Genomic DNA, 54830 nt, shown 5'->3' on the forward strand with positions numbered 1-54830 from the left:
CCCCGACGCGGCCTGTTGCTGATGGTCGTGGCCCCATCGGGTGTCGGCAAGACCAGTCTGACTCGGCGTCTCATTGCCGATCACCCGGACCTGCATCTGTCGCTGTCCTATACGACGCGGGAGCCGCGTCCGGGTGAGCACGACGCGCGCGACTATCATTTTGTGGACCGGTCGACCTTTGATCAGATGGTCGAGGAAGACGCCTTCCTCGAATGGGCCGAGGTCTACGGGAACCGCTACGGTAGCCCCAAGGCTCCGATCATGGCGGCGCTGGAGCGGGGACAAAGCGCCCTGTTCGATATCGACGACCATGGGGCCAAGACGATTGCGGCCCAACTGCCGGAAGATTCGGTGCTGGTCTATTTGCTGCCGCCGTCCCTGGCTGAAATGCGGCGTCGCCTGACAGCTAGGTCACAGGATTCCGAGGACGTCATCCGCAAGCGGATTTCGCGGGCCAAGGAAGAGGTGTCCGGCTGGAATACCTTTGACTACGTCCTGCTCAACGACGATTTTGACCGGGCTTACGCCGACCTGGCGCACATCTTCCATGCCGAGCGCCTGAAGCGGACGCGCAATCCCTGGGTCGGAGATTTTGTCGGCGGGCTGTTGGCGGAAGAGGTCGAGGGCTAGGACCGGCTGGCCTCGGCCAATCGCAAAAACCCCGCTACACCGATCACCTCTGCCCGTGCCTCTGGACTGATGCCGGCCGCTTCGCACAGTGACGCGCCGCCAAGGGACTTCAGGCTGGAGCGGAGCATCTTGCGACGCTGACCAAACGCGGCGGCGGTCACCTTCTCGAGGGCCTGTAGCATGCCGGTCGACGGCGGGTCGGGGCGCGGGTCGAGGCGGACGACGGCGGAGGCGACCTTGGGCGGCGGAGTGAAGGCGCGAGCGGGAAGATCCATGACGACACGTGCCTCGCAAACGGCCTGGGAGATCACGCTGAGCCGACCATAGGCGTCCGACCCCGCCGGCGCAGCAACGCGGTCAGCGACTTCCTTCTGGAACATCAGGGTCAGGGATTTCGGCCGCCACGGCCCGGTCAGCCATTTGATCAATAGCGGCGTGCCGACATTGTAGGGCAGGTTGGAAACCAGGTGACCGGTGCGACCCTTGAGCAGCTCCAGCTCGTTCACCTTGAGGGCATCACCCTCAATGACGGTCAGGCGACCGTCGCAGGAGTCCGCCAGTTCCTGGAGGAGGGGGATAAAGCGCCGGTCCTTCTCGACCACGATGACGTGTTCGGCGTCAGTCTCCAGCAGCGCCCGCGTCAGCCCGCCCGGCCCCGGGCCGACTTCGATGACCACATCGCCCTCAAAGGGACCGGCCAATCGAGCAATCTTTCGCGTAATATTCAGGTCGAGCAAGAAGTGCTGGCCGAACCGTTTATCGGCAGACAGGCCATGGGCCTCCAGAACGTCGCGCAGAGGGGCCAGGTCGCTCATGCCGCGGCGCGCCGTTGAGACATGTCGCCAGCCAGACGGATCGCAGCGATCAGGCTATCAGGTCGGGCGATCCCTTTTCCGGCGATATCAAAGCCGACGCCGTGATCCGGCGAGGTGCGGATGATGGGCAAGCCGAGCGTGGCATTTACGCCGCCCCAGAAATCGAGGGTCTTCACCGGGATCAGTCCCTGGTCGTGATAGAGGCAGATCGCCGCATCGTAGCGGGAGCGGGCCTCCGCGTGAAACATCGTGTCCGGCGGCAAGGGGTCGGTGATCTGGATTCCCTCAGCTCGGAGCCGCTCGGCGGCCGGAACAAGAATGTTGCGTTCTTCAAGCCCGATCGCACCCCCTTCGCCCGCATGGGGGTTAAGCCCGGCCAGGGCAAGCCTGGGGGTGTCGATACCCAGATCACGCCTGACGGCTTCGTGGGTGACGCGCGCTGTTCGCATGACCCGCTCCACAGTCACCAGTTCGGCCACCTCGTTGAGGGGCACATGAATCGTCACCAGCGACACCCTCAGATCCAGCGCCGTCAGCATCATCACCGGGCCGCGCGCGGATTCAAAGGGCACAGCCTGGGTTAGGTCGGCGATGAATTCGGTATGCCCAGGAAACCGGAATCCGGCCTGATAAAGCGGGGCCTTGGCGATTGGACAGGTCACAATGCCGCCTGCCTGGCCGCGCACCGACAGATCAACGGCCTCGGCAATCCAGCCTATGACGGCATCTGCGTTCTCGGGAGAGGCCCGCCCCGGTGTCGGGCGAACGCGGCAAGGGCGGTCAAGTACCGGGATCGCCGCCGAGAAGACATCGAGGGTCTGGTCGGGGGTGTCGATCACCTGGACTCGAACCTCCTGCTCCGAGAGCAGGCCGGCATCTCCCACCACGAAGAACGCAGGGTCGCCTTGACCTGACGTTTGCCAGGCCTTGGCGATGATCTCCGGGCCGATCCCTGCCGGGTCGCCCAGGCTGAGGGCGAGCGGGATCGCTGTCATCGCACTAGGTGTCGGAGTTGGGCGCTTCGATCGTCGCCGCGTTGCGCAGATCGCGTATGTAACGCCGTGCCAGCATGTTCAACTGCTGACTGCCGAGTTCCCGCTCGATGTCCTCGCGCGAAGGGATCTGGTCACTGGCGCTGCGCCGTCCACACATCGCGACCAGATGAAGGCCCTGCTCGGACCGTTGAGGGGTGCTGACAGAGCCCACAGCGGCCGAGCGCGCGATCTCCTGAAACGGAGAGGTCAGATCGGCGACGTTCGCTTCACCCAATTCGGACCCGACGACGCCCGGTGTCTGATTGGCACGCGACACGATGTTGTCGCAGGTCAGGCCGCTATCACGAAGGCGGTTCAGCGTCGCCGTCGCCTCGGCCACCTGGGCCTCCGAGGCTCCTGGTGCTAGACGGATGCCGGCTTGGCGAAGGCTGGCCATCGTCGAAACCGATCCGGTACGCTCATCGCGAACCAGGACAATGTAGACACCACCATCCACCGGGATCGGGTTTGAGAGCTGGCCTGGGTTCATCTGATCGAGCGCGGCCTGGACCTGGGCGGGGGACTCTCCCTCGATGACCCAACCGGCATCGCCTCCGGCGGCGGCGGACGGCGCTGAGGAGAACTGCTGCGCTACGGCGGGGAAGGGGGCCCCCTGGAGGAGCTGCTGAACCAGATGCCGCGCACCGTTCATCGCGACATCCATGCCGCCCACCGTTGCAGCGTCGATGTAGATTTCGCCGAGAAGCCACTGCGGCCGGCTGGCGGCATCCTCAATGCGTTCCAGCACGGCATTGATCTGATCGGAGCCGACCCGGGCGCGATCCCGATAGCGACCACCTACCAACATGCCCCATCCCATGTCGACGCGGACTTTTTCACGAAAGCTACTCGGCTGAATTCCGAATTGCTGCATAGCGGCCAGCATCTGTGCTGCGGATGAACCACTACCTTGCGCCATGCTTTCGATCTCGGAGTCGATCATGGCGTCGGTAATCTCGACTTCGTAACGTTCCAGTTCCTGTGACTGGAGCTGTTGATCGACCAGCGCCCGCAGGGCTTGTTGCTGGATTGCCGGCAGGTTTTCCGGCGTGGCCTGAATCTGGGACGTGAAGATCAGAAACAGCATACGTTGCCGAAGATCGTAGCTGGTGATGAGGTCATCGTTGACCGTGACCGCGACGCCTTCAGAGAGGGTGAACTGAGGCGCGGGGGTCGCACCGGCTTGCGCTTGCCCAGGTTGCGTCGCAGCTTGCGCAAGAACGGGTTGTGACATGGACAGCGCAAGGGCGACTGCGCCTGCAGAGAGCATCCAACGCATTGGGGAGGTTATTCCTTTTCCGACAAGCGGGGTGAACACGGATTGAGCCGTCGGACGGCGTTCGAACAACATGAGCGCCTCTTACCTTGAACCGCCCAATGTGGCGAGGATTAGGCGTACGGAAACGCCTTCAGACGATCGGACGCCGCGGCCTGCGAACAGGTCTTCATTGCGCTCGTAGAGAATTTCTAGGCGCAGGCACTCATCTTCGTAAAGTAGGCCTATCTCCGACCGCCTCCAGAGCTCCTGGCTAAGGTCGCGCGTAGCATTGAAGGTGACGCCCCAGTCACCAACGACGAAGACCTGTCCAGAAACCTGGATGTTCTCATAGTTGGCGTTCCCCAGAGGTGAGGGGTCCGACTGATCCGAAATGTAGCGCACGGAGACATAGTCAGATTGCCTGAAGCTGGCACTCATTCCGACTTCAGCCTGACGCAGGTTCAGATTGTCATCGAGCCTGGCCCGCGCCCAGCCTGATACGCCCGGCAGGGGCTGGGCCGTTGCGGCCACCACCCAGTCTGAGGACGTTTCAGAAATCCCTGTGGGATCGTAGAGCGTTCCTGGAGGCGCGCCCGTTACCTGCCGACGGTAGCCCGTTTCTTCCTCTGCCCTGAACATGCGACCGAGAAACAGGCTGGCATTGCGGCCATCAGCCCATTCGGCCGCGAAACGCATGCCCAAGCTGGCGCGCAGCCCACCTTCATAGAGGTCGTAGCCTGGAAACTTGTTGTCCTGGAACAGGGTCGTTTGGTCCAGCTCGACGATCTGGCTGTCCTCGTTGGGAATGCGAGGGTCGATGTCCGCTTCGGGAGAGATCGCGATTTGCGCCATGGGCTCGATGATGACCGAGCCGCCGGCAAACCGTCGGATAAGCGGGTAACGCAGGTCCAGACCGAGCGTTGCGTTGAAGCGGGAAATTTCAACGGCGTCCGTTGGCCCGGTCGGCAGATCGTCGACGGTGTAGAAATCAGCTCTAGAGCTCATGAACGGCTCGATCCGCAGGCCGAAATCAGTCGTAATGATCCGTCGCCAGTCTGCCTCGAAGGAGGCGCGGCCGCTGTCGACGCCTGGAAGGCCCGCCGTAGGTCCGGGCGGTGGCAGGTAGGTCGGAGAAATGACCGGAGATCCGACGTAGTCTTCGCGGAACAGGGCAACGGCAGACCCGCGAAGCCTCAGGCGGCCACCCAAAATTGAACTTTCCGGTTCCCAGCGGAAGTCGATCATGGGTCCGACGATCGGCAAGGTATCGTCATTCTCGAAGATCAGGCCGCGTGCGTCACCGGCGTTATAGGTGACGGTATCAATGCCGATCACGCGGAGCGATTGGAACGCGAGAATCGCTGCGGAGAAATACGACCGATCCGTCTGTCTTTCGACGTAGATCTGGTTGATCAGCCGGCGATCGTCCGCCCGGAACAGGCCGCGATCCTGGAAGACCTCTTCAATGTCGTAGCGGTCGAACAGGGTCGGATCGGTTGCATGTTCGACCGTGAAACCCCAGCGCCAGTCCTGATTGATGTCGAAGGTCCCGCTGCCCAAGACATAGCCACGAGATTCGGCGCGACCGTAGCGGGTGTTGTCGAAGTCGACCCCCGGTCCGGTATCGACGTCGACATTCCCAAAGAGCCGTTCATGGGTGTAGCCGCCACGGATACGGGCCTCGCCCGAATAGAAGCGACGCCGCCAATCCAGATTCAGGAGTGGATTCACCGAGCTGTTAATCTGGGGGCTGACGATGACATCCTGATGCGGCGAGATCACCCACAGATAGGGCTGCTCATAGGAGAATCCTCGGCCATTTGAACTGGAAACGGTCGGGATCAGCAGACCGGATTGGCGTTCGGCGGTCGGGTCGGGATGCCAAAAAATCGGCGAGTAGAAGATCGGCACGCCGGCCACGCGGATGACCGCGTTCCGGTAGAAGACGATCGCGTTGTCCTGGTCTTGGACGACTGTGTCGGCCTGGATCGACCAGGTGGGCTCGGACGGATCGCCTTCGGAATCGCAGATATCGCAAGGCGTGAAGATGGCGTTGTGTAGCTCGTTCACGGTTTCGGAACGCCGCACCGCCGTCGCGGAGGAAATCTTGATGTTGTTTTCGAGCCGGGCCGAGAAGCCAGTCGCGTATCCGGCGCGAAGCTCGTCATCAAGCTCGAGGGTGTCGGCGTACTGGACGGTGCCATCGGGATTGATCAGCTGAGCGTTACCGGTCGCGGACAGCAATCCGGTTTGCATGATGTAGTTGACCTGATCCGCGCGGATCAGCCGGCCTTGATAGCGGGCCTCTACGGCACCGATGGCAACGATCTCGTCGGTATCCTGATTGTGGGCAATCGAGTTGGCCTCGATGAACAGACCCTCGGCGGACAAGCCGTCTGGCCCGACCGTTTCGGCAATCTGACGATCAGGGGCGGGGGCCTCCTGAGCCAGGGTAGGCGCGGCCAGCAGACTAAAGACCGCTGCGCTGATTCCAGCGAGCAGCCCGGCCCGGAGCCTTGGACCAACGGTGTTGGCGTCAGAACTGCGCATGGCGTCCCAAAATAATCCTGTCCCCGGGTTAGCCGTCTTCGGTGTAGCAGAGCAAGGTGAAGGCTGACAGGACGACCAGCAAGGGGGGAATCCAGGCTGCGGCACTTGGTGGGAGCACCTCGGACTCGCCAAGGGCTCGCATCAGAGCGCTAAGGAAATAGAAGACAAAGCCAAGCCCGATAGCCGAGACGACCATGAAGGGCATGTCGCCCAGGCGCATCAGCCGCAAAGAGAAGGCCGCCGCCAGAATGGACATGGCAGCGAACATCAACGGTGTCGCCAGCAACTCCTGAAGCCGTAAGCGGTACTGGGTCGCCGAAAAGCCCGCAGCCTCGATGGTGGATATCAGACTGGGCAGACGCCAGAAGGGCGTGCTTCGCGGCTGGGCAAAACCTTCAAATGCCTTGTCCGGCGTCAGGTTGGATCGGATCGACAGGGTCGCATAGCTGACCGCCTGTTCGCCGGCTGCTGCCTCGCGGGCATTCGTCAGTTCCCAGGCACCAGGGACCAGCCGGGCTGATTCCGCCTCGATGCGGCGTTCGAAGTCGCGCCGACCGTCCGCTCCCGTGGTGTAGATGAACATCGAGACACCGAGCAGTTCCGATGTCTCGGCGTTTCGCTCCTGCGCGCGAACCACGACCTGATTTCGACCGTCACCCTGGCGAACCCAAACCACTGAGGTTTCCGGGGCCAACCCTTCGCGTGTTTGCAGCAAGGCGTTCGAGCGCGCCTGGTATTGACCATCGAGCCAGGATGCCACGGGGTTGAGGACCGTGATCGTAATCACACCTACGACCAGGGCGGCACCGGCAGCCGGGAAAATGAAGCGCCAGGCGGAAACGCCCGCCGCGCGCATGGCGACCAGCTCGCTCCGGCGGTTCAGGCCAACAAAGGCCGCCAGCGTTCCGAACAGGAACACAAATGGCAGCAGCTGCAGGATGACGGAGGGAGACTTCATCAACATCAGCCCGGCAAGGCCGAAGACCGAGACATCGACCCGACCGCCGATGTCCCGGGAGATTTCCACGAAGTCGATCAGCATGATCACCGCGGAGATGATCGCCAAGGCACCGACAACCGAACGCAAGGTACGCAACAGGACATAGCGTTCGATACTGGTTAGTCGACCCTGCCAGCTAGGCATGCCTCCGGGAAGCCGTGCGCCTCTGCGTCTCATGCCTGCAGCCCTCCGAGGAGGCGCCTGCGACCCGCGCCGATCTCAACAAAGCGTCGAATTCTTTGTTTGAACATGGGCTTGAGCGCGAGCCACATGAGGCCCAGGGGTAATAGATACTGTAGAATATTGAGCCACCCGCTTGAGCCGCAGGCCGACACAGCGGCGAAACCCAGAAGCCGCACTGAGATTGCCACAGCCACGGCGATAGCAATCCGCCGGGAATAGCCGGTGCGGCTGAAGCTCCCGCCCAGCACGGCGGAAATCGCGACAGCCATGAAGGCCAAAACGTAGAGGGGCCCGGCCAATCGCGCATGGGCCTCGGCCAACAGCTTCAGCCGGTTGCCTGTTTCCCATTCATTGGACGGGTTGGGGAACAGAAGGTCGGACAGCCAGCGGTCTGATTCCTTGTAGTGCAGCGTACCGGTCGAAATCGCATAGCCCCCCAATTCCACGACATAGTCATCGAAGGACAGGTAGTTGAGCACGCCAGCCTGCGAGAACTCTGACGACGACCCGTTCGACAGGATGATCACCGGTCGTCCATCGAGATTGGTAATCCGGCCTTCCTCCGCGTCATACAGGGTGGCACCGTCAGGACGTTCGATGTGGATGAAGAGGTTCTTCAGCAGGCCGTTCTGGTCCACGCGCTGGGCGTAGACGGTCAGGCCCGGAGCGCCTTCCACAAACTCGCCCTCGCGCACGAGGATCGCGGCCAGATCTGCCCTTACGGCGTGAAGTTCGCGTCGCATTTCTTGCATGGCGAGTGGCTGAAGGAACAGGTTTGAAGCCAGGGCGACAAGGGCGATCAAGGTCGCGAGCCGCATGGCGGAGTCCATGACGCCCCAGCGGCTCATCCCGCCCGCGTAACAGACGACGATCTCGTGGTCGGAATGGAGCCGGTTCAAAGCCATCAGCGCACCGACAAGCACGCCGATGGGCAGAATCAGGGTGACGACCTGGGGCATGGCCAACGCTGTTACCTTGGCCAGCGTCCAGGCCCCTTGTCCGCGCTCCACAATCAGATCCAGCTGGCCCAGGCTCTGACCCAGGATGACCACGAGCGTCAGCGCCCCGATCGCACCAATGACTGGGACGGCAAGCTGACGGAAAAGATAGCGATCAATGATCTTCATAGCGGACATTGCGGGCGAGGCCCGCGCGAGGCATTTATCACGCTCGTTGGCGAACACCATGTCCGCCGTGAGATTACGTTAGCCGTTCGGCGGGCTTACGAACGGACAGGAGTCCTCAGATGAAGATCGAATTCGTCGCCAAGGCCGGCGACGCTGATGCTGTAGCCTTGTTAGTCTTTGAAGAGTCAAGGCTTTCGTCTGCAGCTCGGGATTTGGACGCGGCCCTCGGCGGGGCTGTGACGCGGGCGTCGAGGCAGGGGAGATTTTCAGGCAAGGCGGGCCAGACGGCCCTTCTGGGCGGCGCGTCCGACTCGACCCAGCTATGGTTGATCGGTGCCGGAGGCGAATCGGAATTCCGCGATCTCGCGATCGAGTCGGCCGCTGCCAATGCCTTTAACGCGGCCAGGATGTCAGGGGCCCAGACCCTGGCAATTGAGCTGACACAGCTTTCGGCTGAGGCGGCGGCGCGCGCCGGCTTCGCGGTTCGACTGGCAGCCTATCGCTTTGACAAGTATCGGACGACCTTGAAGCCGGAGAAGACGGCGTCGATTCAGACAGTGAGAATCGTCTGTGCCGATCCCAAGGCCGCCAAGGCCGCCGCCAAGAGCTGGGACGCTCTGGCGGATGGCATCATGTTCACCCGCGACCTGGTCTCGGAACCCGCCAACGTCCTGTATCCCCAATCCTTCGTGGAGCGGTGCAAGGCACTGAAATCCATCGGCCTGGACGTCGAAGTCCTGGGCGAGAAGGAAATGGAAAAGCTGGGTATGGGCAGCCTGCTCGGCGTCGGTCAGGGCAGTGCGCGCGAAAGCCAGTTACTGGTCATGCGCTGGAATGGTGGTGCCAAGTCAGAACCCCCCATTGCGTTTGTAGGAAAGGGCGTGTGCTTCGATACCGGCGGCATCTCCATCAAACCTGCCGAAGGCATGGAGGAGATGAAGTGGGACATGGGCGGCGGCGGCGCGGTCGCCGGCCTGATGCACGCGCTGGCTGGACGAAAGGCCAAGGTCAATGCCGTCGGCGTGATCGGCCTGGTCGAAAACATGCCGGACGGAAACGCTCAAAGACCTGGTGATGTCGTCAAGTCGATGTCGGGCCAGACCATCGAAGTCATCAATACCGACGCTGAAGGCCGTCTCGTTCTGGCTGATGCGCTTTGGTACACGCAGGATCGCTTCAAGCCCAAATTCATGATCGATCTGGCGACCCTCACCGGAGCCATGATCGTGTCGCTGGGCCTCGAATATGCCGGTGTCTTCTCGAATGATGACAAGCTGGCCGACAACATTCTGGCTGCAGGACCGCCGACGGGAGAGAACGTATGGCGGATGCCGTTGCCGGAGGCTTACGAGCGCCACATCGACAGCCCGATCGCTGACGTGAAGAACATGGGCAACGGTCGCTCCGGTGGATCGATCACCGCAGCCCTTTTCCTTCAGCGGTTCGTCAACAAGACGCCGTGGGCCCACATCGACATCGCGCCGACCGCCTGGACCAAGGATTCGAAGATCGAGACGGTCCCGAACGGAGCCACCGGCTATGGGGTGCGCCTGCTAAACCAGATGGTCCAGGACCGATACGAAGGCTGATCTTCAGAAAAGAAGCGCCGGGCTCCCGCTAAGGGCCCGGCGCACTTGGTCAAGTCGTGGAAAGGGGCCTAGTGGTCGCCGCCGCCCATGGATTCGGACCCGGTCGTGATCTCCGAGATGTACAGGCCAGCGGGGGCCGTCGTCGCGTCGCCATAGACGCCGACCCAGATGTCGTACTGGCCGGACATCGGTGAAGCAAAGACAACCGCAGGGTTCAGTCCGTCGCTGTCGTCGTTGCAGTGCCAGGACCCGTCGGCGGCATTGACCACCAGGGTGGTGTCCTCATCGGATACTGCCGAGATGATCAGCGGGAAGTCGGTGCCGGCTTCATAGTTGACCCGGAAGTCTGGCTCATTGGCGATGAATCCGACGCACTGGCCGCCAAGGCCCGAGGCATCGATGCTGCCGCCGGCGATCATGGGGATGACGGCCGGATCTGGGACGTAGCCCGTCACCAGGTTGAGATGGCCAAAGGTCGGGTCGAGGTTGTAGTCCTGAGCCATGGCGGGGCCTGCCAGCAGGGCGATTGCGGCAATGGTAGCGCTAAGACGAGCGATCATTGATGAAGTCTCCAAAGACGGTGTGAAACGGCGTCAGCGTGGAGTCGCCTCTTGCGGCTCCCCAGTGGCTTGCGCAGGATGCACACGATACGCGGCCCGTAAACTGATGATATCTGGCGCAAGGAGAGATTGTGAGCGACGCGGCGGTTGAAGCCTGGTTCTACCATCTGGAACAGTCCAGTCTTGATCAAGCCCTGCCGGGGTTGCTCGAAAAGACCCTGGCGCGCGGCTGGCGGGCGTTGGTGCGGGTCCGAGATCCGGGGCTGTTGGCGGCTCTTGATGAAAGGCTGTGGACCTGGCGTGCCGAATCCTTCCTGCCTCACGGAACGGACCGGGCGGACCACGCTGCGGACCAGCCGATCCTGCTGACGCAGGAGGCAGAGGCAAATCCCAATGGTGCTCAGGTGCTGTTCATCGTTGATGGTGCAGACCCGGGAGAGATCGAACTGTATGCGCGGTGTCTGATCCTGTTCGACGGGCGCGACGAGGTGGCCCTGACCCAGGCTAGGCAGCAATGGAAGTCTATGAAGGCGGGCGGCGTCGAAGCCTCCTATTGGCGACAGAACGAGGAGGGGGCATGGTCAAGAGCAGCATAAGTCACTGGGTTTTGCCGTCCTTGGCCCTGATCCTGGCGGCCTGTGGCGGCGCTTCGACCCCGCCGCCGGTCGTTGCGGTCGTCACAGCTCCGGCCGTCCCGGTGAGCGATCAGTGCGGGGCGTCGGCCCTTCAGTATCTTGTCGGGCAACCTCGCACCGAGATACCCGTTCCTGTTGACATCACGCATCGCCGTGTGACCTGTTCAACTTGCCCGTTGACTGAAGATTATTCTGAAAATCGGTTGAATATATTGTACAATCGCGAAACAGGACGGGTTGAGCGAGTGTTCTGCGGATAGACCGGAGATCGACCATGAAGACCATTCTGTTGATGTCATCGCTTTTCCTGGCAGCCGGCTGCGTGCCGGTGCCGCCGCCGCCTCAGATCGGCGGGCCGGATCCAGTGCCGCCGGAAAATGACCAATGCCGGGCTGCGGTTCACCAGACTCTGATTGGCCGGCATCGATCAGAGATTCCGGCCACGCCGCCTGGAGCGACCTGGCGGGTGAGCTGTTCGAGCTGCGCCGTGACGATGGACTACAATCCGCGCCGGATGAACATCGTCTATGATGATCGCACCGAGATCATCCAGAGCGTGAGCTGCGGCTGATGCGGGTCTGGATGATCGTGGCGGCCGTTGCTCTGGGGGCCTGTGCGACGCCGACAACCGGTGACGGTGGGAGCGGCGGGGCTTGGCAGTGTGATGCCGAGGCGGCGCGATCGCTGATCGGCAGTCATCGCGGAGCGGTGACCTTCCCAGCCGATGCCAATGTCCGGTTCGTCTGTACGGAATGCCCGATGACGCGGGACTATCGGCGGGACCGGCTGACGATCTTCTTTGATGAGGATACCGGCGTCATTCAGCGGGTTCAGTGCGTCTAGGCTTCGGCGAGGGCTTCCTCGGCTTCGATCCAGGTGGCTTCGGCGGCGTCGAGGTCTGACTGCACCTTGGCGCGTTCGCGGCTGAGATCGCCAAGCGCCTTCGGGTTAGCGACGGCGGCGTTGGCCAGTTCGTCGTCGATGCGGGCCAGGCGGGCCGTCAGGGACGCCATCTTCTCCTCGGCCTTTCTGGCAGCGAAGCGCAGGGTTGAGGGCGAGGGACCATCCTTCGTGGAGGCCTTGACCGGCGCGGGGCCAGCGACCGGCTCGGGCGATGGACCCTGGACCTGTCGGGGCTTGGCCCCCGCGGCCTTGGCGCGGTCGATGACGAAGCGGGCGTAGTCGTCCATGTCGCCGTCAAAAGGCTTCACCGTGCCGTCTGCGGCGAGCCACAGGCGATCAGCTACCAGTTCCATGAGCGACCGGTCGTGCGTGATAAGGATCACCGCGCCCTGATACTCGTTCAGCGCATCCAGCAGAGCGCGGCGGCTGTCGATGTCGAGGTGGTTGGTCGGCTCGTCGAGGATGAGGACGTGCGGGGCCTCCATGGCAACGAGATTGAGCAGGAGGCGGGCGCGCTCTCCGCCCGACAGGCTCTCGACCTTAGTTTCCTGCTTCTCGAAGGGCAGGCCGAACTGGGCCAGGCGCGAACGCCGGCTGGATTCGGAGGCCTCGGGCATGGCGCGGCGGATGATTTCCAGCGCCGTATCGTCGGGGTCCAGCGCCTCGATCTGGTGCTGGTGGAACCAGCCGACCTTCATCTTGCCGGAATGAAGATAGTCGCCCTTCTCCGGCTTGAGGGCCTCGGCGATCATCTTGGCGAAGGTCGATTTGCCGGCACCGTTGACGCCCAACAGGCCGATGCGGTCGTCCTCATCCATACGCAGGTTGAGGTTTCTGAGGACCGGCTTGCCCGGCTCGTAACCGACATCGGCTTTCTCAAGACGGATCAGCGGCGGGGCCAGTGGGCGCTGCGGCGAGGGCAGGGTGAAGGGAGCAACCCGCTCTTCGGGTGGCAGGCTGATCGGCTGCATCTTGGCCAGTCGCTTGACGCGGGATTGGGCCTGGGCGGCCTTGGAGGCCTTGGCCTTGAAACGGTCGACAAAGGCCTGCAGGTGGGCACGTTCCGCGTCCTGTTTGGCGCGCGTGGCTTCCAGAAGGCGGAGCTTTTCGGCGCGGGCCTTTTCGAAGGCATCGTAGCCGCCGGTGTAGAGCTCAAGCCGCCGGTTCGCCATGTGCAGGATGTGGGTGCAGGAGGCGTTCAGCAGCTCGCGGTCGTGGCTGATGATGATGGCAGTATGCGGATATTTGCGAAGCCGTGCCTCGAGCCAGAGAGCCCCTTCCAGGTCCAAATAGTTGGTCGGTTCGTCCAGCAGCAGAATGTCTGGTTCCGCAAACAAGGCTGCGGCGAGGGCCACCCTCATCCGCCAGCCGCCTGAGAACTCCGACATCGGTCGATCAAGGTCTTCCTGCGTAAAGCCCAGACCGACGAGGATTTCTGCGGCACGCGCCGGCGCGCTTTCGGCGTCGATGGAAATCAGGCGCTCCCAGATCTCGCCCATGTCCTCGGGGTCGGCCGTTTCGAGCCGCTGCATGAGGGTATGACGCTCTTCGTCGGCCTCGAGAATTGTGTCCAGCAGGGTGACGGGCGTGGCCGGGTGTTCCTGATCGACCGAGCCGATACGCGCCTGTTTGGGCAGGCTGATTTCATCGCCCGGGGCCTGCAACTCACCCAGAATCAGCTTGAACAGGGTGGACTTGCCGACGCCGTTGCGGCCGACCAGGCCGACCTTGGCACCGGGCGGGACGCTGACGGACGCCTTTTCGAGAAAGGGGCGGCCCCAGGCGGAGAAGGTCAGATCCTTGATCTGGAGCATGGTTGAATCGGCGGGTTGGAAAGCGGGGAGGGCGCCGCTATAAGCCCGCGACCTTGAAACCCCAAACCAGAAGTCACCTCCCATGACCGAACGCACCTTCTCGATCATCAAGCCCGACGCCACGCGCCGCAATCTGACCGGCGCGGTCAACGCCCTGATCGAAGGCGCTGGCCTGCGCATTGTCGGCCAGCGTCGCATCCGCCTGACCGAAGATCAGGCCAAGAAATTCTACGAAGTCCACGCCGCCCGCCCGTTCTACAACGAGCTGGTCAGCCAGATGATCGCCGAGCCGGTTGTCGTTCAGGTGCTGGAAGGCGACAACGCCGTGGCTCGCTACCGCGAAGTCATGGGCGCGACCAACCCGCAGGAAGCCGCCGAGGGAACCATCCGCAAGGCCTTTGCCCTGTCGATCGGAGAGAATTCGGTCCACGGGTCGGACTCGATCGAGAACGCCGGCATCGAGATTGCCCAGTTCTTCACGGCGGATCAGATCCCGGGCTAAACCCTCGATCTGAATCGGAAAGATCAGGCCTCCGGGGCGACCCGGGGGCTTTTTTTGTCGCGTTTCCACCGTGGACGATAATTTATGGCCGGCGATAGGCTGGGTGCGGCGATGGACAGCCCCAACCGGCCCCGCCGATCGCATCTCGGTCGTTTCTCACAATGTCAAAGACCGCAAGGGTTGGCTTGAGATTGGGCCGAACCTTCAACGATCATAGTCGGCGCGCGGTCGGCGGGGACGCGCCGCTGAGCGGGCGTCTGTTTTTTGTATCGAGATTGGCGAGATTCCACGCCGGGAGGACGTGAGGATTGGTGGTCTAGCGGGTCGCCGTCAGGATGGCGCGAGCCAGGGCCGCCGGATAGAGGGCGTGTTCGGCCTCCAACACTCTCGCGGCCAGGGCTTCGGGCGTGTCATCCTCAAGGACCGGCACGCGGGCTTGGTCGATGATCGGGCCGGCATCCATTTCAGCGACGACGTGATGGACGGTGCAGCCGGTCTTTGTGTCACCAGCCTCCAACGCGCGGCGGTGCGTGTCGAGGCCGGGATACTTCGGCAGCAGCGACGGGTGGATGTTGATCAGGCGACCCTGCCATTGGCCCACGAACCACGGCGTGAGCAGACGCATGTAGCCGGCCAGGGCAATCCACGCGATGTTTCGGATGCCCAGTTCGGCGTGGATCGCGCGCTCATGGGCTTCGCGGTTCTTGCCGAAGGGGGTCTGATCGACGGCGATGGCCTCTACACCGAGGGCGCGAGCGTGGCTCAGGCCCGGTGCGTCCGGCTTGTTGGACAGGACGCAGACGACCTCATACGGGCAGTCCGGCGTGCGAGCCGCCTCGATCAGGGCGAGCATGTTCGAGCCGGTACCCGAGATGAAGACAGCGACCCGGGCCTTCTTCATGCCGATTGCAGGGTTCCACAGATGAAGGCGGTTTCGCCGGCGGCCTCAAGATCGGCGATGACCGAGCCCGCCTGGTCGTCGGCGACATAGAGCACGAAACCCACGCCACAGTTGAACGTCCGGCGCAGCTCGTGGTCGGAGACGCCCCCTTGGTCGCCAAGCCATTTGAACAGGGGGGGCAGGGTCCAGGCCTCCCAATCGAAGACCGGCACCAGACCTTCGGCCACGCCGCGCTGGGGATTTTCAATCAGACCGCCGCCGGTGATGTGGGCACCGCCGCTGATCCGACCCGACTTCATGATGGGCAGGATCGACTTGATGTAGATTCGGGTCGGCTCCATCAGCGCCTGGGCGAGAGTGCGATCCCGGGCGAACGGAGCGTCGTCGGCCCAGGCCAAGCCTGAGCGTTCGACGATCTTGCGGATGAGCGAATAGCCGTTCGAGTGCGGCCCGGATGATCCGACCCCGATGATGGCGTCGCCGGGTTTCTGTTCATCCAACCGTGGCAGAACGTGCCCGCGCTCGACGGCACCGACGGAGAAGCCCGCGAGATCGTACTCGCCATCGCCGTACATGCCGGGCATTTCAGCGGTTTCGCCCCCCACGAGCGCGCAGCCGGCCAGCTTGCAGCCTTCGGCAATGCCGGCAACGACGCGGCGAGCGACTTCGACTTCGAGCTTGCCGGTCGCGAAATAGTCCAGGAACATCAACGGCTCAGCACCCTGGGCGAGCAGGTCGTTGACGCACATGGCCACCAGGTCGATGCCGACATGATCGTGGCGCCCCGTCTCGATGGCGATCTTGAGCTTGGTGCCGACGCCGTCGGTGGTGGTGACGAGCAACGGATCGGTGAAGCCGGCGGCCTTGGGATCGAACAGGGCCCCGAATCCTCCAAGCGAGGGTTCGGCACCGGGGCGACGGGTCGCCTTGGCCAGTGGCTTGATGGCATCGACGAGGGCTTCGCCGGCGTCGATGTCGACACCAGCATCTGCATAGGTAAGACCGTTCGGCCGGTCGGACATGGCGGCGCAAAGCTCCGAAAGCTGGAAAATGGTGGTAGCACCCTTGTCAGGGGAGGGCGCGAGCGGGCTATAGCTACCCCATGAACCCGATCACCGACAACGCCGCCCTGGCGGCGTTCTGTAATTCTGTCAAAGGCGCTCCGTTTATCGCGGTGGACACTGAGTTCATGCGCGAGACGACCTATTGGCCCAAACTGTGTCTGATCCAGGCGGCAACGCCGGAGCATGAGGCGGTTATTGATCCGCTGGCCGATGGGATCGATCTGACGCCGTTTCTGGACCTGTTGCGGGATCCGGCCACGGTGAAGGTCTTTCACGCCGCGCGTCAGGACGTGGAGATCTTCAACAAGCTGGGGGCCATGCCACGACCGTTGTTTGACACCCAGGCGGCGGCGATGGCGGCCGGATTCGGCGATCAGGTCAGCTATGATTCCCTGGTTCGTCAGATGCTTAACAAGCAGGTCGACAAGGGCAGCCGCTTCACCGACTGGGCGCGCCGACCGCTTACACCCGCCCAGTACGACTACGCCCTGGCTGATGTGACCCATCTGGCGCGGCTGTATCCCAAGCTGCGAGATCGTCTGGAGCGCGATGGACGCCTGGAATGGGTCAGCCAGGAAATGACCGCCTTGTCGGACCCGGCGCTGTATGACGTGTCGCCCGAGAACGCCTGGAAGCGTCTCAAGCCGAAGCGGTTCACGGCAAAGTACCTGGCGGCTTTCAAGGCTACGGCGGAATGGCGTGAGCGTACCGCCCAGGAGCGCGACCAGCCGCGCGGGCGCATTCTGAAGGACGAGGCGGTCGACGAGATTGCGACCCAGACCCCGCTGGACGTGGATGCCTTCAATCGCCTGCGTTCGGTGCCGAAGGGTTTCGGGGCGTCACGCATGGGCGCCGATCTGATCGCGGCGCTGGGTCCCGTTCTGAAAGACCCCGAGGCCAATGCGCCTCACGTCGAGCGCCCGGCCCACCAGCCACCCGCACCGGCCTCGGTCGTCGAATTGTTGAAGGTGCTGCTGAAGGCCAAGTGCGAGAATCGCGGCGTGGCTCCCAAGCTGATCGCCAATGTCGCGGACCTGGAAAAGATCGCGATTTCTGACACGGCTGATGTGCCGGCTCTGAGCGGCTGGCGGCGTGAGCTGTTCGGGGAGGATGCCCTCAAGCTCAAGCGCGGCGAAATCGCCCTGGTGTTGTCCGGTGCCCGCGTCGAGGTGGTCGAGATCGAGTAGCGGTTGCGTGACAGGCCGAAGTCGTCTCGCTAGGGTCACGCCCGTACAGTTGAGGAGGCTGCCCGAATGTTCCGATCCACCTTGGCCTGCGGGGCCGTTTTGATGTTGGCAGCCTGTGGCGGTGCCGCTGCGCCGGAAGTCGTCACCCCAGCCGGGCCGACCCCGACCCAGACAGCCACGCTCTCAGAGAGCGTCCGGGTTCTGTCGTCGGACGAGTTCGAAGGGCGCGGTATCGGGACCGAGGGTGAGGGCCGTACGATCGAGTACGTCTCGCGCCAGTTCGCGGCTGCGGGCTTTGAGCCGGGTGGCCCGAACGGAAGCTGGGTCCAGCCGGTGACGCTTCGTCGCTTCAACATGGGTGGAGCCGAGGCTTCGATCTCGGTGGGTGGGCGTATGCTCCGCCTGGACCAGGGTGAAGAAATCGTCATGTCGACCCGTCTGCCGGATGGCGATGGGCACGTTGAGTTGGGCAACCTGCCCATGGTGTTTGTCGGTTACGGCACGAATGCGCCGGAGCGGAACTGGAACGATTTCGACGGCGTCGATGTGCGCGGCAAGATCATTGTCGTTCTGATCAATGATGCGGATTTCGAAGATCCAAGCCTGAACACCTTCAATGGTCGGGCCATGACCTACTACGGTCGCTGGACCTACAAGTATGAGGAAGCGGCCCGCCAGGGTGCCGCCGGGGTCTTGATCGTCCATGAGGATGCGCCTGCGTCCTACGGCTGGAATACCGTGCGCAATTCCTGGACCGGCCCCCAGTTCGACATTGAGCGGGCCAATCCGGCGTCGGAGCGGACGGCGCTGGAAGCCTGGATCACCCGTGATACGGCGGTCGAGCTGTTCCGTCAGGCCGGGCTGGATTTCGAAACGCTCAAGGCCCAGGCCCGCTCGCCGAACTTCCAGGCGGTGGAAATCCCGGGGGCGACCTTCGATGCTTCGTATGACCTGACCAGCGACACGATCGAAACGGCCAACATCGTCGGCCGACTGCCGGGAACGACCCATGCCAATGAGACGGTCCTGTACACGGCGCATTGGGACCACATCGGCATCGGCGAGCCCGATGCGAACGGCGATGCGATCTTCAACGGGGCGGTCGACAATGCGACCGGTACGGCGGCGCTGATCGAGCTGGCACGTCTGTATGGTTCAGGCCCTCGGCCTGAGCGATCCATCGTGCTGATCGGCTTTACGGCCGAAGAAAGCGGTCTGCTGGGGTCGGAGTTCTATGCGGCCAATCCGCTCTATGACCCTGCGCTGACCGTGGCGGGTTTCAATATGGACGGCATGAATGTGCTGGGGCGGATGACCGACGTGTCGGTGACGGGGTCTGGCTATTCGTCGCTTGAGCTGGACCTGGCTCGTCATGCGGCCCTGCAGGGTCGGACGGTGTCAGCGGATACCGAGCCGCAAGCCGGCTACTATTTCCGGTCAGACCATTTCCCGCTGGCCAAGCGCGGCATTCCGATGCTGTACGCGGACGGCGGGACGGCCCTGCGGATCGGCGGAGCGGCTGCGGTCGAGGCGGCCAGCGCCGACTATCGTGCCCATCGCTACCATCAGGCGGACGATGAGTGGTCTGCGGACTGGAACCTGGAGGGCATGGCCGAGGACATCATGCTGCTCTACGGGATGGGTCTGGAAATCGCCAATAACCGGGTCTGGCCGACGTGGAATGAGGGCACTGAATTCCGCCCGGTTCGCGACCGGACGGCGGCGCGCCGTCAGTAGCCGGCGAATTCTGACGCAATGGTAACTGGCCAGGCCTCGCTGTGCATGACAGCGAGGCCTGAGCTGTTTCTGGAGAGAGCGGGATGATTGGGATCAGGGGTGCGATGGGCGGTCTGCTGGCCCTGGTGCTGGCGGGCTGCGCAACGGCGAATGCCGGCTCACCGGTGGTGGCTCCTCAGGAGGCCGGCGTCGAGGCGGCCCGGCTGTCCGAGCATGTCCGTATCCTGAGCGACGATTCGTTCCAGGGGCGCGAGCCGGGAACGGACGGCGAGCGGATGACGCTGGACTATCTGCAAGCCCAGTACGAGGCCATGGGACTCGAACCCGGCGGCCCGAACGGTCAGTGGCGTCAGCCTGTCACCCTGACACGCTACACGTCTGCGCCCGGCGGATCGGTGCGGGCGTCGATGCGCAACGGCCTGACGGTCAATCTGACGGGAGCTGCCAATGCGGCGCTGGTCCGCGCAACCTATGGAGATGGCCGGGCTCAGTTTGAGGGGGCCCCGGTGGTGTTTGCCGGCTACGGAATCTCGGCCCCAGACCGCGGCTGGGATGACTATGCGGGAATTGATGTGGAGGGCGCGGTCGTCATCGTCTTAATGGGCGAACCCGATGACGACCGATTCAATGGCGAGTATCCCAGCCTCTACGGCCTGGATTCCTACAAGACCGAGGAAGCGCACCGGCGGGGGGCACTGGCGGTGCTGAACGCCATCGCCGTTCAGGCCGGATCGGCACAGTGGCGCGGCATTGCCGGCTATGTGGGCCGGCCCTCGACCCAGGTGGTGGGTGTCGAGAACATCGAGGCGTCGGGCTATCTCGCCATGGAGCCGCTGATGGGCTGGATCCGCTCGAATGACGGCGACCCGGAACAGTGGTTTGCTGAGGCGGCCTCCGGTCAGTTTCGCGCGCGTCGCCTGGAAGGGGTAACGCTGTCGATGGATATCCAGGAACAGGTCGACACGATTCAGACCTATAATCTGCTGGCGCGCATTCCGGGAACCGACCGGCCAGACGACACCGTGATTGTTTCGGCCCACTGGGACCACGTTGGCGTGGCCGATACGCCGGATGGGAACGGCGATCTGGTTTACAATGGGGCTTGGGACAATGCGTCGGGCACGGCCGGTGTTCTTGAGCTGGCGCGGGTGCTGCACGCCCGGGGACCACGCCCGCGCTCGATCGTCTTCGCCCATATGGCGGCCGAAGAGATGGGCTTGTTGGGAAGCCACTACTATGTGGAGCACCCGGTCTGGCCGCTTGAAACCACTGTGGCGGACGTCAACATCGACATGTTGCCGCTGTCGCCGCCGACCCGCGATCTGGCGATCTTTGGCTACGGCCAGACGACGCTGGAGGATGATCTGGCCCGGCTCGCAGCTATTGAAGGACGGGTGGTGACCGATGACGGACGCCCGGACGAAGGGTTCTACTATCGCTCGGACCACTTCCCCTTTGCACTGGCTGGGGTCCCGGCCTTGATGGTCTGGCACGGCGTTGACTGGGACGAGGGCGGGCGCGACGTCGGGGCCCCGGCGTACCGGCAGCAGTGGGACCAGTACTACCATGAGCGTAGCGACGAATGGTCGGCCGATATCGACTGGCGTTCCGCGGTCGAAAACCTCGACCTGCTCGAACAACTGGTCGCAGATCTGGCTGACGGCGACCAATGGCCGGACTGGAAGCCCGGATCGGAGTTCCTGGCCACGCGGGCTCAAAGCGCCTCGGCTCGGCAATGAAGGCGCGGGCCTTTACCGCTGACGGTTCGCCTCCGACCGAGGGCGAGTATCCGCAAGCGGTGGAGGTGACGGATGTGTCGCGCTGGCTATTCCTGTCCGGCCAGGTTCCGGTCGGACCGGACGGCTGCCTGCCGGACGATTTTGAAGGCCAGTGCCGTCAGGCGTGGGCCAATGTGGAGGCCCAGCTCAGCGCCGGCGGGATGTCCCTGGACAACCTTGTCCGGGTGACAACCTATCTGGCGGATCGCCAGTACGCGCTGGAAAACCGTCAGGTCCGTCTCGAGGTTCTGGTTGGCCGCCAGCCCGCGCTTACGGTCATCGTCACGGGCCTGTTTGAAACCGACTGGCTGGTCGAAATCGAAGCGGTGGCGGCGGCGTGAAACCCGTCCCTGCAGAGGGGGCCCTTGAGGGGATCATCTTCTTTGACGGGGTGTGCGTCTTTTGCTCGCGCTGGGTGCGATGGATCATGCGTCGGGACAAGGCCGGCATTTACCGGTTCCTGCCCATCCAGACCCCACAGGGACAAGTCCTGGCCGCGCTGTTCGGGCTGGACCCGACCGATCCCCAGTCCAATGCCGTCATTCGACGCGGGTTTGCGTTGTTCAAATCGGACGCTGCCATCGCTGTTGTTTCGAGTCTTCAGGGCTGGCGCTGGGTCAAGGTCTTTGCCATCGTGCCACGCGTGGGCCGTGACTGGGTCTATGACCTGATTGCCCGACGCCGTTATCGCCTGTTCGGCAAGACAGACTACTGCTGGATTCCCGAGCCCGGCGAGTGCGACCGCCTCATGGAATAAGGAGGAACCCGCCATGAGAATTCTTGCGTGTCTGACTGCTGTAACCCTGCTGGCGGCTTGTCAGCCGGCAGCGGAATCGACTGAGGGGGCCGAGGGGGCACCGCAGGATGCGCCGTTGCAGGCCGCACCCCCCGCCGGTCCCGCCGTCGAGCCGCCCCCGGCCTTTGTCGGCCTCTGGGCTGCGGAGCCTTCCTGGTGCAGCAACACCATCGGCCCCGAACGACCCATTGAGGTGACCGCGACCGAATTCAGGGGGTATGAGAATACCTGTCAGATCACCGATCTGACCGCGACCGATACGGGCTGGACCGCAACATTCGTTTGCCAGGCCGAGGGGGCAGCCTCGAATGAGGAGGTCAGCCTCAAGGCTGATGACAACCGGCTGGAGGTGACCTGGATCGACGAGGGCTATGCCGTCGAATGGCGACGCTGCCCGGCCTAGCGCGTCGGGGTTTCGGTCGCCGGCCCTGAAGCCTGCGGTTCGGTCGGTTGGGTTGCCGGTGATGCGGTTTGTTCGCTCGCCGCATCCGTTGTGACGGGGGGCGGGGGTTCAGGGTCCCGATCCAGCGCCACATGGATCACCGGCATGCCCTGGGCCGCGGCGTCCAGGGTATCCATGCGCCCACCCAGCAGGCGTTGGTAGACCCAGTAGGCTGCAACCACCTCTTCGACGTACTGGCGCGACTGCGACACCGGGATGTTCTCGATGATCAGCAGGGAATCGGCATCGGCACCCAACGCACGCCGTGCCTCAATCACGGGACGCGGGCCGCCATTGTAGGCCACGATGGCCCGCAGCAGATCGCCCTGGATGGCATCCATCGCCATGACACGTTCGACATAGGCCTGGCCCAGCCGCATGTTGATCGCAGGATCAAACAGGAGCGTCGGTTCGCGCCGGAAGGCCACATTGGCGCTCAGCTCGGCGGCGGTCGCGGGCATGACCTGCATGATGCCATAGGCCCCCGCGCCGGATCGGGCCTGGGGATTGAAGCGGCTCTCCTTGCGGGCAATCGCGTAGACCAGGCCGCGCGGCAGGGAAAACCCTCCCTGGGGCTGGAGGTCGGGCATCGGATAGTCCGCCGCATCGATCTGGCTGGTTCGCTCAAGCCCCAGGCGGTAGGCGAGACTTTCGCCCAGAATCGCCCATTGCAGGCGCTCGTCAGACGTGGCGGCATTGAAGGTACCCAGGCGCAGTTCCTCGATCGCATCCTCTGTGCGCCCGATCTGGGCGAGGGCAGCGACACGGCGGGCGGCCGGATTGGAGCTGACGAAGGCCGCAGCCGCAGCCTCATCAACCTCGGGCGCGCCATAGACCACCGTATTGGGGCCCGGCGTGATCCACGGCGCATTGAGGATCAACGGTTCGGCACCGAGCTGGCGCATGGCGATCTGACCATAGAAGGTCGTCGGCCAACGTGCCGCCAGGCGTAGATAGTCTGTGGCTTGCTGGGGCCGGCGGTCCTGGGTCAGCGAGCGAGCCGCCCAATAGCCGGCACCGGCGCGAATCCAGCCGCTTTCCGAAGGGTCGATGGCAACGCGTTCGAACGCCTCGAAGGCATCTGCGTACCGTCCGAGACGATAAGCCGCCATGCCCGCAACCCAGTAGTCGCCCTGGATCTGTCCGACCTCCCACGCGCGCTGGATAAAACCATCATTCAGTTGATGACGGGCTTCCCGTTCGCGGAACTCCCCCATGCCGACCGAGGCCTGATAGGCGCGGCTCGCAGCAAGGCCCGGGGGAAGGCGAGGCTCAGCCTCACCGGGAGGGATCCGACGCATGGCCAGGGTATAGACGCGTGGAGCATCGGCCAGGTCTGCATATTCGGTGAGCCAGGCCGATAGTTCTCCGAACGAGGCGGCATAGTCCCGGTGGAAGAGAATCTCGAACTGCAACTGTCCCAACAGGAGACGGTCGGAAAGGTGACTGGCCCGATCGAGCGCCGAAGCGAATTCGCCCCTGCGGACATCCTGGAATGCCGATCTGTAGGAGGCTTCGTCAGCCTCGTTCAGAGGGCGTGGCTCGGCAATCGCGTTTGACGCGAACAGTGCAAGACCGACAAAGGCAGCGAGAATGCCGCTCAGCAAACGCATTCGATTAAATCTCCGCCCCGATGATTCAGGATTCTAGAGAAGGGGCGTCCAGACCAGCAAGTCGCGTGCCCAGCGACAAAAGGTCCTGCCAGGCCTTGGCTTTCTCGCGAGGCTGCCGGAGCAGATAGGCCGGATGGAGCATCGGCAGCGCCGGATAGGTCTGGCCACCCTCGCTGGGTCGCCAGTCGCGCCACTGGCCTCGGAGCTTGAGGATACCCTCGTCGCTCTTGAGCATGAATTTGGCGGAGGCCCCGCCGACCAGGACCAACAGCCGGGGTTGGACCAGGGCGATCGCGCGCTCGACGAAAGGCGCACAGATCATCTGTTCCTCCAAAGTCGGCGTCCGGTTGCCCGGAGGGCGCCAGAAGACGGTGTTGGTGATAAACACCTCGTCCTTGAGGTCTATCGCGGCCAGCATCCGATCCAGCAACTGGCCGGCCTTACCGACAAAGGGTTCGCCGCGTTGATCTTCATCGGCACCGGGGCCTTCACCAATCAACATGACCTGGGCATCGGGCTTGCCGCGGGCAAAGACGGCCTGTTTGGCGCCCAGGCGGCTTAGCGGGCAGCCATCAAAGGCCCGTATTGCGTGGGCCAGGGCATCCAGCGTCTCTACTTCGGATGCACGCGATTTTGCCTCTGCGACGGCGGCGGCGACATCCGGCCCTGCAGACGCGGTTGGGGCTGGGGCCCCGCCAACGATGACCGGCGAGCGCCGAACAGGCTGAGGGACATGGACCCGATCAACCGGGCTGTCTTCGACGCAGGTGTCCAAGCCGGCGTCTCGCCAGAAGGCGAGGGCACTTTCCAGCTCGCGGTCTATCGTTTCGTCGGGGTGCGCGGACATCACAGCGAAGGGATAGTCCTTGACCGCCCCGGCGTCACCTTCCGATAACCGACAAACGAGAATTCGAGAATGCGACGGGGATTCGGTGGCATGGCGGAACAGATACGCGACGGTGGGGCGACGGACGCCTGGCAGGAGGCGGTGATCGACCGGTTGCCGGCTGCTGAGGCTCTGGCCGGTGTCGAGCGCGAGATCATGGAATATGACGTGGTGATCGTCGGGGCCGGCCCTGCCGGTCTGGCTGCCGCCATTCGCCTGAAGCAGCAGGCCGAGGCCGACGGCACCGAGATTTCGGTTGCGGTGCTCGAAAAGGCCGCCGAGATCGGTGGCCATATCCTGTCCGGTGCCGTGATCGACCCGAAGGCGCTTGCGGAGCTGTTCCCGGACTGGAAAGACCGGGGCGCGCCGCTGGAAACAGCGGTGAAGGAAGACCGGTTCCTGATGCTGGGGCCGCAAGGCCAGCTTAGTTTGCCGATGTTCGCCATGCCTGGCTTCATGCACAACCACGGCTGCTATATCGCGTCATTGGGCAATGTCTGTCGCTGGTTGGCCGAACAGGCCGAGGCGCTTGGTGTGGAGGTCTATCCCGGCATGGCGGCCAGCCACGTTGTCTGGGATGAGCCATCTGGTCGCGTGAAGGGCGTGGTCGCCGGCGTTTTCGGGATCGACCGTGAGGGTAAGCCGACCGACGATTTTCAGCCGGGAATCGAGCTTCACGGCAAATATGTTCTGATCGGCGAAGGCGCGCGTGGGTCCCTGGCCAAGTCGATCATGGCGCGGCACGGTTTGGCCGATAGTGCCGAGCCTCAGAAGTTCGGGATTGGCCTGAAAGAGCTGTGGCAGATTCCTGCGGACCAGCATCGCCCGGGTCTGGTTCAGCACACGACGGGATGGCCGCTGGACGACAAGACCGGCGGAGGATCGTTTCTCTATCACTTTGGCGACCGCTATGTGGCGGTCGGCTTTGTCGTCCATCTGAACTACGCCAACCCGTGGCTGTCACCGTTTGATGAGTTCCAGCGGTTCAAGCATCACCCGGCGATCGCCGAGCATCTCGAAGGTGGGAATCGCATTTCGTATGGCGCACGTGCGATCGTTGAGGGGGGGCTGCAATCCATCCCGAAACTGACCTTCCCAGGCGGAGCTCTGATCGGGGATAGCGCCGGCTTTGTGAACGTCCCCCGGATCAAAGGCAGCCACAATGCGATGAAGACTGGCATGCTGGCGGCCGAAGCCGCCTATGCGGCGCTGCGTGCGGATTCAGAAGCCGAAAATCTGGATGCCTATCAAGCCGCGTTCGAACGGTCGTGGGTGCGCAAGGAACTCCGGCTGGTTCGCAATGCCAAACCGCTGCTCACCCGCCTCGGCACGTCGCTGGGTGGAGCAGTCGGCCTGTTCGACATGTGGTTCCAGTCGATCTTCGGCGGCTTTTCGCTCTTCGGAACGCTCAAGCATGGCAAGACGGATGCGGCTTCAACGGGTCTGGCCGAGGACCACAAGCCGATCGCCTATCCCAAGCCGGACGGCAAGCTCAGCTTCGACAAGCTGAGCTCTGTCTTTATCTCCAACACCAACCATGCCGAGGATCAACCGGCTCATTTGAAGCTGTTGGACGCCAGCGTGCCGGTGTCGGTCAATCTGCCCGAATATGGTGAGCCGGCGCGGCTCTACTGCCCGGCGGGGGTCTATGAGATCGTCTATGCCGACGAGCAGGCCAAGACCGACCCGCGCTTCGTCATCAACGCCCAGAACTGCGTCCACTGCAAAACCTGTGACATCAAGGATCCGTCGCAGAACATCGTGTGGACGACACCTGAAGGCGGCGGTGGCCCCAACTATCCCAACATGTAAGGGAAACGCCTTGCTTGTGCCGCGTTATGCGGGAAGGTGACGATCATGCGCCTGTCCTACCTCGCTTTTTCCGCCCTGATCCTGGTCGCCGCGCCACAGTCCGTCGTCGCCCAGGAAACGCCTGAGACGCCGGATGTTCCGGTCGTTGTCGATCCTGGTCCTCCCGACCTGGATGGTGGCACATCCTATGGACTGTTCCTGGCAGGCCGGGCGGCCATGAGCCGCGGAGATGGTGAGGCCGCAACGGCGTTCCTGGCAGGGGCCCTGGCGGAGTCGGACGATGACCGACTGGTCCGCGAAAGGACGTTTTCCGCGGCCATTCTCGCCGGCGATGTTCGCACCGCCTCCAGTGTTCGGCTCGTGGAGGGCGAGTCGACCGCCTCGCTGATTCAGGCCGGTCGCCTGACCCGTATCGCCCAGGCCATTATTGATGATCAGTCGCGAGATCTGAACCGCGAGATTCAGGCCAATCCGGTCCAGTCACCGCATCAGTTGGCGGGTCGTCTGATCAATCGGTGGCTGGCCGCTTCGGCGGGGGACTGGAACACGGCGCTGGCCCCTACGACAAGCGACGCCGATGCCCTGACCCGCATTCTCGGGGGATACTACCGCGCCTTGCTCCTTGAGCGCCGCCGTCAGTTCGATGCCGCTGACGCCCAGTATCAAGCGCTGTTGCTGGACGGTTCCGCCGCCTCAATGACGCGGCTGCCCTATGGCGAGTTTCTGGAACGTCGCGGTCGGCGCGCCGAGGCGATTGCCCTGTACGACGCGGGCTTGGCGCGCGGTGCGGATTCGGCCCTTTCGGCCGCGCGCCAGCGGGCCACGAGTCGCGGTCGTGCGCCCGCCCTGATCACCATTGATGAAGGCGCGGCCCTCGCCTTTGGGCATGCGGCGGCGGCGGCGGCTATCTCTGAGGCCCATGAGTTCGTGATCACCTATCTCGGCATGTCGTTGGCACTTGATGCCGACAATGGGGAATCCTGGCTGATGCTGGGTGACGCGCTGAAAGAAATCGGCATGTCGGGCACCGCACGCGAGGCCTGGGCTCAGACGCCGGTGGGGGCACCTGAATATGTCGAGGCCCAGATTCGTATCGCCTCCAGCCTTGATGAAGACGGATTTGGTGACGAGGCGGTCAGGATTGCTCGGACGATGGCCGATGGTCGTCCGGGGGTGGCCTCGGCCTATGTGCTGGCCGCGCTGCTCTCGAGCAATGGCCACTATGATGCCGCCATCGAGGTTCTGAACGGTCCGGCTCTCGCCGATCTGCAGGACTGGGTGGTTCTGTTTCAGCGCGGAGCTGCGCTGGAACGACGGGGTGACTACGCGGCCGCTGAAAGCGCGTTTCAACAGGCGTTGGCGCTGTCCCCGGACCAGCCGGAAATTCTGAACCATCTCGGCTATATGTGGGTGGATCAGAACATGCGGGTTGAAGAAGGCTTGGCGCTGATCGAACGGGCTGTCGCGGCGGAACCGGACAACGGCAACTATCAGGACTCCCTGGGCTGGGCGCGCTATCGGCACGGCCAGTTCGATGAGGCGGTGGTCATTCTGGAACGGGCCGTCGGGATGGAGCCCGGAAGCGCCACGATCAACGATCATCTCGGGGATGCCTACTGGCAGGTCGGACGCGCGCGCGAGGCCTCGTTCCAGTGGTATCGGGCGCTGACGCTCGATCCGAACGATGCCGAGCGCGCCGCCCTTGAGGCCAAACTGGCCGGCCAGGCCCCGTCTGGGGCTGGGTCCTCGCAGCCCTGATGCTGAGCGAATTCGCGCCGGCGAAGGTAAACCTGTTTCTGCATGTTGCCGCCCCGGGCGCAGATGGGCGTCATCAGCTGTGCAGCCTTGTGGTCTTTGCCGATGTCGGAGATCGGGTGCGGGCCGAACGGGCCTCGCAGATGTCCCTCAGTGTCGACGGGCCATTCGGCGAGCAGATCGGTCCAGTCGACGACAATCTGATCGTGCGGGCCTTGAGGCTGGCGAAGGCGGAGCCGATGCGTGTGCATCTGTCAAAACACCTTCCAGCCGCCGCCGGATTGGGAGGAGGCACGTCCGACGCCGGGGCGGCCCTGCGCCTGGCAAGGCAGATGGATCCAGGCCTGTCGCTGGACCAGGTGGAGGCGGCGGCCCGGTCGCTGGGGGCGGATGGGTTGATGTGCCTTCAGGCGCGGGCATGCCTCGCAGAGGGCGAAGGCGAGCGGCTCTCTGCGGCACCAGATATGCCGATCTTGCCTGCCGTTCTGGTCAATCCCGCGGTGCCTAGTCCGACGGGGGCGGTCTATCGCGCGTACGACGCGGGAGGCGGGGCCTTCTCGGCCGACCGACCAGCCCTGCCAAACCGGTTCTCGTCTGTCGCCGAAATGGCAGATTTTCTCGCCGCGCAGCGCAATGACCTGCAAGAGCCGGCCGTTCGGTTGGTCCCCCAGGTTCGGGATGCCCTGGCCGCTGTCCGGCGCTCGCCGGGGGCGCTCTTGAGCCGGATGTCCGGTTCCGGTGCGACGGTGTTTGGGCTGTTCGAAGATGACGAGGCGGCTCAGGCGGCGGCCACAGAAATCGCCGGCGCGCATCCGACCTGGTGGGTTCAGCCTTGTCGGCTAAACGCCGGTCATCCGGGGGATGAGGTCGATTAGCCGCCGTGGGCCGTTGATCGCCTTGTGCGAAAGGCGACCGGGCACTAGGACGGGGCGAACCTCAGACTGACCGGACTGCCCGTGCCCGAACAACCGCTTTCATTCCAGGACCTGATCCTGACGCTACAGCATTACTGGAGCGAGCAGGGCTGTGCGATCTTGCAGCCCTATGACATCGAGGTAGGGGCGGGGACGCTGCATCCTGCGACGGTGCTTCGCGCCCTGGGACCGCGTCCGTGGAAGGTCGCCTATGTCCAGCCGAGCCGCCGTCCCGGCGACGGACGCTATGGCGAAAATCCCAACCGTCTCCAGCACTACTACCAGTTCCAAGTCATCCTGAAGCCGAACCCCGACAACCTTCAGGAGCTGTATCTGAACAGCCTGAAGCGGATCGGGATTGATCCCAAGCTGCATGACATCCGCTTCGTCGAGGACGACTGGGAGAACCCGACGGTGGGGGCCTGGGGCCTTGGCTGGGAGGTCTGGTGCGACGGTATGGAGGTGACCCAGTTCACCTATTTCCAGGGCGTCGGTGGACTGGAGGTCGATGTGGTGTCCGGTGAGCTGACCTACGGGCTGGAGCGTCTGGCGATGTATGTCCAGGGCGTCGACAACGTTTATGACCTGCGATTCAACAATGACGGCCTGAGCTACGGCGATGTTTTCCTCGAGAATGAGCGCCAACAGTCCGAGGCGAACTTCCACGGCTATGACGTGGCCGGGCTGAAGCGTCGTTTTGACGACATGGTGGCCGAGGTCGAGCGGCTGCTGGCCATGACCGGACCGCAGGGGCAGGCGCTGGTGCTGCCGGCCTATGATCAGGTGCTGAAGGCGTCACACCTGTTCAATCTGATGGATGCGCGCGGGGCCATCGCGGTGGCCGAGCGCCAGAGCTACATCGGTCGCATCCGGGACCTGTGCAAGGCGTGCGCGGTTGAATGGGTCGAGCAGGAGCGGGAGCGCGCCTGATGTCCGAACTCATTCTTGAACTGTTCTCCGAAGAAATCCCGGCCCGGATGCAGGTTGGAGCCGCTCGTGACCTGGAGCGGATGGCCTCAGACCGCCTGAAGGACGCCGGACTGGAATGGCGCGCGCTTCGCACCTTTGCCGGCCCGCGGCGGCTGACGCTGTGGATCGACGGCTTGCCGGCGGCCACACCGGATCGCTCCGAAGAGGTCAAGGGCCCCAAGACGTCAGCGCCTGAGCAGGCGCTAGACGGGTTTCTGCGCAAGACCGGCCTGCGGCGCGAGCAGTTGGTGGAACGGGACGGCGTTCTGTTCGCCGTGATTGATCAGAAGGGCCGCCCCACCTCCGATGTGGTGGCAGAAATGGTCGAACAGGTGGTTCGCTCCTTTCCGTGGCCCAAGTCGATGCGCTGGGGTGACGGCACGCTGCGCTGGGTTCGTCCACTGAAGCGGATCCTGTGTGTGCTTGATGGTGAGATCGTGCCGTTCGAGATCGATGGCGTCGCCTCGGGCAATGTCACCGAGGGGCACCGCTTCATGGGCTCGGGCGAGCCCTTTGAGGTCGTGGATTTCGATGGCTACCGCGGCCAACTGGCCGACGAGTTCGTGCGCATTGACAGCGGCGAGCGTGCCTATGTGATCGAGGAAGCCGCCCACGCGGCCTGTCGAAATGTCGGGCTGGAGTTGGTGCCAGACCAGGGCCTGCTGGACGAGGTGGCGGGCCTGGCCGAATGGCCGACGCCGATCCTGGGCGAGATGGACCCCCAGTTCCTCGATCTGCCGCCTGAGGTCGTCCGGCTGTCGATGAAGGTGCACCAGAAGTACTTCGCCGTGCGCGATCCGGCGCGGGACGGGCTGGCGCCCAACTTTGTCGTCGTGGCCAATGTGGAGGCGTCGGACGGCGGCAAGGCGCTGGCCGCAGGCAATAGCCGGGTGCTGTCCGCGCGTCTGAACGACGCGCGCTTCTTCTGGGACGAGGATCGCAAGCCCGGCGCCATCGATGGCTGGCTGGAGAAGCTCAAGGGCGTGACCTTCCACGCCAAGCTCGGCACGCTGGCGGAACGGGGCGAGCGGATCGAGGCGTTGGCGCGAGAGATTGCGCCGATGGTCGGGGCTGACCCGGATGCCGCGGCCCTGGCGGCGCGCTACGCCAAGGCCGATCTGGCGTCGGGCATGGTCGGTGAGTTTCCCGAGCTTCAGGGGATCATGGGCGGCTACTATTTGCGCGAGGCCGGAGAGGACGCCGTCATCGTCGACGCCGTGCGCGATCACTACAAGCCACAGGGGCCCAATGACACGGCTCCGACCGCACCGGAGACGGTGGCGGTGGCCCTGGCCGACAAGCTGGATACGCTAGTCGGGTTCTTCGCGATCGACGAGAAGCCGACAGGCTCGAAGGATCCCTATGCTCTGCGCCGCGCGGCGTTGGGGGTCATCCGGCTGATTCTGGAGAACGATCTGCGCGTGCCGATCCGGCGCTTGGCCTTCATGCATCTGTGGCTGGTGACCGAGCGGATCGCCGAAGAGCCGATGAAGGCGCTCGAAGGCTTGCCCTATGCGCTGGTGCGCGAGGCCGGCGGCGATGTCGAGGCGGCGGCGCGCGAAGCGGGCTGGGAAGCCAAGATCGATACCATGTTCCATGGCACGCGCGATCTGGTCGCCTTCTTTGTCGAGCGGCTGAAGGTGCTGCTGCGCGACGGCGGTCGCCGTCACGATCTGGTGGACGCGATCTTCGCACTGGGCGACGACGACATGACGCGCGTGCTGAGCCGCATCGACGCCTTGTCCGCGTTCCTGGCGACCGAGGACGGGACCAATCTGCTGGCCGGCTACAAGCGGGCGTCGAACATCCTCAAGGCCGAGGAGAAGAAGGGGCCGCTGCCGACCGGCCTGCCGGTCGATCTGGCCGGCGCCCCGGCGGCGGAAACCGACCTGATCGCGGCGGCGTCGCACGCGGCGGCCGAGGTCGAGGCCGCCCTGTCGGTGGAGGACTTCGACGTCGCCATGGAGGCGCTGGCCCGCCTGCGTGCGCCGGTGGACGCCTTCTTCGAGGCGGTGCTGGTCAACTCGGACGTCGCTGAGGAGCGCGAGAACCGGCTGAGGCTGCTGGGTCGCGTCCGCGAGGTCATGGGACAGGTCGCCGACTTTGGACAGGTGACGGGCTAGGCTGGCGTCGCCGACTCGCGGCATCACAAACCGATAGCCGGGAGGGGACGATGAGCAGGCTGTTGAGAACCCGCGACGGCAGCGAGGCGCGGGTCGGGTTCGTCGAGCTGTTCTTTGACCTGGTGTTCGTCTTTGCGATCACCCAGGTGTCGCATTTCCTGCTGGAAGACCTCAGCTGGGACGGCGTGCTAAAGGCGGCGATGCTGCTGGCGGCGGTCTGGTGGGCGTGGATCTACACCTCATGGGTGACCAACTGGCTGGATCCGCAAAAGGCGGCGGTCCAGATCGGCCTGTTTGTCTTGATGGCCGCCGGGCTGGTGATGTCGGCAGCCCTGCCGCATGCCTTTGACGAAACGGGCCTGGCGTTCGGGGTCGCCTTCGCCTTCATCCAGGTGGGGCGGACCGTGTTCATGCTGATGGCCTGTCGCGAGGACACCGGGCTGAGGCGAAATTTCCAGCGGATCCTGGTGTGGCTCTCCCTGTCCGGTGCCTTGTGGATCGGCGGTGGCCTGGCCGCACCAGAGGTCCGGCTGTGGTGGTGGGGTGCGGCGATCCTTATTGAGTACCTCGGTCCCGCCCTCTATTTCGTCGTTCCCGGCCTGGGGCGTTCGACGACCGCCGACTGGAATGTCGAGGGCGGACACATGGCCGAGCGCGTCGGCCTGTTCATCATCATCTGTCTGGGCGAGACGCTGCTGATCTCTGGGGCGACGTTTGCGGGCCTCGACTGGACCACCGAGGTCTGGCTGGCCTTCGCCTCGGCCTTCGCCTCAACGATCGCCATGTGGTGGCTGTTCTTCAGCCAGGCCCATGAGAGCGCCGCCCACGCCATCGCCCATTCCGAAGATCCCGGCGCGCTGGCGCGCAAGGCCTATACCTATTCGCCGCTGCTGATCGTGGCAGGGATCATCGTGGTGGCTGTGTCCGATGAGTTGGTGCTGGCCCATCCCGGTGGCCATGTGGTGCCGGCGGCGGCGCTGACGCTTCTGGGCGGGCCGGCGTTGTTCCTCCTGGGCACAGCGGTGGCGATCTATGCGCTCTGGGGAAAGATCGCGTGGCCGCGCCTGATGGGGGCTGTGCTCTTGTGCGCGGCGTGGCTCATCGTGCCGAGGGTGACGCCGGTGGTGCTGAGCTGGCTGTCAACAGGGATGCTGCTGGCGGTGGGTGTATGGGAAACGACGCGGACGCGGCGTCAGCGGGCCTGACCGCGCTCATGCCCGCTCCACGAAGCTGTCGATCACCCGCTTCTCGCCAGCCTTGTCGAAGGCAACGGTGAGCTTGTTGCCCTCGATGCCGGTGACCCTTCCGTAGCCGAACTTCTGGTGGAACACGCGCTCGCCGCGGGCGTAGCTGCTGGTCGTCGAGCCGGTGGCGACCAGGCGGCCCTCGCCCTCGATGACGGCGTGGCGGGCCTGGCGGTCACGCGGGGAGGGGGCGGGCTTGCTCTGGGCGTACTGCTGGCCGCGCCGCCAGCCCGGCGAGGCGTAGCCGCCGGAGAAGACCGGTGCCTCGTCAAAGCGCGAGCGGGCCTCGGCGAGGTGTGGGGAGCCGCCGAAATAGCCGGTCTCGGACGAGGCCTCGACGTGGTCGTGCGGCAGTTCGTCGACGAAGCGGCTGGGCAACTGGGTCGTCCAGCGGCCGTAGACCAGACGGTTCGCGGCAAAATAGATGCGGGCTTCGCGCCGCGCCCGGGTGACACCGACATAGGCGAGGCGGCGCTCTTCCTCGAGGCCCTTTTCACCCTTCTCGTCGATGGAGCGTTGGGACGGGAAGACGCCTTCCTCCCAGCCAGGCAGGAAGACGACCGGAAACTCGAGCCCCTTGGCGGCGTGCAGCGTCATCACCTGAACCGCGTCTTCGCCGGCGCCGCGATCCAGATCCATCACCAGGGCCACGTGTTCGAGATAGGCCCCAAGGGTGTCGAACTGGCTCATCGACTGAACCAGCTCTTTCAGGTTCTCCAGTCGGGTCGGACCCGTGGCGCGGTCGGCGCGCTGCATGTCGATATAGCCGCTCTCCTCCAGCACCGTCTCGGTCAGCTCATGGTGGGGCGTGGTGTCGAGGAGGGCCCGCCAGCGGTCGATATCCCGGATGAAGTTGGTCAGGGGTGTGCGGGCCCGCGCGGTCAGCTCATCGGTCAGGATCAGGTCGCGCGCCGCCGTCATGGCCGAGACGCCGCCTTCGCGCGCGATCGTCAGGATGCGCTGGACCGAGGCGTCGCCGAGGCCCCGCTTGGGCGTGTTGATGATGCGTTCGAAGGCGAGATCGTCATCCTCCGACAGGATCAGGCGCATATAGGCGTGGGCGTCACGGATCTCGGCGCGTTCGAAGAAGCGGGGGCCGCCGATCACCGTATAGGGAATGGCCAGCATGACGAACCGCTCTTCGAAGGTGCGCATCTGGAAGGCGGCACGCACCAGGATGGCCATGTCGCGATAGCGAGTGCCCTGGCGGTGCAGGCGCTCGATCTCGTCAGCGATCAGCCGGCTTTCGGCCTCGCCGTCCCAGACGCCGGTGACCCGGACTTTGTCGCCGCCCGATTCATCGGTCCATAGCGTCTTGCCGAGACGCCCGCGATTGGTGCTGATCAGGCCGGACGCGGCACCCAGGATGTGCGCGGTGGAGCGGTAGTTTCGCTCAAGTCGAATGACGACTGCACCCGGGAAGTCTTTCTCAAAACGAAGGATATTATCGACCTCGGCTCCCCGCCAACCGTAGATGGATTGATCGTCGTCACCGACGACACAGATATTGGCGGCCTGGCCGTTTCGCGGGGCTGCGAGCAGGCGCAGCCACAGGTACTGGGCGACGTTGGTGTCCTGATATTCGTCGACCAGGATGTAGCGAAATCGTTTGTGGTATTCCTCTAAAATATCAGAATGTTGAGATAGAATTGTAAGATTATGAAGCAATAGGTCGCCGAAGTCGCAGGCGTTCAGCGTCTTGAGCCGTTCCTGATAGGCGCGATAGAGCCTCTGGCCGCGACCTTCGGCAAAATCCTCGGAGGGCGGGAGCTTGTCAGGCGTCCAGCCTCTGTTCTTCCAGTGATCGACCATGCCAGCCAGGGCACGAGGTGCCCAGCGTTTCGGATCGAGATTCTCAGCCTCGATCACCTGTTTGAGCAGACGCTCCTGGTCGTCGGTGTCGAGGATGGTGAAGGTCGACTTCAGGCCGACCAACTCAGCGTGACGGCGCAGGATCTGGGCCGCCACAGAATGGAAAGTGCCGAGCCAGCGTAGGCCCTCGGCGGACGGCCCGATCTGGGCGGTGATCCGTTCGCGCATCTCGCGCGCCGCCTTGTTGGTGAAGGTGACGGCGAGGAGCTCCCAGGGCTTGGCCTTTCCCAGAGCCAGAATATGCGCCAGTCGCGTGGTCAGAACACGGGTCTTGCCCGTGCCAGCCCCGGCAAGGACGAGCACCGGCCCCTCGGTCGTTTCGACGGCCTGGCGTTGTTCGGGATTGAGGCCATCGAGGTAAGCGCGCGCCACCGAACCGTCAGCGCGTGCGAGGTCGGAAATCTTTACGGCGGGCTGGTCGGACACATCAGTCAACGGTGGCGGCAGAATCAGGAGAACATAAGTAGCACGAACTGTCAGGCAAGCGAGGGCGCGGAACCGCGAAGCCAGAAGGCCGTTTGGGCTTGATCATCCATGAGCCTTTGGAGGGGTCGATGACGGATCAGGGCGGAAATTCTGGCGGCGGCGGCGGGAGCGGCGGAAACACCGGCCTGGCCCTTATTGTCGGTGGGCTGCTCGTTATCGTGGCGGTGATTGCGTTCTTCATGCTGCGAAATGGCGCAGAGCCAGAGGTGCCAACGATACCGGACGAGATCGACGTAAACATCAATCTGCCTGAAGCCCCGGCTACGGCATCACCTGCAAACTAGGACGCACCGGCCCAGGCTAGAGCGGCAACCCGGCAAGCCGAGGCCAGTGGCCGGTCGCCGCGCGACGTATCGATGTCGATGATCAGGGCGGCCAGGCTCAGGTTGCGGGCCTCGGCCATCTTCTGAAGGATGGCCCAGAACTCAGGCTCGAGCGCCAGAGAGGTGGCGTGGCCCGCCAGACTGACAGATCGCTTGCGAAGGGCGGACATGGCCGGGTTATACGGCACGGCGCTCTCCATCAAAACCGTGCGTCCTGTCTTGCAACGGACCCCGGGGCCATGCAGGATGACGGTGTTCGCGGAGGCGCACGATTTGACGACGCTGGATCCCATGGGCCCCGAGAGTATGTACGCCGGCCGCCGACTGCAGCCGATGCGTGCCCTGCGAGCCTTTCGAAAGCTGGTCGCTGACAAGGAAGACACCACCCAGGTCTTTGAGATCATGGAGGCGCTTACGGGTCGGTCGGTGTCGTGGGGTTTGAAGCGACTTCTCAAGACGCCGGGCGGAGCTCGACTGGCTTACCAGCGCGTCGAAATGAATGACCTGCTGAGTAACCCGGACTGGCTGGCGGGATTCGAACCGGGAACGGTCGGTGCCGCCTATCGGCAGTTCATGGCCAGTGAGAACCTCTCGGCCGAAGGCCTGGCGGCGCTCAGCCGCGAGGTGCGGGCCGAGATCGAAGCCCCGAACCTGTACGCCTGGTACAGTCGACGTGTTCGCGATGTGCATGATGTCTGGCATGTTCTGACTGGCTATGGACGTGACGCGTTGGGTGAAGCCTGTGTCGTCAGTTTTTCCCACGCCCAGACACGCAGCCTGGGGTTCCTGTTCATTGGGCTGGGCGCGGCTCAGCAGATAAGGCGCGGAACGAAATCGATCCCTGCGAGGCGGGCCGTGACCGAGGCTTGGCGGAATGGGTGCAAGGCACGATGGCTACCGGCAGAGGACTACGAACGCCTTTTTGCAGAGCCGCTTGAAGCTGCCCGGGGCCGGCTTGGGATCGCGAGCCCTGCGGTCTATGAAAGTGTTCCCGCAGAGACTCGCGCCCAACTGACGCTCGGTGGTTAGGAGCCGCTGACGCGGACCAGCACCAGGTGTGCTTCGTTTGGTGCGCCGCGGGTCAGCACCTCGTGGCGTTGGTCCGTCGTGAAGGCGAGACGGCCGTTCGGATCACGGATTTCCGCGCGCACGGCATAGGTGTGGTTCGGCTCGAGCTGATCGTTGAACACCCGCAGACGGTAGCCATAGGCCGGGGCCGATCCGTCGAGCGTATAGCTGACCTCGGAAACGGTTTCAGCGGGCGCGCCCGGACGGCTGACATCCAGGACCTGAACGGTCATAAGCGACCCGGCCGGCATCAGAATGCGCTCGCGGTAGGAGATCGAACCCTCAACATTGGTGATCGACACCTGGGCGATCGGGGGCACCGGTTGTTGCGGGGCCGGCGGGGTCGCAGCGCTCACAGCGGTCGAAGCACCGAGGGCAATCGCGAATACGGTCTTGGCGATAAGATGGTTGGTCATGTTGTCGTCTCCTGTTTTCGCCGGCACCTGGCGAATGTTCCCAGAGGTGCCGGTCGTGGTTTCAGTTGCCCGACGAAAATGCCCATTCACCGATCCGGGTTCCTGGAAGGCGCCCCGGACTGGGGCACTCTCCTGATCGGCTCGGGGTCGGCACGCCGGGACGACACGGCAGACCGGGAGACATCGGCCTGTCGCTTGCTGTGGCGACCTAGCCGACGCCAACCATGATGATGTTGGCGTTACTGGGTGCCCCACGTGTCAGGACCTCGTGGCGCGTGTCGGTGGTGAACCGCAGGCGTCCGTCCGGGCTTCTGATCTCAGCTCGCGCGGCATAGGTGTGCCGCGGATCAATCTCGCTGGCCGGAAAGCCCACCGTGACCACATAGGGCGGAGCGCGACCATCCAGGGTTTCTGTGTGTTCGGCGATCACGCGGGCTGGAGCGTCGGCCAGGCTGACGTCCTCGACTCGAACCGTCAGGGTGAAACCATGGGGAAGGAGAATTCGCTCTCGGTATGAGGCGGTGATCTGGACGTTCGCCGTGCCATGACCGACTTCGGTCGGCGGGGGCATGATCCCTGCCGGCGCACAGGCGGCGGCGAGCAAGACGGGCAGGATGAGGGCGATACGGCGGGTCGGCATGGCGGCCTCCTTTATAGGCATTTCAGACACGATCAGTTGGCTGACGTGAACGGACGCTGACGCGCGCCTGTGCTAGGCGCGAACGGTGAACACGCCAATCGGAATCTCATCCGGATTTGACGCCCGCGCCGCGTCAGCCATCGCTGTCTGCAGCGTGATATGGGGCACGACCTGGTACGGGATCACTTTGCAATTGGGGACGGTCGACCCGACGGCATCGGTGACTTATCGGTTCGCGCTGGCCTCGGCAGTCCTGTTCCTGTTCTGCTGGTGGCGCGGCGAGCCGATCCTCCTTTCGGGCCGTCAGCATCTGGCCGTATTCGGCCAGGGCGTGCTGACATTCTCGATCCAATACTCGATGGTCTACGAGGCCGAACAGCACATCGCCTCGGCGGTGGTGGCCGTAATCTTTGCCGGGCTGGCGTTTGTGAATCTGGCGCTGTTCCGGGTTCTGCTGGGGCAGAAGGCGAACTGGCGAGCCTGGGTCGGGGCAGGGTTGGGCGTGGTCGGGGTGGCGGCCATGTTCCTGGCCGAACTGCGCCGGTCGGGTGGCGGCGATGAGGTGGTGCTGGGGTTAGTCCTGGCGCTAGTCGCCATGGTGATTGCGGCGGCAGGCAATCTGGCGGCGTGGAAAGCCCAGAAGGAGGGCGCGCCGGTTCTAAGCTCGGTGGCCTGGGCGATGGCCTATGGAGCCGGCCTGGTCTTTCTGTTCGGGTTGGTCACGGGCGTAGGGTTCACGTTCGAAATGACGCCCGCCTACGTCGGCTCTCTGCTCTATTTGGCGGTCTTCGGATCGGTGGTGGCGTTCGCGCTCTACTTCATGCTGGCTCGGGCAAAGGGCTACGCCCTGGCTAGCTACATCTCGGCCCTGACGCCGCCGATCGCGCTGTTGATGTCGGTGGTGTTCGAGAACGCCCGGTTCGGATGGGCGGCGGCCCTGGGGATCGCGCTGGTCCTGATGGGGCAGGTGTTGCTGATCCGAGCGCCGAAGGGAGCCTAGGTCGGCTCGTCGTCAGGACGATCGATCTTGGCACCGTCCAGCACTTGATTGAGGTGGGTCTTCTCAGCCCTGGTCTTGTCGCGCTCGGCCTTAGGGCGGCCGTGGGCGGATCGATTCGCGGCGGCGGTCGCCTTGTCGTCGGCGCGGGTGCGGGCTTTGCGGGCCTTGTTCAGATTGATGATCTCGGCCATCGGCATCCTCCGGGGCGGTGTGCTATCGCTGTCTCGACACGCCCAATGACGAGGAGGTTGCCATGGTCGATGTGATCTACCGGATTGTCCAGCACGCAGACGGCTGGGCCTACAAGCTAGGCGACACCTTCTCGGAGACCTATCCGACGCGCGAGGCGGCGACGGCGGCGGCGCACCGGGTCGCGCGGGAACAGCACGTCGCGGGCGAGACGCGTGGCATCAGCTGGGAAGACGAGAACGGCGACTGGCACACCGAGCTGTCGGACGGCCATGATCGGCCCGATGCGCGGGTGGCTGACTAGCCAGCCCAGCGCGCGCGGATCGCTTCTCGATGCCGGGCGAACCACAAGAGGCCCAGGATGGTGAAGCCGTTGCGGATGCGACCTTCATCGACCGCCTTGAGCGCAACATCCGGTGAGACCGTGAAGGGCTCGGTGAACTCGGCCTCATTGGCCGCGCCGGCGTGATCGGGCAGGGCGGTGGCGTCGACCCGGGCGATGAACAGATGCGCCTCCTCCGCCAGCCATCCGGTTGAAGGCATGAAGTCCGTCGCATGGATCAGGTCGAGCGGCGCGACGCCCAGCTCCTCGACCATCTCGCGCCGGGCACAGTCTTCGGCGCTCTCGCCGTTTTCGATGATGCCGGCGGCCAGCTCAACCAGCACGCCGTCGCCGGACAGGTGCGCCGCGAGGCGGAATTGGCGCTGGAGCACCAGCAGGTCTCGGTCGGGATCGTAGGGCACGATCGCTGCAACCCGGCCGATCTCATAGATGTCGCGCTGGAAGTCGATGGGACCCGCCGTCGTGTGCAAGGTGCCCGCGTGGTGGGCGAGTGGGCGATAGGCGGTGGCGATCAGGTCGCGCCGGTGGTCGGTGAAACGGGCGGGGCGATCGGAGGCGTCGTCGGTCATGGCCTGAGCCTAGCGAGCAGTGCGTAGGTTGCCTAATCCTCAAGCAGGATCTTCAGCATCGCCTCGCGCCGGTTGAGGAAGTTTCGCGTCACCTCAAAGTGATCGGTGTCCTCGTATTCGATCCGGTCTAGACCACGGTCGGAGACCTGATAGATCCAGGCGTTCGGATATCCGAGGATGATCGGAGAGTGGGTGGCGATGATGAACTGGGATCGCGTCATCACCAGCTGGTGCATCTTGGCGAGAAATGACAGTTGCCGGCTCGGCGAGAGGGCCGCCTCGGGTTCGTCCAGGATATAGAGGCCGTTTCCCTCGAACCGGTTGTCGAAGAGGGCGAAGAAGCTCTCTCCGTGGGATTGTTCGTGAAGCGGCTGGTCTCCAAAGCGGCGGGCACCTGCGTCTTCGAGATAACTCGCCACCGTGAAGAAGCTCTCGGCGCGCAGGAAAAATCCGTCACGAATCCGCTGGGGCGAGCGGATCGGGCGAATAAAGCGATTGAGCGGCGAGTGGCTTTCGCGCGTGCTGAATTGATGTTCCCGTCCACCCCCCTCGGGATTGAATCCCCAGGCCACCGCCAGGGCTTCGATCATGGTCGACTTGCCCGAACCGTTCTCGCCGACGAGGAAGGTGACATTGGGGTGGAATGTCAGGCTGTGTAACGCCCTGACGGCTGGCAGGTTGAAGGGATAGGCGTCTGGATCCCAGCCTTCGCGGCGCTCGAACTGCGCCTCGATCCAGTAGGGGCGGGTCAGAGCGGGCATATCAGGAACCGCTTACCTCTGCTTACCCCGGCGCGATCATCTTCTCGGGTCGGACGATGGCGTCGAAGTCTTCGCCGGAGATGCCGAGCGCGATGGCTTCTTCGCGCAAGGTGGTGCCGTTCTTGTGCGCGGTCTTGGCCACCTTGGCGGCCAGGTCGTAGCCGTATTTTTCCTTCAAGGGGGTCACCAGCATCAGCGAGCTCTTCAGGCCGCGCTCGATGTTGTCCAGGCGCGGCTCGATGCCGACGACGCAGTTCTCGGTGAAGCTGACCGCCGCATCGGCCATCAGGCGGACCGACTGGAGGAAGTTGTAGGCCATGACCGGATTATAGACGTTCAGCTCGAAGTGGCCCTGGCTGTCGGCGAAGGTGATGGCGGCATTGTTGCCAAACACCTGCACACAGACCTGCGTCATCGCCTCGGCCTGGGTCGGATTGACCTTGCCGGGCATGATCGAGGAGCCCGGCTCGTTCTCCGGCAGGGCCAGTTCGCCCAGGCCCGACCGCGGGCCGGATCCCAAAAAGCGGATGTCGTTGGCGATCTTGAACAGAGAGGCGGCGACCGTGTTGATGGCTCCATGCGACATGACCATGGCGTCGTGGGCGGCCAGGGCCTCGAACTTGTTCGGCGCGGTGGTGAACTTCAGGCCGGTGATCTGGGCGATCTTGTCGGCGACGCCTTCAGCAAATCCGATCGGAGCCGACAGGCCGGTGCCGACGGCTGTGCCGCCTTGGGCCAACTGCATCAGATCCGGCAGGGTGCTCTGAATGCGCTCAATGCCCTTGGCGACCTGTTGGGTATAGCCGCTGAACTCCTGACCCAGGGTGATGGGGGTGGCGTCCTGGGTGTGGGTGCGGCCGATCTTGATGATGTCCTTCCAGGCCTGGGCCTTGTCGTTCAGCGCGTTGTGCAGTTGCTGAAGGGCCGGCAGCAGGCGGTGGACGATCTCCTCGGCGCAGGCGACGTGCATGGCCGTCGGATAGGTGTCGTTGGACGACTGGCTCATGTTGACGTGGTCATTGGGGTGAACCGGCGTCTTGGAGCCCATCTCGCCGCCCAGCATCTCGATGGCGCGGTTGGAGATCACCTCATTGGCGTTCATGTTCGACTGGGTGCCGGAACCGGTCTGCCAGACCACCAGCGGAAAGTGGTCGTCGAGCTTGCCCTCAATGACTTCATTGGCGGCGGCGACGATGGTGTTGCCGATGGCGGGGTCCAGCTTGCCCAGGGCCATGTTTGTCTCGGCCGCCGCCCGTTTGACGATGCCCAGCGCGCGCACGACGGGGATCGGCTGCTTCTCCCAGCCGATCTTGAAGTTGCCCAGGCTACGCTGCGCCTGCGCCCCCCAGTAGCGGGTGGCATCCACCTCGATCGGGCCAAAGGTATCTGTTTCGGTGCGGGTGCTGGTCATGGCGTCGCTTGCTGTCTGGCGAAGAGTCGGCGCGGGGTGTAGCACGCGGATGACGGCGAGCAAGGATCAGGCGTGAACGGATCGGACTGGACAGGCACAGGCAAGGTTCGCGCGCGCGAAACCGGCGGCGTGTTCGAGCTGACCGTCGACGGCCTGACCACCCAGGCGAAATACTACAAGCCGCTGCTTTATGAATTCTTCCGCAAGGAGTGGCGAGGTAGCCGGCCAGCCTGGGGCGACCACGAGGTCGACATCGTCATGGAGCATGTCGGCGATCCGCCGCACATCGATCTGGACAACATCGCCAAGGCCGTTCTGGACGGGATCAAGAAGCACGTCTTTCACGATGACGCGCAGGTGGCTCGTCTGCTGGTCGAGCGGCGTGAGGACGAGCGCGAGCGGTTGCGGGTGACGATCCGCCGTCGTCAGGCGGTGTCCGTGCCAATCGGCGGATAGCGAACGAAATTTGGCAAGACGTCCAGGTCATTCATCCAACCGATCCGTTCGGCGGTCTGGATCTGGGCCTGGAGCGGGATCGAGTCGGGCTCGTCCAGTGTCGCAGTCTGAACGTCGATCTGCCCCGGAAAGATGACGTCATTCGTGTAGAAGAGGCTGGTACCGCAATCGCCACAGAAATGGCGCCGACCATGCTCGGATGAGGCATAAACCTTGGGGGAGCCGGCTATCGTGATGTTGCCAATCGTGACCAATCCCCAGGACACGGCAGGAGCCCCGGTCGAGCGGCGGCAATCCTGGCAATGGCAAAGCGCATGGTGAATCGTCTGGGATGACATCTGGTAGCGGATAGCCCCGCAATGGCATCGACCCGTCAGCATCGCGTTGCATCTCCAACCAGGAAACGATGGCTAGCCGCGCCCGGTGAGTCCGGCAAGCCAGTGCCAGCCCTATGGGGCTGAGAACTGCAAGAACGGCAAGAGCGCCTGCATCTGGGCACCCACATAGGTCTGCGGCTCCGAGGGGGGCCGCAGGCCTTCCTCCCGTTCACGGCGATTGACGCAGGCGGTGGCCCGCATCGAGAGGCTGAGGAAGTCGCGGGCCTCATCCAGCGCCTCGAGGACGCAGCCGTCGAAATAGGGGTAGGTGGCGTCCTCTGAGCAGCCGAAGGATGACCGGTCGCGACGGGCGGCGGTCATAATCATGCGATTGGGCTGGGCCAGGGCTGGCACGAAGACACCGGAGTAACAGGCTGAGACGACGACAACGGTGGGCCGGGTTCCACACCACCGATCAATCAGCTGGTTCATCATGGCGGGCGGCATCATGCCGTCAGGACCCCAGACGATACCTGCGGGCGATCCGTGCGAGGTGAAATAGAGAAGACAGCCGGCCGCGCCGCGCCGGGCGACGGATTCGATCGCAGCAAATGCCCTTTGAGCGCCCAGGAAGGTGCCGTCTGCGGCCGGGGCCAAGGACAGGGCTGTCATGTTGTCCGTGGCGAAGCCGGCGCGGTCGAAGGCGGCGAAGAGGTCGCGTCTGGAGTTCTCGAACGCGTGGATCGGCTGGCCCTGACTGGACCGCCAGTCGCCCGCCACGACGGCCACGGCCCAGTTGGCGAACTCATTCGATGGGTCAGACGCAACGAAGGGAGGCTGCGGCGTCGTTTCCAGCATCGGGTGGGTATTGTTGTCGGTTCCCTGACCGGCGGTCGTGTTCGATTGGGCTAGGGCCGCGCCTGCGGCGCAGATGAGGGCGATCGCCAGTCCGATCCCGGTCAGAAATTGGCGAGCCATAGGAAATCTCCGCAACTGCCGCGTATTCTGATGGGATAGAACGCTGTGTTGCAAGCAGGAATACGGTTGCGTCGCCCGTGCGGGTGCCTAGTGTCGCGGCTCCGCAACGACCAGTTGGAGTCGCCGTTTGTCCCAGTTTCGCCTGACCCACACCGCCGGCCTGTCATTGATCGCTCTGGCCCTGTTCTCACCGGCGGCTCAGGCCCAGGATGTCACGACCATCCGAACGGCGGAGGCGATCCGGGACGGAGCCCTCGCCGACAATCGCGCGATGGAAATTGTCACCGAGATCACGACGCGGTTCGGTCCACGTCCCGCGGGGTCTGACTCAGAGCAGGCCGCGGCGGCGTGGGTTGCGGACTGGATGCGCGCCAACGGGTTCGAGAACGTCAGGGTCGAGGAATTCCCGCTGATCGGATGGGAACGCGGAACCGACACTGGCGCTGTTGTCGGTCGCTTTGCTCAGCCGCTGGCGGTCGCCGCACTGGGGCATTCGCCCGCGACGCCGAGGGCCGGGGTCGAGGCCGAGGTTGTGCGCTTCACCAGCCTGGAGGCGCTTCAAGCCGCGACTGAAGCAGAGGTACGCGGACGGATCGTGTTCATCGACCTGGGCCAGATGCAACCCATGCAGGATGGGTCCGGCTATGGCCCCCAGACGCGCGTGCGAGGTCTTGGGCCGGCAGCGGCCATGGCGAAGGGGGCCGTGGCCTATGTGATGCGTTCGGTCGGGTCGGACTATGACCGGCTGCCGCATACGGGCACGACCCGCTACGTCGACGGGCGCCCGACGATCCCTTCGTTTGCGTTGGCCGCGGCCGACGCTGACCAACTGAGTCGCCTCGTTGGGCTCGGGGAAGGGCCGATCCGTTTGCGACTGTTCTCGTCGGCACGGACCTATGAGACGACATCCCAGAACGTCATCGGTGACATTGTTGGCGATGAAAGATCAAATGAAGTCATTGTCTTGGGTTCACATCTCGATAGTTGGGATCAGGGCACGGGTGCGATTGATGATGCGGCCGGCGGGGCGATCACCCTGGCGGCGGCGCTGGAACTGGTCGAGGGCGGTCGCCGCCCGGCCCGGACCGTGCGGGTGATCCTGTACGGATCTGAAGAGGTGGCCCAGCCGACGCCCGAAACGGGCAATGGCGGCGGCGTCTATGTCCGAGGTGTCGGAGATGAGGCCGTCGCAGACCACATCATCGCGGGCGAGAGCGACTTCGGAGCAGATCGCGTCTATGCGCTGAGACTGCCGTCAGGGGCGCAGGGCTCTGCCTTCCAGACGGCGGCGACACAGGTGCTGTATCCGATTGGCGTGTTGGCGTCGTCGGTGCCGGAAACCAGCGGCGGGGCCGATGTCGGGCCCCTGGCCCAGGCCGGCGTGCCGGTGTTCCGTCTGGCGCAGGATGGAACCCGCTATTTTGATCTGCACCATACTGCGAACGACACGCTGGACAAGATTGATCCTGAACAACTTTCGCAGAATGTCGCGGCTTGGTCGGGCCTGATCTGGCTGATCGCGGATTCCGATGTGACGTTCCGCCAGACACCCGCAGAGTGACGATTCCCAGAAGAAAGAATGCACGATGAATCGGGTACAAAAGGTGCAAAAGGTGCAAAAGGTGCACTAATTTTTCGACGTGCGGCCCTGAATCGAGATCGGCGGCGATTTGTCCGGGCGAAGGATCGCAAGGCATGGCCCAGTGTCGCCCGTCAGGGTCTGGCGAGCGTTCGTGCGCCAAAGCACACAGAAGAAGCCAACCAAATTAAGGGCTAAGAGAAATAGGCTGCGGGAATAACACCTGCCTATTCCGGCGCGTAGCCCGTCTCGACCTTGAGATAGGCGATCAGGTCGCGACGCTCGGTTTCGTCCGGCACGCCGGCAAAGGCCATGCGGTTGCCGGGCAGGAAGTCGCGCGGCGCGGTCAGCCAGCCATCAAGGTGTTCGGCGTCCCAGGTAAAGTCAGCCGCATGCAGGGCGTCGGAATAGCGGAAGCCTTCCACTGAGCCGGCGCGTCGACCGAACACGCCCCACAGGTTGGGGCCGGTCATGTTCTGACCGCCCTCGGCCAGGGTGTGGCAGGATCTGCAGCGGGCGAAGGTGCGCCGGCCGTTTTCGAGATCGCCCGCATTGTACGGGGCCGGCAGGCCGGCCAGAACGACGGCGCGTTGTTCAGGCGTCATCTCCGGGCGCGGTGCCGGCGCGGGTGCGGGGGGCGTGTCCGTCGCGGCCTCATCCGACGCCGGTGCTTCGGCGTTCTGACTGCAGGCGGCGAGGGCCAGGACCGCAAGACCACAGACCAGAGAGGGGCGCATGACGATCTCCTTCGAGACGGGAATGGTTAAGGTTTAGCCCGAGTCCCAGGTTAGCCTCAACAAATCTGCCGTCCGGTCAATCGCCCGGCGCGCGGCCGGCAGCAGATACGTCGCATTGGCGTACCCATGTGGGAGCGTGCGAAAGGCGAGGGAGCGAACCTCGATCTCGGCTCCGCGGAGCTGGCGTTCATAGGCCAGACAATCCGGCCGGACCGGATCGGCGAGGCCGCCGTAAGTCAGGATAGACGGCGGGTCACGCGCCGGATCTGCCTCCAGAAGGTTGGGCGGCGGCTCAACCAGCCGCGTGCGTATCAGACGCACGGCGGCACGCCCCACCCCCCGCAGTCCGACGCTGTCGGTTGACCACAAGGCGTCGTCGAGATGGAGGAGTGGATAGATAAGAAAGGTTTTATCTACAGTGTTTTGGCATTGATCGTTCAGGCTACGCGTGATCGACAGGGCCAGATAGCCGCCGGCGGAATCGCCGCCCAGGATCAGAGGGCCGTCCGGGTTGGGGAGGTCCTCGCGATGTTCCAACACCCACCGGACGGCGGCTTGCGCATCGTCCAGCTGGGCAGGCCAAGGGTGTTCGGGTGCCAGCCGGTAGTCGACCGAGAGAATGGGAATGTCCGCGCCATGGGCGAGTCGCCGGCACAGGGCATCGTGGGTGGCTGTGTCACAGAAGGTGAAGCCGCCGCCGTGAAAATAGACGAGAAGGCTGGGGCCGACCCTGTCGCCTGTCGGGACATAGAGACGTGCCGACAGATCGCCGGCTGCGCCAGGAAGGCTGAGGTGGATGGGGGCGTCGAGCGCCAGTGCCGCCTTGTCACGATCTGTGAGCACCGACGAGAGCGCCTTGCGACCGACCACGACGCCTGCTGTCGTCAGGCGCTGAACAACCGTTTCTCTCGGGAAGGCGCGCCCCATGAGAACTCCAGTCTGGTGCCGGCTGAGGGACTCGAACCCCCGACCTTCGGTTTACAAAACCGCTGCACTACCACTGTGCTAAGCCGGCGCTGTGGCGGCTTATGGGCAAGGGCGAGCCGCGCCGCAAGTCTCAGGGGACCAGTTCGGCGGCCAGGCGGGCCTGAAAGTCAGGCTGGAGCCGGATATCGTTGTGGTGCGCCGCGGGAAAGACAAGGCGTTCGACGTTGATCCCTTGGCCTGAGAGGTCGCGGGCCATGTCACGGCTGAGCCGGGCGGGGAGGGTTTCGTCCTGCCCGGCCTCAAGGATCAGCACCTGTCCGGGGAAGCCCGCCAGCGATTCGACGACATTGAACGAGTCGAGGCCTGGATCGATGTTGACCCGCACGAAGGACCGCATCAGGCCGAGTTGATCATTCACGGCCGCCCGCGCTGTCGGGGTCGAAGCCTCGATGACCAGAGTATCAACGGCGATCATACGGGTCGCTTCGGTACAGACCGGCCCTCCGAGTGAATGGCCCCAGGCGACGACCGGGCGACCCTCAGCGGCGGCCGTGCGGGCAACCCAGTCGGCTACTGCGGCCCCCGCCTGGCGGAAGTTGGTCAGGGTGGCCTCGCCCGGCGTCTCGCCATAGCCGGGGTAGTCGAACATGACGACGTCACCGAACGGGACCAGGGCGGCGGCACGGTCGCCCCCGCTGATCGCGCGCCGGAACATGTTGCCGCCGCAGAACAGGATGATCGGTCCGGCCGGGTTGCCGCGCACCCGCGACGCCGCCACCGCGCCACCGGGATAAGGCAGGCTTAGCGCCTCAGCATCAGCCGGCAAGGGGCGACCAGGTTGCAAGGTGATGCCTTCGGCCTCGACGCGCGTGTTCGGATAAAAGAAGGCTCCCTCCGGCACCCGGACCTGAATACAGGCGGCAAGGCCAAGGGTCAGTACGAGAGGAAGCAACCGAACGGCGACCTTGGCGAACATGAGACATCCACGGTGACGATCACCCAAGTTTTGCACGGCGGTTCCTGGACCGCTACGGCAAAGTCCGCATTGCCTACGGGTGACGAGCGGTGCGGCGACCTCTATATGGCACGCTCTCCCTGACCTTTCGGATTCCCATGGCCCGCATTCTCGTCACCTCGGCGCTGCCCTACATCAACGGCATCAAGCATCTGGGGAACCTGGCCGGCTCGATGCTGCCGGCGGATGTGTGGAGCCGGTTCAAGCGGGGGCAAGGTCACGAGGTGCTCTATATCTGCGCCACCGACGAGCACGGCACGCCGGCGGAGCTGGCGGCGGCGGCGGCGGGCCAGGATGTCCAGACCTATTGTGACGAACAGCACGAGATCCAGAAGCGCGCCGGCGAACAGTTCGGCCTGAGCTACGACTGGTTCGGCCGGTCGTCCAAGGCCCCGAACCGGCGGCTGACGCAGCATTTCGCAGCGAAGCTGGAAGAGAACGGCTTCATCGAGGAGCGCGTCGATCGGATGATCTATTCGATCGACGATCAGCGGTTCCTGCCGGACCGCTACGTCGAGGGGACGTGCCCGCATTGTGGATACGACAAGGCGCGCGGCGACCAGTGCGACAACTGTGGCCGGTTGCTGGACCCGACCGATCTGATCGACCCCTATTCAGCGGTGTCGGGCAGCCGCAATCTGGAGGTCCGCGACACGCGGCATCTGTACCTGTTGCAGACGAGGCTGGAACAGCCGATCCGCGACTGGATCGGCTCCAAGACCGGCTGGCAAACTCTAGCGAAATCGATTGCGCTCAAGCACCTCGATGAAGGGCTGATCGACCGGGGGATCACGCGCGATCTGAAGTGGGGCGTGCCGGTCGTGGGTCCGGATGGCGGCCCGCGTCCGGGGATGGAAGGCAAGGTCTTCTACGTCTGGTTCGACGCCCCCATCGAATACATCGGCGCGACCGAAGAATGGGCCGAGGCGACGGGCCGGACCTGGCGCGACTGGTGGCGGCTGGACGAGGGGGCCGAGGACGTCCGCTATGTCCAGTTCATGGGCAAGGACAATGTAGCCTTCCACACCGTCAGCTTCCCGGCGACGATCATCGGCTCGGGCGAGCCGTGGAAGACGGTGGATCAGCTGAAGGCGTTCAACTGGCTGAACTGGTACGGCGGCAAGTTCTCGACCAGCCAGGGGCGCGGGGTCTTCATGGATCAGGCGCTGGAGCTGCTACCGGCGGACTACTGGCGCTGGCATCTGACGGCCTATGGGCCGGAAGGGTCGGACGCGGCCTTCACCTGGGAGCAGTTCCAGTCGACGACGAACAAGGACCTGGCCGATGTGCTGGGCAATTTCGTCAACCGGATCGTCAAGTTCACCGAGTCGAAGTTCGACGGGGTGGTCCCCGCCGGTGGCGAGCCGGGCGATGTCGAAGCCCGCTACGAGGCCGCTATCCGCCAAGGCATCGCTGAGGCGACCGAGGCGTTCGAGGCGATGGAGTTCCGCAAGGCCTGTCAGGCGGTCCGGGCCGTCTGGGTGCTGGGCAACGAGTATCTTCAGGAAGCCGCGCCCTGGACCGCGTTCAAGACCGATGTGGATCGGGCGGCGGTCGGGGTTCGGACGGGGTTGAACATGGTCGCCCTGTTCGCACGGTTGGCGGCACCGGTGATCCCGTTTACGGCGGAGACGATCGCGGCGTCGGTCGGGTCGAGCGACCTGAGCTGGCCATCTGCGGATGAGGACTTCATGGCTGCGGTCCCAACGGGCCGCGCCATCGTCCATCAAGGCGTGCTCTTCGCAAAGATCGAGGACGAGCAGGTGGCTGAGTGGACCGCGCGGTTCGGCGGGGCTGACGCGGCCTGACACGATCAGACGGCCGGAGGACAGTGTTCGCCGGGCGTGATAGGTTCAGCCATGATCGCGACCTTGATGGCTCTCAGCCTGATGTCATCGGCTCAGCCGGGGCCCTCCTTCGATTGCGCGCGGGCCACGAGTGCCAGTGAGCGCGCGATCTGTGCCGATCCGATCCTGTCGGCGCTGGATCGGGATATGGCGGCGGCCTACGCGGCAGCGTGGGCGCGGATCAGCCCGGCGGCGCGCCGAGCGCTCCGGTCGGACCAGCAGGCGTTCCTGCGGGTGCGAGAAAATGTCGAGGCCCTGGACGGCCAGCCGGCGATGGACGGCGTCGCCAACCTGGGCGACCAGATGGCGGTCAGGTCCAGTTTTCTGAACCAGATCCGTCGCCCGTCGCGTGGCGACCTGATCGGTGTGTGGGGCAATGTCTCCGGAGGCGTCTCGATCCGGCAGGTGGAAGGTGGCCGCCTCATCGCCGAAATAACCACAGCCAATCCTGTGAACGGCAGCTGGATCTGCCAGGTGGAGATCGCGGGGCGGGTCACCGGGGGGCGGCTCACGGGACGCCCGGCGTCCGATCCGGCGGTCACGATCAGCATCATCCGGCGCGACGGATTCATTGAGGTATCCGAAACGGCGTCCGGGGAGTCCGCGATCACGCCGGGATACTGTGGTCACAACGGCTATGTAGCCGGCACCTATCTGCCGGTCCGGGCTCAGTAGGCCTCCGGCCCACGCATGGCGACAACTCTCCGTGGACGAACGATCCCAGACTCGACTAGAGGGGATTATCCGCCGTCAGGGAAGGTCGCCCGTATGAACTGGTTTCAGGCTCTGCTGCCGCGCGAAGACCAATTCTTTGATCTGTTCGAGGCCCATGCCCAGACATTGGCGAGCGGTGCCGATGCGCTGCGCGCTGCGCTGAACGGGGGGGACGAGACGCCGGGCTGGTGTGAGAAGATCGTCGAGCATGAACACGCCGCCGACGAAGTGGCGCGCGAGGTGCTATATGCGGTGCGGCGCAGTTTCATCACGCCATTTGACCGGTCCGACATTCGCGGCCTGACGAATTCGCTCGATGACACCATCGACCAGATGCAGAAGACCGCCAAGGCGATCAGCCTTTATGAGGTCACGGCCTTTGCGCCCAAGATGCGCGAGCTGGCCGACATCGCGGTGCAGTGTGCTGCCCTCACGCTGGAGACGACCGAAAAACTGCACGCCATGAGCAAGAACCGCGACCGGCTGAATGAGCTGACTGAGGCGGTGACGCGGCTCGAGAGTGAATCGGACGCCATCTTCGACGCCGGGATGAAGGCCCTGTTCCTGGAGCACAGGACCGGCAATGCGATGGAGTTCATCATCGGCGCCGAGATCTATGACCACCTTGAGAAGGTGATCGACCGGTTCGAAGATGTGGCCAACCGCGTCAACGGCATCATGGTTGAGCACCTCTAGGCCGATGGACGCGGCCCTCATCATCCTGGTGCTGCTGATCGGCGTCGCCCTGGCGTTCGATTTCATGAACGGGCTGCACGACGCGGCCAACTCGATCGCCACAGTGGTGGCGACGCGGGTACTGAGCCCTCCGTTGGCGGTGCTGTGGGCGGCGGGGTTCAATTTCGCCGCCTTCTTCGTGTTCGGGGTGGCGGTGGCCAATACGATCGGCAAGGGGATCATCTCGCCGGACATCATTTCGGACGCCGTCATCTTCGGTGCCTTGATGGCGGCGATTGGCTGGAATGTGATCACGTGGCTGCGGGGCATTCCGTCGTCGAGTTCGCACGCCCTGGTCGGTGGGCTGTTGGGAGCCGGCGTGGCCAAGGCGGGTCTGGGGGTGATTCAGGTTCCGGGCGTGTCCAAGACGGTGTTCGCCATCTTCCTGTCGCCGACGGTGGGATTCATCCTGGCGCTGGTGCTGGTGCTGATCGTGTCCTGGGTTTTCATGAAGGCCAATCCTGCCCTGGCGGACCGGATCTTTCGTCGGCTGCAACTGGTATCGGCCGCGGCCTATTCGCTGGGACACGGCGGCAATGACGCGCAAAAGACGATGGGGATCATCGCGGTGCTGCTCTATTCGCGCGGCCTCCTGGGAGCTGAGTTCCATGTGCCGTTCTGGGTTGTCATTACCTGCTACCTCACCATCGCCATGGGCACGCTTTGTGGCGGCTGGCGGATCGTTCACACCATGGGCTCCAAGATCACCCGGCTGAGTCCGCAGCAGGGGTTCTGTGCGGAAACCGGAGGGGCCATCACCCTGTTTATCGCCACGCATTTCGGCGTGCCGGTTTCGACGACCCACACCATTACGGGCTCGATCATCGGCGTCGGCGCCGCCCGGCGGGCCAGCGCGGTTCGGTGGAATGTGGCGCGCGGGATCGTCCTGGCCTGGTTTGTGACCATTCCGGCCTGTGCAGCGATGGGGGCGGGCTTCTACTGGCTGGGCAGCCTGTTCCTGACATGACGGACCGCACGCTGCGGTCGAAACGGCGGCAGGTCGGTGCCCTGTGCTGGATATTGGCTGATGAGGATCAGATCCAGTTCCTGCTGGTCACGTCGCGGGATACGGGCCGCTGGGTGACGCCCAAGGGTAACCGGATGAAGGGCCTGGCTGATGCCGAGGCGGCGGCGGAAGAGGCGATGGAGGAGGCTGGCGCAACTGGCCTGCTATCGAGCGAACCGATCGGCACCTTCACCTATGACAAGCGGTTGTCCGGCAAGGCCCGGCGGCTGACGGCGGTGGATGTCTATGCGATCCACGTGACACACCTGTTCGACCGCTGGCCGGAAGCGCATGAACGCGAGCGCCGCTGGTTTAGCCGCATGGATGCCATAGAGGCCGTCGATGAGCCGGAGCTGAAGCGCCTGATCGCCGGTTTTGCGCCCTGAGGCGTTGATTTCCTCAGGTTTGCGTGTATAGAGCGCCGCTCCCGCAGGTGGCTTCGGTCATCGGCGGACCTGTCCGAGAACTTCGGGGCGAGGGGGCCACCCTTGCCGTAACTGTCAAAGAGCCCTTTGACGCCGTGGGGAGACGGGGAAAGTCCCGAACCAATCCGCCGCCGCAAGGCCGGGTGCGTGACGGGCGTTCCTTCGGACAGTTTACGCAGTTCGCCGCTTCGGGTCCGCCCGGAGTGACCGGGCTGTTTTCGGCGTCTGCAATCCCGCAGCCGTCAACAGACTAGGAGACCGCAATGGACCGCGCACAAAAAGCCGCGTCGATCGAGGACATCAAGGGTGTCTTCGCCGATTCCGGTGCCGTGGTCGTGACCCACAACCTGGGTCTGACCGTTGCGGAAATGACCGACCTGCGTCTGCGCCTGCGTGAGCAGGGTGCGGCGCTCAAGGTGGTGAAGAACACTCTGGCCCAGAAGGCTCTGGACGGTTCGGCGGGTGAAGCAGGCGATCGCCTATTCTCCGGCCCGGTTGCCATCGCCTATGCGCCGGATCCCGTTTCCGCCGCCAAGGTCGTCACTGAGTTCGCCAAGGGCAACGACAAGTTCGTCGTCGTCGGCGGTCTCATGGACAAGGACGTTCTGGACGCCCAGGCCGTCGCCAACCTCGCCAAGCTGCCGTCCCTGGACGAACTGCGCGGCAAGATCGTCGGCCTGCTGCAGGCTCCGGCGACCAAGGTTGCCGGCGTGTTGCAAGCTCCGGCCGGACAGCTGGCTCGTGTGTTTGGCGCCTATGCCGCCAAGGACGCCGCCTAGGTCATCTCCGCTTCTCTAAATCCAAAACTGAACCCTCCAAGGAACTATCAAATGTCCAAGCTCGAAAAGATCGTCGACGAACTGTCGACCCTGACCGTCCTGGAAGCCGCTGAACTGTCCAAGCTTCTCGAAGAGAAGTGGGGCGTCTCGGCTGCCGCTCCGGTCGCCATGGCCATGCCGACCGGCGGCGCCGGTGGCGCTGCTCCGGCTGATGCCGGCGAAGAGCAGACCGAGTTCACCGTTGTCCTGACCGACGGCGGCGACAAGAAGATCAACGTGATCAAGGAAGTTCGCGGCGCTCGTCCGGACCTCGGCCTCAAGGAAGCCAAGGACCTGGTCGAAGGCGCTCCGCAGAACGTCGTCGAGAACGTCTCCAAGCAGGCCGCCGACGAGCTCAAGAAGAAGCTCGAGGAAGC

56 protein-coding genes and 1 tRNA gene (2 of these 57 running past the window's edge) are annotated in these 54830 nt (G+C 64.2%); 31 read left to right on the forward strand and 26 right to left on the reverse strand.

All coding sequences use genetic code 11. The features are described from left to right. Nucleotides 1-630, forward strand: the 3' portion of a protein-coding gene (gene gmk / locus G391_RS0109590; protein WP_029087326.1) for a guanylate kinase. It extends 30 nt beyond the left edge of the window; 630 of the gene's 660 nt are visible here — the last part of the coding sequence; its start codon lies off the left edge, out of view; it ends in the stop codon at nt 628-630. Here the strand turns inward: gmk and rsmA are convergent. The 6 genes from rsmA to G391_RS0109620 form a co-directional block, all read right to left on the reverse strand. Then, nucleotides 627-1445, reverse strand: a complete 819-nt coding sequence (rsmA, locus tag G391_RS0109595) for a 16S rRNA (adenine(1518)-N(6)/adenine(1519)-N(6))-dimethyltransferase RsmA (RefSeq protein WP_029087327.1) — start codon at nt 1443-1445, stop codon at nt 627-629. The genes gmk and rsmA overlap by 4 nt on opposite strands. After that, a complete protein-coding gene (gene pdxA / locus G391_RS0109600; protein WP_029087328.1) occupies nt 1442-2440 on the reverse strand; it encodes a 4-hydroxythreonine-4-phosphate dehydrogenase PdxA in 999 nt (332 codons plus the stop codon). Before pdxA ends, rsmA begins: the two co-directional genes overlap by 4 nt. 4 nt (nt 2441-2444) lie before the next feature. Next, nucleotides 2445-3713 (reverse strand): peptidylprolyl isomerase, encoded by a 1269-nt coding sequence (locus G391_RS0109605; RefSeq protein WP_245572075.1) that lies wholly within the window; start codon nt 3711-3713, stop codon nt 2445-2447. Nucleotides 3714-3839: 126 nt separating this feature from the next. Continuing rightward, nucleotides 3840-6287: an LPS-assembly protein LptD gene (locus G391_RS0109610; RefSeq protein ID WP_029087330.1), complete on the reverse strand. Its 2448-nt coding sequence runs from the start codon at nt 6285-6287 to the stop codon at nt 3840-3842. Between the two features lie 28 nt (nt 6288-6315). After that, the gene (gene lptG, locus G391_RS0109615) at nt 6316-7431 is read right to left on the reverse strand and encodes an LPS export ABC transporter permease LptG (protein ID WP_029087331.1); all 1116 of its coding nucleotides are present in this window, start codon (nt 7429-7431) and stop codon (nt 6316-6318) included. 29 nt (nt 7432-7460) lie between these two features. Then, nucleotides 7461-8597 (reverse strand): LptF/LptG family permease, encoded by a 1137-nt coding sequence (locus G391_RS0109620; RefSeq protein ID WP_029087332.1) that lies wholly within the window; start codon nt 8595-8597, stop codon nt 7461-7463. Between the two features lie 119 nt (nt 8598-8716). On the opposite strand from G391_RS0109620, the gene G391_RS0109625 reads away from it, so the two are divergent. Beyond that, nucleotides 8717-10186, forward strand: coding sequence for a leucyl aminopeptidase (locus G391_RS0109625; RefSeq protein WP_029087333.1), 1470 nt, complete (start codon nt 8717-8719; stop codon nt 10184-10186). A 68-nt stretch (nt 10187-10254) separates the two neighbouring features. Here G391_RS0109625 and G391_RS14480 read toward each other — a convergent pair whose 3' ends face one another. After that, nucleotides 10255-10746 (reverse strand): putative NADH:ubiquinone reductase complex subunit, encoded by a 492-nt coding sequence (locus G391_RS14480; protein WP_035304227.1) that lies wholly within the window; start codon nt 10744-10746, stop codon nt 10255-10257. Nucleotides 10747-10877: 131 nt separating this feature from the next. Here G391_RS14480 and G391_RS0109635 point away from each other — a divergent pair, with 131 nt between their 5' ends. From G391_RS0109635 to G391_RS14485, 3 genes are all read left to right on the forward strand, one after another. Further along, a complete protein-coding gene (locus tag G391_RS0109635; protein ID WP_029087334.1) occupies nt 10878-11342 on the forward strand; it encodes a DNA polymerase III subunit chi in 465 nt (154 codons plus the stop codon). A 313-nt stretch (nt 11343-11655) separates the two neighbouring features. Then, nucleotides 11656-11952 (forward strand): hypothetical protein, encoded by a 297-nt coding sequence (locus G391_RS0109645; RefSeq protein WP_029087336.1) that lies wholly within the window; start codon nt 11656-11658, stop codon nt 11950-11952. Beyond that, the gene (locus G391_RS14485) at nt 11952-12224 is read left to right on the forward strand and encodes a hypothetical protein (protein WP_029087337.1); all 273 of its coding nucleotides are present in this window, start codon (nt 11952-11954) and stop codon (nt 12222-12224) included. The genes G391_RS0109645 and G391_RS14485 overlap by 1 nt, the downstream gene beginning before the upstream one ends. On the opposite strand, the gene G391_RS0109655 is transcribed toward G391_RS14485, so the two are convergent. After that, on the reverse strand, nt 12221-14098 hold the full coding sequence (locus G391_RS0109655) for an ABC-F family ATP-binding cassette domain-containing protein (RefSeq protein WP_029087338.1): 1878 nt from the start codon (nt 14096-14098) through the stop codon (nt 12221-12223). The genes G391_RS14485 and G391_RS0109655 overlap by 4 nt on opposite strands. Before the next feature lie 82 nt (nt 14099-14180). Between G391_RS0109655 and ndk the strand changes: the two genes are divergently transcribed. After that, the gene (ndk, locus tag G391_RS0109660) at nt 14181-14600 is read left to right on the forward strand and encodes a nucleoside-diphosphate kinase (RefSeq protein ID WP_029087339.1); all 420 of its coding nucleotides are present in this window, start codon (nt 14181-14183) and stop codon (nt 14598-14600) included. 316 nt (nt 14601-14916) lie between these two features. Here ndk and purN read toward each other — a convergent pair whose 3' ends face one another. Both purN and purM read right to left on the reverse strand, forming a co-directional pair. After that, on the reverse strand, nt 14917-15501 hold the full coding sequence (gene purN / locus G391_RS0109665; protein WP_035304229.1) for a phosphoribosylglycinamide formyltransferase: 585 nt from the start codon (nt 15499-15501) through the stop codon (nt 14917-14919). Continuing rightward, nucleotides 15498-16523 carry a phosphoribosylformylglycinamidine cyclo-ligase gene (gene purM / locus G391_RS0109670; RefSeq protein ID WP_029087341.1) on the reverse strand — a complete coding sequence of 342 codons (1026 nt, stop codon included), beginning with the start codon at nt 16521-16523 and terminating at the stop codon, nt 15498-15500. Before purM ends, purN begins: the two co-directional genes overlap by 4 nt. 80 nt (nt 16524-16603) lie before the next feature. Between purM and rnd the strand changes: the two genes are divergently transcribed. From rnd to G391_RS14490, 6 genes are all read left to right on the forward strand, one after another. Then, nucleotides 16604-17752 carry a ribonuclease D gene (rnd, locus tag G391_RS0109675; RefSeq protein ID WP_029087342.1) on the forward strand — a complete coding sequence of 383 codons (1149 nt, stop codon included), beginning with the start codon at nt 16604-16606 and terminating at the stop codon, nt 17750-17752. Nucleotides 17753-17818: 66 nt separating this feature from the next. Next, entirely contained in the window at nt 17819-19489 is a 1671-nt protein-coding gene (locus tag G391_RS0109680) for a M28 family metallopeptidase (RefSeq protein WP_029087343.1), read from the forward strand. An 83-nt stretch (nt 19490-19572) separates the two neighbouring features. Next, nucleotides 19573-21228 carry a M28 family peptidase gene (locus G391_RS0109685; protein ID WP_029087344.1) on the forward strand — a complete coding sequence of 552 codons (1656 nt, stop codon included), beginning with the start codon at nt 19573-19575 and terminating at the stop codon, nt 21226-21228. Further along, entirely contained in the window at nt 21225-21608 is a 384-nt protein-coding gene (locus tag G391_RS0109690; RefSeq protein WP_029087345.1) for a RidA family protein, read from the forward strand. The genes G391_RS0109685 and G391_RS0109690 overlap by 4 nt, the downstream gene beginning before the upstream one ends. Next, nucleotides 21605-22024 (forward strand): thiol-disulfide oxidoreductase DCC family protein, encoded by a 420-nt coding sequence (locus G391_RS0109695; protein WP_029087346.1) that lies wholly within the window; start codon nt 21605-21607, stop codon nt 22022-22024. Before G391_RS0109690 ends, G391_RS0109695 begins: the two co-directional genes overlap by 4 nt. 13 nt (nt 22025-22037) lie before the next feature. Next, nucleotides 22038-22466 (forward strand): hypothetical protein, encoded by a 429-nt coding sequence (locus G391_RS14490; protein WP_035304231.1) that lies wholly within the window; start codon nt 22038-22040, stop codon nt 22464-22466. Here G391_RS14490 and G391_RS14495 read toward each other — a convergent pair. Together G391_RS14495 and G391_RS0109710 are read right to left on the reverse strand one after the other, a co-directional pair. Next, nucleotides 22463-24118, reverse strand: coding sequence for a lytic transglycosylase domain-containing protein (locus G391_RS14495; protein ID WP_051257278.1), 1656 nt, complete (start codon nt 24116-24118; stop codon nt 22463-22465). The two genes, G391_RS14490 and G391_RS14495, sit on opposite strands and share 4 nt — an antisense overlap. A gap of 25 nt (nt 24119-24143) precedes the next feature. After that, complete coding sequence (locus G391_RS0109710) at nt 24144-24965, reverse strand: uracil-DNA glycosylase (RefSeq protein WP_029087347.1); 822 nt, start codon at nt 24963-24965, stop codon at nt 24144-24146. 90 nt (nt 24966-25055) lie between these two features. On the opposite strand from G391_RS0109710, the gene G391_RS0109715 reads away from it, so the two are divergent. From G391_RS0109715 to G391_RS0109740, 6 genes are all read left to right on the forward strand, one after another. Next, the gene (locus G391_RS0109715; protein WP_035304233.1) at nt 25056-26816 is read left to right on the forward strand and encodes an electron transfer flavoprotein-ubiquinone oxidoreductase; all 1761 of its coding nucleotides are present in this window, start codon (nt 25056-25058) and stop codon (nt 26814-26816) included. A 45-nt stretch (nt 26817-26861) separates the two neighbouring features. Continuing rightward, on the forward strand, nt 26862-28574 hold the full coding sequence (locus G391_RS0109720; protein WP_029087349.1) for a tetratricopeptide repeat protein: 1713 nt from the start codon (nt 26862-26864) through the stop codon (nt 28572-28574). Then, on the forward strand, nt 28571-29446 hold the full coding sequence (locus tag G391_RS0109725; RefSeq protein ID WP_029087350.1) for a 4-(cytidine 5'-diphospho)-2-C-methyl-D-erythritol kinase: 876 nt from the start codon (nt 28571-28573) through the stop codon (nt 29444-29446). The genes G391_RS0109720 and G391_RS0109725 overlap by 4 nt, the downstream gene beginning before the upstream one ends. An 81-nt stretch (nt 29447-29527) precedes the next feature. Then, complete coding sequence (locus G391_RS0109730) at nt 29528-30415, forward strand: glycine--tRNA ligase subunit alpha (RefSeq protein ID WP_035304234.1); 888 nt, start codon at nt 29528-29530, stop codon at nt 30413-30415. After that, nucleotides 30415-32577 carry a glycine--tRNA ligase subunit beta gene (gene glyS / locus G391_RS0109735; protein ID WP_029087352.1) on the forward strand — a complete coding sequence of 721 codons (2163 nt, stop codon included), beginning with the start codon at nt 30415-30417 and terminating at the stop codon, nt 32575-32577. Before G391_RS0109730 ends, glyS begins: the two co-directional genes overlap by 1 nt. Before the next feature lie 50 nt (nt 32578-32627). Continuing rightward, nucleotides 32628-33782, forward strand: a complete 1155-nt coding sequence (locus tag G391_RS0109740; RefSeq protein ID WP_029087353.1) for a low temperature requirement protein A — start codon at nt 32628-32630, stop codon at nt 33780-33782. Nucleotides 33783-33788: 6 nt separating this feature from the next. Here G391_RS0109740 and G391_RS0109745 read toward each other — a convergent pair whose 3' ends face one another. Continuing rightward, complete coding sequence (locus G391_RS0109745; RefSeq protein WP_051257280.1) at nt 33789-36119, reverse strand: ATP-dependent helicase; 2331 nt, start codon at nt 36117-36119, stop codon at nt 33789-33791. 128 nt (nt 36120-36247) lie between these two features. Between G391_RS0109745 and G391_RS0109750 the strand changes: the two genes are divergently transcribed. Next, entirely contained in the window at nt 36248-36463 is a 216-nt protein-coding gene (locus G391_RS0109750; RefSeq protein WP_029087355.1) for a hypothetical protein, read from the forward strand. Here the strand turns inward: G391_RS0109750 and G391_RS0109755 are convergent. Further along, nucleotides 36460-36672, reverse strand: coding sequence for a ribbon-helix-helix domain-containing protein (locus G391_RS0109755; protein ID WP_029087356.1), 213 nt, complete (start codon nt 36670-36672; stop codon nt 36460-36462). The genes G391_RS0109750 and G391_RS0109755 overlap by 4 nt on opposite strands. Nucleotides 36673-36748: 76 nt before the next feature. Here G391_RS0109755 and G391_RS0109760 point away from each other — a divergent pair, with 76 nt between their 5' ends. Next, a complete protein-coding gene (locus G391_RS0109760) occupies nt 36749-37531 on the forward strand; it encodes a ubiquinone biosynthesis protein COQ4 (RefSeq protein ID WP_245572076.1) in 783 nt (260 codons plus the stop codon). On the opposite strand, the gene G391_RS0109765 is transcribed toward G391_RS0109760, so the two are convergent. Both G391_RS0109765 and G391_RS0109770 read right to left on the reverse strand, forming a co-directional pair. Next, nucleotides 37528-37986 carry a YbaY family lipoprotein gene (locus tag G391_RS0109765; RefSeq protein WP_051257281.1) on the reverse strand — a complete coding sequence of 153 codons (459 nt, stop codon included), beginning with the start codon at nt 37984-37986 and terminating at the stop codon, nt 37528-37530. The genes G391_RS0109760 and G391_RS0109765 overlap by 4 nt on opposite strands. Before the next feature lie 208 nt (nt 37987-38194). Further along, complete coding sequence (locus G391_RS0109770) at nt 38195-38626, reverse strand: YbaY family lipoprotein (protein WP_029087359.1); 432 nt, start codon at nt 38624-38626, stop codon at nt 38195-38197. 85 nt (nt 38627-38711) lie between these two features. On the opposite strand from G391_RS0109770, the gene G391_RS0109775 reads away from it, so the two are divergent. Next, the gene (locus G391_RS0109775) at nt 38712-39626 is read left to right on the forward strand and encodes a DMT family transporter (protein WP_245572077.1); all 915 of its coding nucleotides are present in this window, start codon (nt 38712-38714) and stop codon (nt 39624-39626) included. On the opposite strand, the gene G391_RS0109780 is transcribed toward G391_RS0109775, so the two are convergent. After that, a complete protein-coding gene (locus tag G391_RS0109780) occupies nt 39623-39817 on the reverse strand; it encodes a DUF4169 family protein (protein ID WP_029087361.1) in 195 nt (64 codons plus the stop codon). The genes G391_RS0109775 and G391_RS0109780 overlap by 4 nt on opposite strands. Nucleotides 39818-39879: 62 nt before the next feature. On the opposite strand from G391_RS0109780, the gene G391_RS0109785 reads away from it, so the two are divergent. Then, nucleotides 39880-40119, forward strand: coding sequence for a DUF2188 domain-containing protein (locus G391_RS0109785; RefSeq protein WP_029087362.1), 240 nt, complete (start codon nt 39880-39882; stop codon nt 40117-40119). Here the strand turns inward: G391_RS0109785 and G391_RS14500 are convergent. From G391_RS14500 to fumC, 3 genes are read right to left on the reverse strand one after another with little or no spacing between them, the layout of a single operon-like run. After that, on the reverse strand, nt 40116-40727 hold the full coding sequence (locus G391_RS14500; RefSeq protein WP_051257282.1) for an NUDIX domain-containing protein: 612 nt from the start codon (nt 40725-40727) through the stop codon (nt 40116-40118). The two genes, G391_RS0109785 and G391_RS14500, sit on opposite strands and share 4 nt — an antisense overlap. Before the next feature lie 32 nt (nt 40728-40759). Continuing rightward, complete coding sequence (locus tag G391_RS0109795) at nt 40760-41488, reverse strand: AAA family ATPase (protein ID WP_029087363.1); 729 nt, start codon at nt 41486-41488, stop codon at nt 40760-40762. A gap of 22 nt (nt 41489-41510) precedes the next feature. Next, nucleotides 41511-42899: a class II fumarate hydratase gene (gene fumC / locus G391_RS0109800; RefSeq protein WP_029087364.1), complete on the reverse strand. Its 1389-nt coding sequence runs from the start codon at nt 42897-42899 to the stop codon at nt 41511-41513. A 72-nt stretch (nt 42900-42971) separates the two neighbouring features. Between fumC and G391_RS14505 the strand changes: the two genes are divergently transcribed. Further along, complete coding sequence (locus G391_RS14505) at nt 42972-43355, forward strand: RusA family crossover junction endodeoxyribonuclease (protein ID WP_035304236.1); 384 nt, start codon at nt 42972-42974, stop codon at nt 43353-43355. Here G391_RS14505 and G391_RS0109810 read toward each other — a convergent pair. Both G391_RS0109810 and G391_RS14510 read right to left on the reverse strand, forming a co-directional pair. Further along, the gene (locus tag G391_RS0109810; protein ID WP_029087365.1) at nt 43325-43735 is read right to left on the reverse strand and encodes a GFA family protein; all 411 of its coding nucleotides are present in this window, start codon (nt 43733-43735) and stop codon (nt 43325-43327) included. The two genes, G391_RS14505 and G391_RS0109810, sit on opposite strands and share 31 nt — an antisense overlap. 69 nt (nt 43736-43804) lie before the next feature. Continuing rightward, nucleotides 43805-44650, reverse strand: a complete 846-nt coding sequence (locus G391_RS14510; RefSeq protein WP_051257283.1) for a C13 family peptidase — start codon at nt 44648-44650, stop codon at nt 43805-43807. 127 nt (nt 44651-44777) lie between these two features. Here G391_RS14510 and G391_RS0109820 point away from each other — a divergent pair, with 127 nt between their 5' ends. Next, on the forward strand, nt 44778-46211 hold the full coding sequence (locus G391_RS0109820; RefSeq protein ID WP_029087366.1) for a M20/M25/M40 family metallo-hydrolase: 1434 nt from the start codon (nt 44778-44780) through the stop codon (nt 46209-46211). A gap of 245 nt (nt 46212-46456) precedes the next feature. Here G391_RS0109820 and G391_RS0109825 read toward each other — a convergent pair whose 3' ends face one another. From G391_RS0109825 to G391_RS0109840, 4 genes are all read right to left on the reverse strand, one after another. Further along, nucleotides 46457-46966, reverse strand: a complete 510-nt coding sequence (locus G391_RS0109825; RefSeq protein WP_029087367.1) for a c-type cytochrome — start codon at nt 46964-46966, stop codon at nt 46457-46459. A 33-nt stretch (nt 46967-46999) separates the two neighbouring features. Beyond that, nucleotides 47000-47893, reverse strand: coding sequence for an alpha/beta hydrolase (locus G391_RS14515; RefSeq protein ID WP_051257284.1), 894 nt, complete (start codon nt 47891-47893; stop codon nt 47000-47002). Nucleotides 47894-47906: 13 nt separating this feature from the next. Then, nucleotides 47907-47981, reverse strand: a tRNA-Thr gene (locus tag G391_RS0109835). A 42-nt stretch (nt 47982-48023) separates the two neighbouring features. Further along, nucleotides 48024-48869: an alpha/beta hydrolase family protein gene (locus G391_RS0109840; protein ID WP_035304238.1), complete on the reverse strand. Its 846-nt coding sequence runs from the start codon at nt 48867-48869 to the stop codon at nt 48024-48026. A gap of 137 nt (nt 48870-49006) precedes the next feature. Between G391_RS0109840 and metG the strand changes: the two genes are divergently transcribed. The 7 genes from metG to rplL all read left to right on the forward strand — a co-directional run. Continuing rightward, a complete protein-coding gene (gene metG / locus G391_RS0109845; RefSeq protein ID WP_029087369.1) occupies nt 49007-50716 on the forward strand; it encodes a methionine--tRNA ligase in 1710 nt (569 codons plus the stop codon). 51 nt (nt 50717-50767) lie between these two features. Next, complete coding sequence (locus tag G391_RS0109850) at nt 50768-51430, forward strand: lysozyme inhibitor LprI family protein (protein WP_029087370.1); 663 nt, start codon at nt 50768-50770, stop codon at nt 51428-51430. A 93-nt stretch (nt 51431-51523) separates the two neighbouring features. After that, on the forward strand, nt 51524-52165 hold the full coding sequence (locus G391_RS0109855) for a DUF47 domain-containing protein (RefSeq protein WP_029087371.1): 642 nt from the start codon (nt 51524-51526) through the stop codon (nt 52163-52165). Between the two features lie 4 nt (nt 52166-52169). Continuing rightward, nucleotides 52170-53171 carry an inorganic phosphate transporter gene (locus tag G391_RS0109860; protein WP_029087372.1) on the forward strand — a complete coding sequence of 334 codons (1002 nt, stop codon included), beginning with the start codon at nt 52170-52172 and terminating at the stop codon, nt 53169-53171. Continuing rightward, complete coding sequence (locus G391_RS0109865) at nt 53168-53596, forward strand: NUDIX hydrolase (RefSeq protein ID WP_029087373.1); 429 nt, start codon at nt 53168-53170, stop codon at nt 53594-53596. Before G391_RS0109860 ends, G391_RS0109865 begins: the two co-directional genes overlap by 4 nt. A 302-nt stretch (nt 53597-53898) precedes the next feature. Further along, the gene (gene rplJ, locus G391_RS0109870) at nt 53899-54414 is read left to right on the forward strand and encodes a 50S ribosomal protein L10 (protein ID WP_029087374.1); all 516 of its coding nucleotides are present in this window, start codon (nt 53899-53901) and stop codon (nt 54412-54414) included. Between the two features lie 51 nt (nt 54415-54465). Continuing rightward, on the forward strand, nt 54466-54830 hold the 5' portion of the coding sequence (rplL, locus tag G391_RS0109875) for a 50S ribosomal protein L7/L12 (RefSeq protein ID WP_029087375.1). The gene runs 25 nt beyond the window's last position; only the first 365 of its 390 coding nucleotides appear in the window; it begins with the start codon at nt 54466-54468; the stop codon falls past the right edge of the window.

The sequence above is a fragment of the Brevundimonas aveniformis DSM 17977 genome (assembly GCF_000428765.1).
GTDB lineage: Bacteria > Pseudomonadota > Alphaproteobacteria > Caulobacterales > Caulobacteraceae > Brevundimonas > Brevundimonas aveniformis.

Excerpts from the sequence above, each read along its gene's own strand:
- G391_RS0109785 (WP_029087362.1), top strand. The coding sequence starts at position 39,880 with ATGGTCGATGTGATCTACCGGATTGTCCAGCACGCAGACGGCTGGGCC.
- G391_RS0109750 (WP_029087355.1), top strand. The coding sequence starts at position 36,248 with ATGACGGATCAGGGCGGAAATTCTGGCGGCGGCGGCGGGAGCGGCGGA.
- G391_RS0109825 (WP_029087367.1), bottom strand. The coding sequence starts at position 46,966 with ATGCGCCCCTCTCTGGTCTGTGGTCTTGCGGTCCTGGCCCTCGCCGCC.
- ndk (WP_029087339.1), top strand. The coding sequence starts at position 14,181 with ATGACCGAACGCACCTTCTCGATCATCAAGCCCGACGCCACGCGCCGC.
- G391_RS0109740 (WP_029087353.1), top strand. The coding sequence starts at position 32,628 with ATGAGCAGGCTGTTGAGAACCCGCGACGGCAGCGAGGCGCGGGTCGGG.
- lptG (WP_029087331.1), bottom strand. The coding sequence starts at position 7,431 with ATGCCTAGCTGGCAGGGTCGACTAACCAGTATCGAACGCTATGTCCTG.
- G391_RS0109680 (WP_029087343.1), top strand. The coding sequence starts at position 17,819 with ATGTTCCGATCCACCTTGGCCTGCGGGGCCGTTTTGATGTTGGCAGCC.
- G391_RS0109780 (WP_029087361.1), bottom strand. The coding sequence starts at position 39,817 with ATGGCCGAGATCATCAATCTGAACAAGGCCCGCAAAGCCCGCACCCGC.
- G391_RS0109720 (WP_029087349.1), top strand. The coding sequence starts at position 26,862 with ATGCGCCTGTCCTACCTCGCTTTTTCCGCCCTGATCCTGGTCGCCGCG.
- G391_RS0109755 (WP_029087356.1), bottom strand. The coding sequence starts at position 36,672 with ATGTCCGCCCTTCGCAAGCGATCTGTCAGTCTGGCGGGCCACGCCACC.
- rsmA (WP_029087327.1), bottom strand. The coding sequence starts at position 1,445 with ATGAGCGACCTGGCCCCTCTGCGCGACGTTCTGGAGGCCCATGGCCTG.
- G391_RS0109795 (WP_029087363.1), bottom strand. The coding sequence starts at position 41,488 with ATGCCCGCTCTGACCCGCCCCTACTGGATCGAGGCGCAGTTCGAGCGC.
- pdxA (WP_029087328.1), bottom strand. The coding sequence starts at position 2,440 with ATGACAGCGATCCCGCTCGCCCTCAGCCTGGGCGACCCGGCAGGGATC.
- purM (WP_029087341.1), bottom strand. The coding sequence starts at position 16,523 with ATGTCCGACCGGCCGAACGGTCTTACCTATGCAGATGCTGGTGTCGAC.
- G391_RS0109765 (WP_051257281.1), bottom strand. The coding sequence starts at position 37,986 with ATGACCAACCATCTTATCGCCAAGACCGTATTCGCGATTGCCCTCGGT.
- rnd (WP_029087342.1), top strand. The coding sequence starts at position 16,604 with ATGAACCCGATCACCGACAACGCCGCCCTGGCGGCGTTCTGTAATTCT.
- G391_RS0109690 (WP_029087345.1), top strand. The coding sequence starts at position 21,225 with ATGAAGGCGCGGGCCTTTACCGCTGACGGTTCGCCTCCGACCGAGGGC.
- G391_RS14495 (WP_051257278.1), bottom strand. The coding sequence starts at position 24,118 with ATGCGTTTGCTGAGCGGCATTCTCGCTGCCTTTGTCGGTCTTGCACTG.
- G391_RS0109715 (WP_035304233.1), top strand. The coding sequence starts at position 25,056 with ATGGCGGAACAGATACGCGACGGTGGGGCGACGGACGCCTGGCAGGAG.
- G391_RS14500 (WP_051257282.1), bottom strand. The coding sequence starts at position 40,727 with ATGACCGACGACGCCTCCGATCGCCCCGCCCGTTTCACCGACCACCGG.
- G391_RS14515 (WP_051257284.1), bottom strand. The coding sequence starts at position 47,893 with ATGGGGCGCGCCTTCCCGAGAGAAACGGTTGTTCAGCGCCTGACGACA.
- G391_RS0109770 (WP_029087359.1), bottom strand. The coding sequence starts at position 38,626 with ATGCCGACCCGCCGTATCGCCCTCATCCTGCCCGTCTTGCTCGCCGCC.
- G391_RS14490 (WP_035304231.1), top strand. The coding sequence starts at position 22,038 with ATGAGAATTCTTGCGTGTCTGACTGCTGTAACCCTGCTGGCGGCTTGT.
- G391_RS0109850 (WP_029087370.1), top strand. The coding sequence starts at position 50,768 with ATGATCGCGACCTTGATGGCTCTCAGCCTGATGTCATCGGCTCAGCCG.
- G391_RS0109855 (WP_029087371.1), top strand. The coding sequence starts at position 51,524 with ATGAACTGGTTTCAGGCTCTGCTGCCGCGCGAAGACCAATTCTTTGAT.
- G391_RS14480 (WP_035304227.1), bottom strand. The coding sequence starts at position 10,746 with ATGATCGCTCGTCTTAGCGCTACCATTGCCGCAATCGCCCTGCTGGCA.
- G391_RS0109655 (WP_029087338.1), bottom strand. The coding sequence starts at position 14,098 with ATGCTCCAGATCAAGGATCTGACCTTCTCCGCCTGGGGCCGCCCCTTT.
- G391_RS0109840 (WP_035304238.1), bottom strand. The coding sequence starts at position 48,869 with ATGTTCGCCAAGGTCGCCGTTCGGTTGCTTCCTCTCGTACTGACCCTT.
- G391_RS0109865 (WP_029087373.1), top strand. The coding sequence starts at position 53,168 with ATGACGGACCGCACGCTGCGGTCGAAACGGCGGCAGGTCGGTGCCCTG.
- G391_RS14510 (WP_051257283.1), bottom strand. The coding sequence starts at position 44,650 with ATGGCTCGCCAATTTCTGACCGGGATCGGACTGGCGATCGCCCTCATC.
- G391_RS0109685 (WP_029087344.1), top strand. The coding sequence starts at position 19,573 with ATGATTGGGATCAGGGGTGCGATGGGCGGTCTGCTGGCCCTGGTGCTG.
- G391_RS14485 (WP_029087337.1), top strand. The coding sequence starts at position 11,952 with ATGCGGGTCTGGATGATCGTGGCGGCCGTTGCTCTGGGGGCCTGTGCG.
- G391_RS0109710 (WP_029087347.1), bottom strand. The coding sequence starts at position 24,965 with ATGTCCGCGCACCCCGACGAAACGATAGACCGCGAGCTGGAAAGTGCC.
- metG (WP_029087369.1), top strand. The coding sequence starts at position 49,007 with ATGGCCCGCATTCTCGTCACCTCGGCGCTGCCCTACATCAACGGCATC.
- G391_RS0109760 (WP_245572076.1), top strand. The coding sequence starts at position 36,749 with ATGACGGTGTTCGCGGAGGCGCACGATTTGACGACGCTGGATCCCATG.
- rplJ (WP_029087374.1), top strand. The coding sequence starts at position 53,899 with ATGGACCGCGCACAAAAAGCCGCGTCGATCGAGGACATCAAGGGTGTC.
- purN (WP_035304229.1), bottom strand. The coding sequence starts at position 15,501 with ATGAAGAAGGCCCGGGTCGCTGTCTTCATCTCGGGTACCGGCTCGAAC.
- glyS (WP_029087352.1), top strand. The coding sequence starts at position 30,415 with ATGTCCGAACTCATTCTTGAACTGTTCTCCGAAGAAATCCCGGCCCGG.
- G391_RS0109645 (WP_029087336.1), top strand. The coding sequence starts at position 11,656 with ATGAAGACCATTCTGTTGATGTCATCGCTTTTCCTGGCAGCCGGCTGC.
- G391_RS0109610 (WP_029087330.1), bottom strand. The coding sequence starts at position 6,287 with ATGCGCAGTTCTGACGCCAACACCGTTGGTCCAAGGCTCCGGGCCGGG.
- fumC (WP_029087364.1), bottom strand. The coding sequence starts at position 42,899 with ATGACCAGCACCCGCACCGAAACAGATACCTTTGGCCCGATCGAGGTG.
- G391_RS0109620 (WP_029087332.1), bottom strand. The coding sequence starts at position 8,597 with ATGAAGATCATTGATCGCTATCTTTTCCGTCAGCTTGCCGTCCCAGTC.
- G391_RS0109605 (WP_245572075.1), bottom strand. The coding sequence starts at position 3,713 with ATGTCACAACCCGTTCTTGCGCAAGCTGCGACGCAACCTGGGCAAGCG.
- G391_RS0109860 (WP_029087372.1), top strand. The coding sequence starts at position 52,170 with ATGGACGCGGCCCTCATCATCCTGGTGCTGCTGATCGGCGTCGCCCTG.
- G391_RS0109810 (WP_029087365.1), bottom strand. The coding sequence starts at position 43,735 with ATGCTGACGGGTCGATGCCATTGCGGGGCTATCCGCTACCAGATGTCA.
- G391_RS0109625 (WP_029087333.1), top strand. The coding sequence starts at position 8,717 with ATGAAGATCGAATTCGTCGCCAAGGCCGGCGACGCTGATGCTGTAGCC.